Consider the following 57,671-nt stretch of genomic DNA (forward strand, 5'->3'; position numbering starts at 1 on the left):
TTTTTCTCTTTTGGACAAAAAAAGAGCAGGCCATCTTTTCGATAACCTGCTCTTTTACATAATTCTTGGTCCTGCATCTTAACTTAATGACATTGACCGGATGGTAAGCTTTTTTCTTGGGATATGGATACCGGTTAGCTCTTGGTGTCCGACGCGTCCAGAGATTCCGCCAGCAAGTCGACCAGATGCACGGCCTTCATTCGATCCTCACAGCCCGCACGGACAATGCCCCATTTCATCTGGAGCAGGCAGCCCGGGTTGGCCGTGACGATATATTGCGCCTGTGTGGCTTCCACATGCTCCATCTTGTGATCGAGCACATCCGCAGACATCTGCGGCTGCGTCAGATTGTAGATTCCGGCCGAGCCGCAGCAACGGTCGGCGCCCTGCAGCTCGTTCAGGCGGACGCCCGGAATCGACTGCAATAGCGTGCGGGGCTGCTGCTGGACCCGCATGACGTTGCGCAGGTGGCACGAATCCTGATAGGTGACCACCTGCGGATTCTCCCGCTGCACCGCCTTCAGCGGCAGCGGAAGCCCCTCATCGACGAGCAGCTCGGCGATGTCCTTGACTCGGCGGGCGAACTCGCCCGCCGCCATGGAATACGACTCCTCTGCGGCAAGCAGATGGTCGTATTCCTTCAGGCTCGCGCCGCAGCCGCCGGCGTTGCTCGCCACATAATCGACGCCCGCTGCGCGGAAGGCGTCGATGTTCTCGCGGGCGAGGCGGCGTGCCGACGCCGTTTCGCCCGCGTGGGCGTGCAGCGCTCCGCAGCAGGTTTGCGAGGTCGGAATGACGACCTCGAAGCCTGCCTCGCGGAGCAGCCGGACCGTGTTCACGTTCGTCGACGTGAACAGCACATCCATGATGCAGCCGCGAAAAAGCCCGACGCGGCCGCGTTTGACGCCGCCGGCAGGAGGGATGACCAGCATGCGGCCTTCGCCGCTTGCGGTCGCTCCCCAGGCCGCCGGCAGACCGAGCTTCTCCCAGGCGCGGATCACGCCGTCGGAGGACCCTTCCGGCAGAATCGCTTCCATCTGCCTCATATGCTCGGGGAACAGGCCCATGATTCCGCTTTTCTGCGTCAGCTTCTGCAAGCCGGAGCGCTGATACAGCTTGAGCATCCCCCCCAGCAGCCGCATCCGGCTATGGTTAGGAAACAGCCGTTCCATGAACAAGGTGCGGATGGCCTTCACGTGCCAAGGGTGCTGCGCTTCGGCAGCGATAGCCTCCCGCGCCTGCTCGATAAGCTGGCCGTATTTCACGTCCGACGGGCAGGCAGGTTCACAGGCACGGCAGCCAAGACACAGGTCCATCTGCTCCTGGAAGCGGCGGTCGGGCTCCATAAAGCCGTCCGACACGGCTTTCATGAGAGCAATTCGTCCCCTTGGCGACGCAGCCTCCAGCCCCGTCTCATTGAAGGTCGGACAGGCCGTCTGGCAGAAGCCGCATCGCATACAATTGGTCAGCTGGTCCGTGTCCAGCGTAAGCTTCAGCCTCTCCGCAAGCTTGTGCTGGTGAGAGGCTTCCCGTTCCGTCATCGCCATATTACGCCTCCTCCTGACCGGCCGGCTTCGTCGGCTGTTCCTTCTGCGGATAGCGGCCCTCCTGCTTTCCTGCAGCCGTTTCTTCTTGAGCCTCGTGGCGGTCGCCATGGGACGCATCGCTAAATACAATCCGCTTGCGCGTCTCGGCGAACAGCTTGCCGGGATTCAGCAGCTGATCCGGGTCGAAGGCTTCCTTCAAACGCTTCATAATGTCGATGCCCGAAGCGCCGACCTTCCACTCCAGATACGGGGCCTTCACCATGCCGACGCCATGCTCCCCGGTTATCGTCCCTCCCATCCGAATGGCGGCCTCGAATATTTCCTCGAATGCCTGCTCCACCCGATGAATCTCTTCCTTATTGCGCGCATCGGTCATCGCCGTAGGATGCAGATTACCGTCGCCGGCATGGCCGAACGTGCAGATTTGTACGTTATACTTATCGGCAATTCGCTGAACTTCCAAGACCATCTCGGCAATCCTGGATCTAGGCACGGTTGCATCCTCCAGGATCGTCGTGGGGCGCAAACGGGACAGAGCCGCCAATGCGCTTCGTCTCGCCTCCATGACCTTGGCGCCTTCCTCCGGAGTTGAGGCTACCTTGACCTCTATAGCGCCTTCCTGGCGGCAAATCGATTCGATCAGCTGCAAATCCCGCTCCACCAGGCTCTCATCGCCATCCTGCTCAATTGCCAGTATCGCTTCGGCATCTACGGGAAGGCCGATGCGGGCAAAATCCTCGACGACGCGAATCGTCGCGCGATCCATAAATTCCAGCGTACACGGCGTAATCCGGTTGGCCACAATCTGCGAAACCGAGCGTGCTGCGGAGGACAGATCGCTATAAATGGCGACCATGGACCGCCGAAAGGCCGGCTTGGGGACCAGCTTCACCGTCGCCTCGGTAATGATGGCGAGCGTTCCTCCGGACCCGACCAGCAATCGGGTCAAATCGTATCCGGCGACGTCCTTCACCAGCTTGCCGCCTGTTCGTAAAATATCTCCATTGGCCAGCACTGCTTCCAGTCCGATCACATAGTCCTTGGTCGTTCCGTATTTCAATCCGCGAAGGCCCCCTGCGCCGAGCGCAATATTGCCACCCATCGTACATATAATCATGCTGCTGGGGTCGGGAGGGTAAAATAATCCCGTTGCCTCAACCGCATTGTGAAACTGCTTCGTATTGAGTCCGGTTTGGAACGTTGCCGTCAAATTGTCCTGATCGATCTCCAACAGCCGATTCATTCTCGTCATCACCATGACAAGTCCGCCTTGTACCGGTACGACGCCTCCGCACAGATTGCTGCCGGCTCCTCTGGCAATAACGGGAACCTTGTTCTGTGCGCACACTTTCATAATCGCGGATACCTCCTGCGTGGACGATGGAAAAATAACTCCGTCCGGCAGCGATTGATATAACGGCGTCGCGTCGTAGCTGTAGGAGACGAGGGATTCGGTATCGTCCTTAAACCAGCTCGGCCCGACAATGCCTTGCAGTTGCTCTCGAACAGTTGAGGATAGCACTGGATATAACCTCCCGGGATATTGTTTCTCTTGGAACCTTCATGTATAATTTTAATCAGGTCATCTGATGACTTTATTATAGAATTCGCTTTCATAACGTGTCAATCCTGCTGCGAAAAGATTTTCCCCTTGGATCCGGAAAATCCGTTATCAACAAAGCCTGCCCGCAACCAGGCCGGCGCTTCTCTTTATCGTCCAGTTTGTGACAGGAGCCGGGGATGAGCTTACCGCAGGGCTGCCGGTTTGACAACCATACAAAGGATGTGCACTCGTGATTATTAAAAAAGCATACGAAGTCGTGGCCGATGCCATACGGGACCAAATCCTCCATGGCGACTATCCGGTAGGTACCCGCCTTCCATCCGTAGAGCAGCTGGCTGTGAATTACCAGGTAGGCCGTTCAACCATCCGCGAGGCCCTCATGTCGTTAAAGGCTCATGGCTGGGTTGACGTGCGGCATGGCGGAGGCACCTTCGTGCTTCAGACAAGTCCGCCGCCCTCCTCCATATGGCAGCTGCCGGAGATCAGCGATCTCCCTCAGCTCAAAGCCTGGCTTGAGCTTCGCTACATATTGGAAACGGAGAGTGCGTCGCTTGCTGCTGAGCGCCGGTCCGACCATCATTTGGCTGCACTCTCCTCGATACTCGAGGAAATGGAAAAGCTTGAAGATGAGGAAGCGCTGGAGCAGGCGGATATCCGGCTTCACGTCGCGCTTGCCGAAGCGTCCGGCAACCCGCTGCTCCAAAGAACCCTCGAATCCTTGTTTTCATCCATGGGTTCTGTGATGCGGGAGAGCCGCAAATTATGGGTATTCGCCGACCAAAGCGAGCTAAGCCGGCTTTCGGAGGAGCACCGCCTTATCGTGGCCGCAGTTCAGGAACGCGATGCGGCTGCAGCCAAGGAACGGATGTCCATGCATCTGAAAAAAGTGGAGCAGGTGCTTGAACAGCTCAATCGCCTCTGACTCTTTCTTCCCCCCGGGACAAATGTCTTTTCCGGGAATTTTTTTGCCTATATTCTAAACTTTTATGTTGACTAAATATAATAAATAAATAATAATATTTATTGTACTATTCAAATCTGATTTACATAATTCAAATGAATCCTTGGAGGTAATAACCATGAAAGTAGCTGCTATTGTCGGAAGTATCCGCAAAGAATCCTATAACCGTAAGCTGGGCGAATATATTCAAAAACGGTATAAAGACCTTTTTGAGCTTGAAATTTTGAGCCTTCGCGACCTGCCCTTCTACGATCAGGATATTGAAAATGAAGCGCCTGCCGCTGTAAAAGAATTCAAAGCCAAAGTGGCTGCCGCCGATGCCGTTCTCTGGCTGGTTCCAGAATACAACGGCACCGTTCCGGGCGTCATGGTCAATGCAATCGACTGGATGTCCCGTGTGGATCGCGTGCTGAACGGCAAGCCGTCATGGATTATGGGCGCGTCGATGGGAGTGCTTGGAACCGTGAAAGCACAAATGCACCTGCGTGATATTTTGTTCTCCCCGGGTGTTGACTCGCCGCTTCTTCCAGGCAATGAAGTTTATGTGGGAGTCGTTCATGAGAAGATGGATGCCGAAGGTAACATTACTCACGAGCCGACTGTAAAATTCCTAGACAGTGTCGTCAACAACTTCGTTCAATGGTACAATCGGCAAGCTCAACTTGCTCAAAATAAATAAGGGATTAATTCCTTCTGCGCAAAGACCGCTCCAATCCGGCCTCGACGGCTGGATGGAACGGTCTTTTTGCGCTGATTCCGGCTTGACTTTATTGCGCCGTATAGCCTCCGTCGATGAGAAGGCTGGTACCTGTAATAAACGAAGCGTCCTCGCTGGCCAGAAACAGCACAGCTTTCGCTACTTCCTCCGGCTTGCCCAGCCTTCCCATAGGATGGAGGCTGATCAGATGCTCGTTCATCGCTTCCGAGCGTCCCGAAATCAGCGGCGTATCGATGTACCCCGGACATACCGCATTGACCCGGATACGGTTTTTGGCGTAAGTAACTCCTAACGTTTGGGTTAAGAGCTTGACACCGCCCTTGGCGGAGGAATAAGCGGTTACTCCCGCTTTTCCGGCATGGCTGTGTATGGAGCCGCAGTTAACAATAACCCCGCCCGTGTCTTGCGACAGCATCTGCCCGATCGCATACTTATCGCACAGGAATACGCCGGTCAAATTGATATCGATCGTTTTTTGCCATGACTCCAGACTGAGTTCGTGGGCCGGGGCGTCCCTGGCGATCCCTGCATTGGCAAACAGAATATCCAGCTTGCCGTATTGCTTCACAGTCCGCTCGACCATGTTTCTTACCTGATCTTCCTGGGTCACATCCATTTTGACAAACAGCGTATCATATCCCTGCTGATTCAGTTCCTTCGAGAGCTCCTGCCCCCGGTCCGCGAAATCTGCAATGACGACCTTCGCCCCCTCGGCCGCAAACAATCGAACGGTCATTTCGCCGATTCCACTGGCTCCGCCGGTGACCACAGCTGCTTTATCCTTAAATCTCATAGCGGCTTTTCCATCCAGACTCATTCCCTTGTCCTCCATGTCATAGATCACTTTCTAAGCATGTAGTATGTCTTGAAATCTGGATTCTATGTTCCAGCCCTGTATCATTTTTCATGCTTTTTAAACCTGTCTCAGGGAGCAGCGAATCGATACTTTCCGTACAGCGTCGAGGCGCTCCCTTTCCGGCATGGAGAAGAAGGAGTCATTCAACAGCAGCGCTTCGACAGATGCCAAGGCAGCCTTCATCGCTTTGGCCTCATTTTGAAGAATGTAAAAGCACATTTGGTAGCAGCTTACCTCGTACCCTTTGACCGTTTTCGCCCGATATTCCAGCTCCGTATTCCTTAGCAGGCATTTCGTTATAGGACTATGATTCCGTTCAACGTCATTCCTCAACGTGTTCCGCATGATTTCCGCTCCTTAATTGGCTGCTGCATCACTGCATATAGTTACCTTTAGTATACAAAACACAATTTAAGGCGCTCATAAGGAAACCTTAAAATTTTCTTAAGTTGCATGCGGCGAAACAGGAATGGGGAGAACCGGGACTATTTATTCAACAAATTGTGAACTTTGTTACATAAAAATTATGCTAAACTATGAAAGGTACAACCGGCTTGAGGTCACCACAACCTCCTGCACGAGAGCTTTACTATATATAAGGAGGAACACCATGCAGGCGGCTCTAGAGTTTTACCTGAAATTAGCCGACGGGGTCATTATTACGGATGAGAATCACCGTATTGTTGAGGTTAATTCCAAATATGAGGAAGTTACGGGATATTCCCGTGAATATATGATAGGTCTTCGGGCCAACTTTTTGAGATCTCGTCTTACTCCTCCAAAAACGTATGCGAGTATGCACGAGTCGCTTCAGATGAATTTGGCCTGGAGCGGCGTATTTATCAACCGCAAGAAAAATAAAGACATTTGGCACACCAACATCACCATCACCCCCATGGTTGTGAATCAGCAAACTTACTACGTAGGTGTCGTCCGCGATTTGGACCAGATATCCGAGGGCAGCTATTTATCCGAAACCCGCAAGCTGAAGCTGCAAAGTGAAATATTGAAGGTGCTTGCCATTTCCTGTGAAATTAGGGACCCGCATATTGAAGAGCACCTGTCCCGTGTACAGCAAGGAACCGAAAAGCTGCTTACTTTCCATAACGAGCGTTTGAAGCTGGGCCTCCCGGAAGAATATATTCAACAAATCGTCAATGCCAGTATTATGCATGACATCGGCAAATCCGGCATTCCTGAGGGCATATTGTACAAACCGGGGAAGCTCAACCATTACGAAAGATATATCATCGAGACCCATCCGCTGATCGGTCTGGAGATTGTGAATAAAATCTCACGAGAGCTTGAGGATGAGATCCTTCAGGAAGAGCTGCGCATTGCCGAGCACATCATTCAATACCACCATGAAAAATGGGACGGCACCGGTTACCCCGCCAAGCTGAAAGGAAATGACATCCCGTTCGAAGCGCAGGTCGTGTCCGTGGTTGACGTCTATGACGCGTTAACAAGCCGGCGGGCCTATAAAGATGCCTGGATCAGAGATAGAGCAATTGCTTATATGGCGGAGCAGAAGGGAGCCGCTTTTAACCCGGACCTCATCGACAGCTTTTTGTTGATGCTTCAGCATAATGGATAACCAGACAAAAAAAGACCGGCTCAGCTCCTTACCATCGGAGAACGCCGGTTTTTACTTATTTTCTTCCGCCCATTTCTTCTCTTTTTTATAAATCTCATTGATTTCCTTCAAGATCGATTCCAATCCCATCTTCTTTGCTTCGGCGACGAAATCGTCATACCGGTCTACCGGATATTGGCCAATAATGATTTTGCTTATGTAGTCCAGAGCAAGTCGCTCAAATTCTCCTGCCTTTTGGGTTGCCCGCTCGCTTTTGGGGATGTACAAGCTGTTCGCGTTCATCTCCATCTTGAAGCCTTCTACTGCCCTCAAGTTTTGCTCCAGCATCGGATTAGGCACAGGCAGCTTCAGTCGATGGACGCTGTTTAGGACAGAGCCGGGGTCGTAATATTTATCTTCCCCTTTCACCAGCCATTGCAGCTCCCCATTCTCGATAGCATAAGTACTGCCTTCAAAACCGACTCTTGTTTCCAATGTTCCTTCCGGACCGAGCAAATAATCCAGCACCCGTTTGGCCTTGACCGGATTTGGTGTCTTGGACATAATCACATAATTACTTGAATATCCGGCACGTACAGCGTAATTCGCGCCATAAGGACCTTTCATCGGCGGGATGGACGTGACATGGACATTGGGGAAATTGGCCTTCATTTTGTCATAACGCGGGGTGATCATGTCTGCACCCATGACCCAGACTCCCGTCTTTCCGGTAATAAATTTTTCCTCCGCAGTCTTCTGCTTCTCCAATACCCACTCTTTATCCAAAACGCCTTCGGCATAGCCTCTACGCAGCCACTCCAGCGCTTTCTTCATGTCCGCAGAAACCAAGTAAGCGGATTTGATTGTATCGTCCTGATTATCCAGATACAAGGCCAGCTTGCGGGGGGCCGCAGGAACGAACATCCTCCAGATAGCCCCGGTACGGCTTAAGTTTCCTTCCATGGTGAACCCCGTCGTATTTGCTTTTCCGTCCCCATCCGGATCGTTCTTGGCGAATGCGTACAGCATCCTGTACAGCTCCTCCGGATTGGTGGGTGGAGCTATATTCAACGCCTTGGCCCAATCCGCTCGGTAATGAATCGATTCCGGAGCTTGAATGTTTTGCGGCAGGGAATAGATTTTGCCAAAGTAACGGGAATCGGCGAAATATTCCTTAGGCATCCTGCTCCATACGGGCGAGCTTTTGACCAGATCATCGAGAGGAAGCAATGCTCCGCTGCCCGCCGCCTCACGAATCATCGTATTGTTCATCCAGACGATATCCGGGCTTTCTCCCCTCATCCAAGCAGCATTAAGCCTGCTTTCGTATTCATCCTTATCTACAATTTGTATCTTCAAGTCTACATTGAATTTCTCTATCACTTTTTCCTGCAGCAGCCGCTGCTTCATCGGCGACAATACATCGTCCCCATACCACACCATAAGCATTGAAAGCGGTTGTCCCGCATCATATGTCCACGTGGAAGCATCTTCATTCATCCCGCTGCAGCTGGTTAGCGCACCCGCTAAGCCAAGCATACCAACGATTGCGGTTGTAGTCGCTTTCTTCACCATGATCTGTACTCTCTCCAAACCCGACGTTCTTTTATCTATCCTCTGTCCCGCTGGTTAGAACCCGGCCAAGGCCATTGTCGAACCATGTCAAATATAACCTAATCTAAATGTAAACGCCCCCAGACCTATTTTCAACAGACTTTTGAGGCAATTTTAATTTTTTTCAGCAAAAATCACATAAAAATCCATAAAAGGGAAATAAAACTCCATTCCTCCTCCTATTTTTTTACATTAGGATGAACATAAAAGGAGGCAGATTGATATGGAACCATCAAAGCAGATCACTCGCCAATATGACCATGCTGAACCATTATCCATCCGCATTCAGACTCATGCTCTGTATACGGATCGTAAAATCAACTTAGACAAGGAAGCCGTCGCCTTAATGAAGCTGACAGGGGAAGAAGCCGTCTTGGACGCAGGATGCGGGACCGGCAGCTTTTTGAAGCATTTGTTCCATGCGGGGCATCAGGGCCGCCTGGTCGGACTGGATCAATCCGCCGGTATGATTGAACAGACGAAATCGGAAGGCATCGAAGGAGTGATCGGAGATGTCAGAGAGCTGCCTTTTCAGGACGGCGCCTTTCAACGGGTTGCAGCCAGACATATGCTCTATCATGTACCGGACATTCCGCAAGCGCTGCGTGAATTCAGGAGGGTTCTGGCACCTGAGGGTCATGTATTGGCGATAACGAATTCCAGCGAGTCACAGCCTCTGATCAAAAGCTTGTACAATGATATGCTGCAGGCATTCGGTTATCCCCCTATGACCTCTCCCGTCGGTACATTCAGTGTGGAGAACGCAAAGTCCATATTGGGAGGCGAATTTTCACAGGTCAATGAAGTGCTCCTTACGAATGCTCTCGTCTTTCACGAAAGCGCTCCGGTCGTTCGCTACATTTCTTCGATGTTCAGCTACATGCCGATTCCGAGCGATGACAAGCTGTACGCTGAATTGCTTGCATGGCTCGAAATGGAGGCAGAGCAAAGATTGAAGCAGTACGGAGGGGTATGGAAGGATCCGAAGCAGGTAGGCATTTATACGGCACAGTGAAATAACCTCGCAAAGAGGTGCATTCGCTTCGAAACGGTTTCGTCCTATGTGCTGAAACCTGAAATGGAAACATTCTATGGCAGTAAAAAACCCGCAAACAGCTCCTGTCGAGAGCCCCGCGGGGGAGTGTTGGTTAGTGCCAATAATCATCGATTAGATTGGTTCCTTGCATATACTTCATGAGCTTGCTCTTAGGCTGAAGCGGAGATAAGGGGTAGAATGTGTTTCCTTCGCACTCGTCACAGGTGCTTTTATAGCAATCGGCTTGCTCCTCAAGTTCCATTCCACAGCGACAGCAGCGTTTTACGGCATACAATTCAGAAGGATTCATCGGTTCTACTCCCATAGTCGACATTTCTCCTTTGATCGCTTTTAATTCAAGTATACATCAAAAGGTATTGAAATGTTACCGCTTTCATGAGTTTGGCCATAAATTTTTTATGGATAATAACACCCCCTTTCAATACCCATCCATGGCGGTGACGCGGCACAACAGGGAATGACGTGGGGGACTAGAGAAATTCCAGGGTAATGGTGCCTTGGCTTCGAAGTGGATTGTTGTGAGGGCTCTGAATTTATGTCAAGAAACCGAGGCTTCTTCTCGGTTCCTTGGTCTTCTTCCCTATGTCAGCGGGGCTGATTATTCATCTCTATTTGCTCAAGCAATAAATCCATTACAATGGCTCGTGTCTCCTCTTGCTGCTCCAACAACGCCTCGGGATTCAGCACACCGGACTTCAGGTCCTTCTCAATGAGTGTCAAAATCCACAAGGAATAGAGAAGCGCGTAGCGATAGTAATGCTGCTGAAGTGTACGGAAGCTGCCGTCCTGGCCAAGCTGCTCTGTTCGCGCAAAATAGGCTTGAAGCACCTCATTCCTTACTGCTGCGGTAACGACAGGCCTTCTGTAGCTGGGACTTGTAATGTCCAACAAATTATACAGATCCCAGTAGATCGAATTCCGGTGAACGTACTCCCAGTCCAGAATCGTAATCTGATCTTCAAGCAGTGACAAATTCAACGGATGGTAATCCCCATGAGAAACTGTCTGCTTGGAAAATAACCTATCGTCCATTTGTCCAACAAGCCGTTGTGCTTTCTCCGTGAGATCAGCGGGAAAGGCCAGCCGTTCCAGGATCGTTCTCACCACAGGGAGCTTATCCTGAATTTCTCGCATAATTTGATCGACTAGCGGAGTATGTCCGGTAAACTCCTCCGGAACGGATTCGACGGGAAGCCGATGCCAGTATGGAATCGCTTCGGCTGCTTTTATCAAGGTTTCTCTGTCAAACCGATGCTCCAGCTTGCCTAAATCTTCGTAAATTGCCCAATACCTCTCTGCATCCGTGTACTGCGCCTGTGCGAGAGGCTTCGGATAGCGTACAGGAATGCGGGGAAGAAGATTCCGGTAAACCCATGCTTCACGTCCTATCGTGTCCAGGTTGGTCAACGGTTTGAAGATGTAGCTGTGCGAGTCATCCGGATCGACAATAAACCGCTCTACCGCTTTGCCGTTTCGCCCGATATACAACGTTTCTCTGCTGCTCAACCTGCTGGAATCGAGGATACCGTCCGGCAAAACCACCGAATCCAAAAGTGCGTTATCCACTTCACGGTCACGACCTTTCCTGCGGTCTTCTCATCTCTACAATCATTTTCTTACGATCACTATATGCCAAAGCGGAGCTAACATCAATAGAAGATTTACAATATCTTCACAAAACGTTTGGAGCCGCTGTTAGAACAAGTCCGCCAAAAAATGCTTCGCTGCCCCAAGGAGCTCCGCATCCGACAAGCTGGTGGTACGGCCGTCCTTGTACTGGTCCGCCACCCAGGCTGTCATTGCCTGTATGGAGGGATGTTTTTTGTCCAAACGATTCTCGCCCTCAAGACCTAACTGTTTATTAACCCAGAACGCTACGCCGGCTGCCCCGGCCTTATCCGTCACCTGCACCCCTAGAGGCCGATTCAAGAGCTTGCCGGTGTCAAAGATGTTATAGATTTCCTCATTCTTGATCACTCCGTCGGCATGAATGCCCGCTGCGGTGACATTAAACTGCTTCCCGACAAAAGGTGTCATTGGAGGAATATGATAGCCAAGCTCCCGTTCGAAGTAGTCCGCGATTTCCGTGATGACCGTCGTATCTACAGACGTATCGCCGGTCAGTCCCATATATTCAAACAAGAGACCTTCAATCGGAGTGTTCCCTGTCCTTTCGCCAAATCCGAGCAGCGTGCCGTTGATGCCTCCTACCCCATAGAGCCAAGCGGTGGCCGCATTGGTCATCACTTTGTAGAAGTCGTTATGTCCGTGCCATTCCAGCTGCTCACTGCGAATGCCCGTCTCTTCCCTCAAAGCGTGGACCAGTCGCGGAACGCTTCTTGGCAGAATGGCCCCGGGATAGGAAACTCCATACCCCATCGTATCGCATAGACGCACCTTAACCGGAATCCCGCTCTGCTCGGACAGCTCAGTCAAACGTTGAACGAACGGGACTACAAACCCGTACACATCGGCTCGCGTTACATCCTCCAAATGACAACGCGGGCGAATCCCCGCAGCCAGAGCCGCTTCTACAATATCCAGATACTGCATCATGGCTTTTTCCCGATCGAGCCCCAGCTTCAAATAAATATGGTAGTCGGAAATCGAGGTTAAAATGCCGGTCTCCTTAATTCCCATGTCTTTGACGAGTGCAAAATCCTTTTTCACCGCACGAATCCAGGCCGTCACCTCCGGAAACCGATGCCCCTTTTCCATACAACGGTATGCCGCTTCACGATCCTTCTCGCTATACAAGAAAAACTCGGACTGTCTTATCACGCCATTATCTCCTGACAAGCGGTGTAAATAGTCAAATAGGGTGACAATCTGCTCCACGGTATAAGGAGGTCTCGCCTGCTGCCCGTCCCTGAATGTCGTGTCCGTGATAAAAATATCGTCCGGCATGGCTGTCGGAACCTCCACACCGTCAAACAGTACGCGCGGCGGGGCTGAATACGGAAACTGCTCACGAAAATAATCAGGTTGATGCTTCATTTAATCACAACCTTTCGGGTCATCTTGGAACTATTGTATTCCTGAAATTCAAATAAGTAAAATTAATCATTTTTATTTTAGTGATATATTTTAATTATCAATATCAAAAAAAGACCTTCACCATCGCTTTTCTTTTTTTAGAAAATACGATAGTGAAGGTCTTTGTTCGGTGAATGGATATGATGGGTTGCAGTTTCCCTACAAAATGAAACTGACAGTTTAATCAAGCTATGACTGGGCATTCCAAGCCTCATTCCTGCCGTTCGGCAACTGCTTTGATATACTCATTACGCTCGTGGAGAAAGCGGGTCATGTAGCTTTTAAGAAATAACCAATCAGCCAATCGGCCAAGGGGCCCCAAAGGGGAGGTATAATCAAACCGGTCCTTCATCAAGGTGCCACTCTCATGAGGAATAAATTCATGGACATGAGTAAACCGCTGAAACGCCCCGCTCACCATCTCATCGACGAAGCGATGCGGCGCCTCCATTTCCGTGATGCGTACGGACAGCCTTTGTCTCACTCCAAGGTGAACAGCTTCCCACGTGACGGTCTCATTCAGCTCAATCAACCCGCTTGTCCTGCCAGCGATCGCTTTTTCCTGCGTTTTGGACGTTGACTCCATATGGATGTCAATGCTTCTGGACAGGTCAAAGCAGCGTTGAATCGGAGCCTGAATGAATAAAGACATTTCGATGACAGGCATGTCGTCCACTCCTCACTGTTACTTACAGCCATTTTACCCTATTGTGCAGAATTACGCAGCAAACGAAAAAGTCCTCTGGACTTTTCCTGTTTTCCAGGGTCAGCTCAGAGGACGGAAGAAGCATAAGACGGCCCAAGCTTATTTGTAATACGAATCGATCAATGGTACCATGTAGCCGCCGCCCGATTTGACGTGGAAGCTAATAACAACCGTCTTGACGCCGCCGATGTCGGCTTCAATCTCCTTAAGTCCGTCATTGATCGATACCGTATCGACTTTTTTCAAAAGCGCATTGCTATCTAGATCCTTGATCTCGATTTCGGTGATATCTTTATCTATTGCAGCCAGCTTCAAATAGAGCTTCTGATATTTTTTATCCGGGGTAACGAAAAGTGAAGGAGCCAACGGTTCGTTATCGCTGTGCTGATACAATACTTCCTGATAATTTTTGCCTTTATACGTCGTTTGGCCAGGTTCCTTGGAGTAGCGTACATCATCGAATTTTTCTGCATTCAATGGTGTGCCGTTAACCTTCTCGCCCAAAATAACTTCGTTATTGGCAGCGTCATAATCAACCGCAACCTTCAATGCATTGGCTACGCCGCGAACCGGCAAATACGTGCTTCCATTATACGTGATAGGCTCTATAGCAAGTCCTTGCTCGTCATTGAGCTGGGCTATGGTGCCATTTACCCGGACTTTCAAATCCCCGTTCAAGTATGCCTGAATTTCCTTCAGATTACTTCGGCAAAAACTCCTGTCCCCAGGCCAACCAGCAAAGACGCACTTGTAAGCGACACAACAATCAGCTTTTTCAATGATCCCACTCCTATTTATGTATTATAAGGACATGACCTTCGCTCGACAACTTATGGAAAATAGTCCCACTACTATAATAATGTAGGCTGATTTGCAGGACAATAGATCTACATGCTTAAATCTGTATGATCCCTCATCGGCGGCTAAGCTTCCTGGCTGCATGCCATTCACTCCGGTCCCTAACATTGAGGCCGTGCTTCATACTCAGCAGTCATGTATGTCTTGACCCTTCCTTGCCAATGATAACCATAAAGCGAGGTGAATCAAAATGAAGGAACAACACGAGGAGCCGAATATTGCTCCCGGCATGAATACTCATGACAGTCTGGAAGAAAAGGCCAGTGAGGAGGAAGTGAAGCATGGTGATTCTACATCCGTCACCCGTCTCTTCCTGGATCGTACACCGGAGGACTAGCGTCCTCTTTTTTTACTTATCCACTCGTCCTAGAGGTTATCTGACCTGTAAAGTTTAAGCTTGTCCATGTCCACAACAAAGCAGTACCTTTTCAGGATATCCAATCCAAGTAACCCTGTGTGTGACCTATGATTCTTAGTAGGATATGCACTTTTGAACTAACAGCGCCATAAAGAGTAAACAAACCAAAGAGCCTCCCCATGCGTCTTCACAGGGAAAATCGCTTAAGAAGACTAAGTAGGACTAGACTGTACAAAGCAGGATTGCCTCACCGATCAGATGGGTAGCTCCCTGAGCTCAATCTACTCGACAACTGCTTGTGAACGACCTTTTTCATTTAGTATTTGCATGACATTTGAGATATGGTTACTTACCTTTTTCTCGCTGTAAATAGCTGTTGTGCTGTATCCTTGGAAGTTTTGTCCTACATTTCAGCATTTATGGATCTTGAATTTAGCCAATGACATGGTTATCGTATCGATTTATTAAAACTGCGAAATCGTTGGCCGAATAATCTGAACCGATATCAAGTTTTTAAAAGTCCGCTGATGTTATATCACTAATAAATATTCAAATTTGCCCCCTCACAATTAGTCTTTTACTCCCTGACAAGTATCCATTACTTGTCCAAGTTGATAGACATAAAATAATACAAGATGATAAAAGGAGAGTGATGCTTGTGGGGGATCAGGGCTTAACTGGTATGACTGGTCACACGGGGCTGACAGGGCCTACGGGGCCAACTGGACCTACTGGACCAACGGGGCCCCCGGGACCTCCAGGGTCAGCCGGCCCAACTGGTCCTGTTGGGCCACAGGGTGAACCTGGACCGACGGGACCCGCTGGCGCCGGAATTGCACCAGTATTTGGTTCTTTATATTTAACTGATGAGGTAGGGGACGGAGGTACGGGTGAACGTATCCAATTTAATACTCCTGGTAATTCGAGCGGCGTTACCCCTATAAACAGTTCCTTAAAAGTGGGGAGTTCTGGTGATTATTTAATTACCTTTTCTTTCACAACAGCGATATCGCAGCCGTCTGGCTCTATCGTAGTTAGATATCTCATAAACAATACCCCAATTCCAGAAGGTCAAATTACACGCCAAGAAAGTGTACAGCCTGGTCTAGCTTCGATAAGTAAGCAATCAAGTACAATCCAAATTCCATTATCACAGGGCGATACTGTGCAAATGCTTATAGTATCTGCAGGTGGAAACGTACAATATTCAAATTGTGCCTTAACCCTAACAAAGGTTGATAATTAAACTTCTTGAGAGTGTGCCCTGCAGGAACGCAATCCCCTGCAGGGTACTTCATTTTCAATACAAAACCGAGCTATACTACCACTACCGGTTAAATAGCAGTAAAAAAACTACTGCGTTTTTCTTGTGCCCTAAAAAACTAATATCATATATAAACAAACCAAAGAGCCTCCCCGCGCATCTTCCGAGGGAAAAGCGCTTAAGAAGGCTAAGTAGGACTAGACTGTGCAAAGCGGGATTGCCTGACTGATCAGATGGTTAGCTCCCCAAGCTTGATCAGCTCGACAACTGCTTGTGAACGACCTTTTACATTCAGTTTTTGCATGACGTTAGAGATATGGTTACGCACCGTTTTCTCGCTGATAAACAGCTGTTGTGCTATATCCTTGGTAGTTTTGTCCTGCACTAACAGTTCGAAAACTTCGCGTTCACGATTGGTTAGCAAAAATTTACTTTTGTGGTCGCTGCCCTTCAAATGTCACCCCTCCTTGCTCGGGTTTTTGTATCATTACAAGGTGTAGGGATACAGTCAAAGTTAGTTTATGAATGGCTCTATCTATTGGTGCAGTAGCTGAAAAAAATGGGCTTTGCACAGGGGGAAATTTCTATAGTACCAAGCTTACCCGCTCCCGGACAAGAGAAAAAAACAGGAAGCGCCTGTTTGGACACAGACACTTCCTGTTTGGATTTCCTTTGCCTCATAACCATAGGATCGGCTGGCGAACCGCGATATTGCGGCGTACCTCCGTATCGGTGGGATCCGGGTCTAGCTCCTTCCACAGCTGGATATAGTCCTCCTCCCCGAGTGCAAGCCCCGCAAATAACAGGGAGGATACTTTAGCCGGCCAGCCTTCAAAATGCTCCACATCCGGAGCATACGGCCAACGGCTCTTGTCCTGCAGATAAGGGAATAAATACGATAAACCTTTACGGATTCCGCGGCCATCCTGCAGCTCGAAGCTCCACAAGTTATCCTCGGGCGTCGATAAAATATGGCACAGCGTCACCATATTATCCAGGACAAATATCGCATACCCGTACGGCTTTGTTCTCGCCAATTCGCGCGGGAAGCTGCCGTCCTCCGCCATTTGCTCGGGAAGCAGCTTCTCTTTATACCGCTGTCTGCAGAAGGCGAGCATTTCCTCATTTCCGGTAAACCACGCGAATGCCGCTGCCTGTACGAACCAGCATACGGAATGGTTGTTGTCCGTATTCATTTCTTCAATTCCGTTAGGATGGGTGCTCATCCATTGTAAATAATCGCTGAACCACTGCTTTAACCCCCGGTAAATCTCCTCTGTCATTGCCTGCGACCCTTTTAGCGCTTCTACGGCAAACGGAATATCGATCAAATGCAAGGTATCGATGATGCCGATGCCGCGGCCCGCACAAATGCCCGGAATAGCCTGCGCGTAGGGCAAATGAGGATTCACCAGCGTGGCCTCGTCCAGAAAAAACTCCTTTACGAATTGAACCGCTTTTTCAGCAAATGCTTCATTACCGGTCAGAGCATAGGCTGCAGCCAGATTTGCCGTATGCGTTCTCATGCTTCTTAGTCCAAGACGATGGCTGTCAAAATTGTTCGGATTGCTCTCGCCATCCCGGCGTATGTAAGGAAGTCCGTCCGGCGTATCGGGGTTCGGCCACCAGTAATCTCCATTAGAGTAAAAATCGTGGATACCGCCCTCGCTCATCCTGGCTATGCTGTCTGTAATATGTATCGCTGCTGCTTGAAGAGACGCTTCCGCATGACGTAGAATCCACTCTTTATCGAATAATGCATGCGTGTCCCTCAAGCCGCCGGAAATCATTGGATTGCTCATCTATCATCTGCTCCTTTAGGTGATGCTTAATTGGCCTTCATCTCACAATCGATCATCACATGAATCGTATTGCCCTTATGCTCGTTTCTCAGCTTGAACGCCTCAGCAACTTGGTCCAGCTTGACGACATGCGTAATCATTTCCTCGGTATTTACCAGTCCGTCAAGGACAAGGCGTAATCCCTGGTCAAAATACCGCCGGTTATCGATATCCCGTTTCGGTTCCGTAGAGAAAATATCCAGGCGCTTCTTATGAATTTTGAAGAAATCGACCGGCTTGTGACAGGTTCCGATGCAGCCATACATGACAATACGGCCATTTTGCGCGGCAGCGTTGATGGCATCTACCATGCCATCGCCTTCCAGCAAGCATGGAATGACGACGTCGAAGCCATCGGGAAAATCCTTGCCCACGATATCCATCGTATTAGCGTCAGCCGAAGGCATTTTGTAAGTGTGGGTTGCTCCATATTTGCGAGCCAGCGCCAGCTTCTCGTCGAATAAATCCGTAACTACGAGATTGCGGGGACTGAACAGACTGACGACTTGGGTCATAACCAGGCCGCTCACACCTTGTCCAGTGATAAGCACATTTTTATGAGGAGAGATCTCACCCAGTTCCGCGGCATGGATAACTCCCGGCAGCACCTCTATTAGAGACCCTTCAATTAACGGCAGGTCTTTGGGCAATACCTTGACGGAAAACGGCGTACAGCACACATATTCCGCGAATGCCCCCCAAATATAACGAAGAGCTACCGGATCCCCGACCTTAAGTCCGATCACATTAGGACCTACTTTATCGATGACGCCGGCCACTTCATGACCGAGTCTTGTTGGATACGATATAAATTCAGGCTCACGGGCACCCCGAAACACTTCTACATCACTGCCGCAGATGCCGACCCATTTGACCTTAACGCGAACTTCCCCTTCTCCCGGCTCCGGAATCAGCGCTCTTTTCAGCGTAATGGTGCCAACTTCCTCCACCACTGCACATAACTGAGTCCCTTCGCCTTCATAATCTACCAGTTCCATCGGCGGAACAGACATTTTTCTAACCATAAGCTTCTCTCATCCCCTTCTCTCTTCTATCCCTTCAAATTATATCGGATGGGACTTTGGAGCGAACAGAGATAAACTTCATCTGTTTGTTGCCATTATTCAGGTTCTTCCTTAAGGTACGATGCGCCACACATTCGAAAAGCTCTCTTCCAAAATAATATCCTTGCCGATCGCATTTAATAGAGAGTCCCTATACTGGGACGGAGATTGCCCCATACGCTTCTTGACTATTTTGGAAAAATAAGCTTGCGTCCAGCCAACCTTCTCCGCGACTTCAGATATGGGCAAATCCGTGAATTCGAGATATTCCTTCGCTTTCTCCAAGCGGATCTCTTGCAAATATTGGATCGGCGTCATGCCGGTTTTGTCAAAAAATCGTTTAATTAAATAATTCGGGTTAAAACCAAACCGCTTCGACAGCAGCCCGAGCGTAATTTTTCCTGCAAAATGCGTTTTCATATAATCAACGATCGGATCGCTGGATTCTTGGAACCCGGTCTGAGTGTAGAGACCCGATTGAACCGAGCCTTTGCCGGATAAAATCGAGACCATCGTCCCCTTTAACCCGGCCTCGATGCTGATAGGATGGAAGCGGCCCGGGTTTCTGGCTTGTAGCAGAGACATTTTATACCATTGCTTGAGCTCTGCCAGCTGGGCGCTGTCGTATGGGCTGAACGGTATGACGGATGAAAAATAGTCGGTCATTTCCTTATCCGCCAATCGAAACTTGAAATCCAGCGTAACGCTCTGCCCCGTAAATCCAAAGCCGTGTGAAATCCCTTTCATAAATAAATAAGCGTGTCCTTCCTGCAGATCGCATTCTTGCTGTCCCATCATTACTTTCCCGTGGCCGGACAATACAACCAGGAGCTGATCATAATCGGAGTGAACATGAGTCTCCACCTGACTGCCCTTGGAGTAATCAATCCGCGCTGTCCAAAGCAGCGTCAGCTGGGAATCCCGCAATAGTTTCATAGACACCCTCCGAATCGTAATAATCCTTTTACTCTTTTTCCCTAGTTTATAATAAAACGTTGATAGAAACCAGATAAACGCTCTCTCACACCAAGCATAGCAGACTCCTCGAAGCATACAAATAGAAGATAGACGCATGAATCGAGGTGAACTGATGAACCAACACATACTTGCACAAATTCATGAAATGATTGCCCGATTGCAGAAGCTGCAGCAGCAGGACGGCTCGTGGCGGCTCTGCTTTGAAACCGGTCCTATGACCGACTGCTATATGATTCTGCTGATTCGATCGCTGCAGCTTCCGGATCATGAGCCGCTCATTCGCAAGCTGGCGGAACGAATTGTAAGCACTCAGCAGGATAACGGGGCATGGAAGCTTTTTCACGATCAGCAGGAAGGCGATTTGGAAGCAACCGTCGAAGCTTATTACGCGCTTGTCTACTCAGGCTACTACTCTGCCGATGATGCCCGCTTGCAAAAGGCCAAGCAGTTTATTCTTGCCCGAGGCGGCCTTGCTCAAGTAAAAACGATGCTTACTCAAGTCTTTTTGGCTGTCACAGGACAATCCCCCTGGCCTGATAAACTGAAGGTTCCTATTGAATTCATGCTGGCGCCTTCCTGGTTTATCTTTAACATCTACGATTTATCCGGGCATGCAAGAGTTCATCTGGTCCCTGTCATGATCTTAGCTAACGCCAGCTACTCTATCCGCAATGAGGCTACACCGGATTTATCCGAATTGTATGCGGGAGAAAAGCTGCCCTTTAGCGGCCACCCCTCCTGGATTACCGCCATTCATCGGCTGTTGGAAGCGGCTCCGTTCCTCCATGCCCCGCTTCACGAAGCCGCGCTGGAGAAAGCAGAAAAGTTCATGCTGGATCGAATGGAGCCCGACGGCACTTTGCTGACCTATTCTACGGCAACGATACTGATGATTTTTGCCCTGCATTCGCTAGGGTATAAGAATCACTCTCCTGTACTAAACAAAGCCATTCACAGCTTAAGCACCTTATTGTGTACGAATGAACATAAAGCCCATTTGCAGGTATCCACTTCAACGGTCTGGGATACGGCTATGATCAGCAATGCCCTTCAGCAGGCAGGCCTATCCTATCGACATCCTGTTATTCAAAAAGCGGCGGAATACCTGCTGCCTCGTCAGCAAACCCGGTATGGAGATTGGTCGCTGCGCTGTCCCGGCACTCCGCCTGGCGGCTGGGGTTTTTCCAATGTCAATACACTGTATCCCGATGTGGACGATACTACGGCGGCCCTTAGGGCCATCAAGCCTTACACATTCCAATCACCACAATATAAACAAGCATGGGAAACCGGTTTGCGCTGGGTGCTTGCCATGCAAAATGACGACGGAGGCTGGTCGGCTTTTGAAAGGGAATCTACGGAACGGATGGCCCACTTCTTTGCGTTTGACCATGCAGAAGATATTATATTGGACCGCTCCACCGTTGATTTAACGGCACGCACGCTGTTGCTTCTAGGGAACGAGGCAGGGCAGAGCGTCACCCGTCTTCCTGTGCAAAAAGCCGCACAATGGATCATTCGTCAGCAGGAGCAGGACGGCAACTGGTTCGGGCGATGGGGGATATGCTACATTCACGGCAGCAGCGCTGCGGTGACAGGACTGATTGCCGTCGGTATCCCGGTGCATCATCCAGCCATAGAACGATCGGTCCGGTGGATGCTGTCCATCCAGAATGCGGATGGCGGCTGGGGTGAATCCTGCTACAGCGACATACAAAGAAAGTATGTTCCATTGAAACACAGCACCCCTTCTCAAACTGCCTGGGCACTCGATATGCTGATCGATACACACGATCGGCCTAACGAAGCTATAGATCGAGGCGTTCGGTGCTTGATCGAATTGCTGCATACCTCGGATTGGAGATCTGCCTATCCCACAGGCTCCGGCTTTCCGGGAAGCGTTTATGTCAATTATCATAGCGAAAATTGGATATGGCCCTTATCGACCCTCTCCAAATATAGGCGGAAGTACAGCTCGTGAACTTGAAGCAGGTTTTTCATCTTACTGAACAAAAAAACCGCCTTTCGGCGGTTTTTCCATTTTCATCCATTAGTTCATCGTGCGCGGCCCTTCCATGGAAGCGGCTGGCTCCACATAGGCGGTGCAAAACTTGCAGCGGACAGCTTGTTTCGGAATATCCGACAAGCACTCGGGACATTCCTTCGTTTCCTTTTTCGGATCAGGCTTGTCCTCTTGCTTTTTACGAAGACGGTTCAGCTGCTTCACGGAAAGGAAGATAACGAATGAAACGATCAAAAAGTCCAATAAAGTATTAATGAACAGGCCGATATTCAGTGTCGGTGCACCGTCGCTTTTTGCTGCAGCAAGAGTATCATAGCTTTTTCCGTTCAAGCTGATGAACAGGTCCGTGAAGTTGACACGGCCCAGCAGCAAACCGATAGGCGGCATGACGACATCGTTGACAATGGAAGTAACGACTTTACCGAAGGCACCGCCCACAATGACACCGATCGCCAAATCGATCATGTTACCTTTCATAGCAAATTCTTTAAATTCTTTGAGTATCTTGGACGCCATAATAGAATGAAGCTCCTTTTTCCTAGTTTGTCTCTATAATACCCGATTTCCCCCGAACGGTCGATGCCCTAAACAAAAGAACCGCTACAAAGCGGGACGAAGCTGGTCTAGGCACTTTGCACGGAGCGAGGTTCTATAAGATTGAGAAAAAAAGTCCTTCCGGCAGCTGAAGTGCCGGAAGAGCTTACTATCTAACGACCGATAAATTTCTGAGTGAACGCTTAATTGCAGGAATGGCATTTGCCGATCCCCGCCCCGATAAGAGTAACATTTTGCTCGATAAGTTATCGCTGCCCGGATGATTCCTTCATCATACCAAACTCCCGCATTCAAGCAGATTTATATCAAAAAAATCGGAGACCCTGGGCAGGACTCCGATAGGTTTAGGCTATTAGCGGCTTGCTTTTCTTTTGGACAGCGCGATGATCAATGCTATGATGCCCAGAAGTAGAGCGGCAATGGATAAGTACAATGGTGCTTGCGAAGCGGCAGGTGCTGCAGCGGCGCTGCCACTCTGATTCGCTGCTCCTTCTGGTGCCGTCGCTGTATGTCCGTGGCTGTCGGTTGCAGCCCCGGCCGGCTTGGCATTTACTTTGGTAACGGATGCCGGCTTGTCGGACCCTGCCGCTCCAACCCATTCAACCACGCTTCCGTCTTTATAGGTCTGGTATGCTTTCCAACTGATGCTTGTTGCGTTATCTGCTACTTTACCTTGCATATTAAATTCGCCGAATTCTGTTGCACCCAATCCTTCTCCGGTTGCAGTCCAAGTAACTGAAGTAATTTTACCGGAAGCATCCTTGGTCAAGTCATATTTCCAGCCCGGCTTTGGCTCAAAGCGGCTGATAGAAACGCTATCTAGCGGAAACTTGACTTCCACCTTCACGGTAGGAATATCTTTTTCATTAGGAACCCGCACTGTAAACTTCTCATAGGAGCCTTGCACGGACTCGCTTGGAAGCACCGTAACGTGTGCGCTGGCAATACCTCCGCCCAATACGGTGAATAGCAGGCAAATCATGACGATCAAATTTAATTTTTTCATGGTTCTCATCCCCCCGGGTATCATTATGTCCTTCCTTGCTTTGGTTTAAAAGGGCAGTGTCCAAGCCGAACGCCTCTAAACTACCATTTCAATTTACTCCAAACCGGACATAATGAATATGACCCCATCGGGCTATTTGCGGGATTGTTTTTGACTATACTGTGTCAACCCGTGACGGATGGCATAAGCCGTCAGCTGAACGCGATTATCGAGCGACAGCTTGGCCAATATATTTTTGATGTGGTTCTTGACTGTATTCTCGGTGATGACCAGCTGCTCGGCAATTTGCCGGTTGCTTAGCCCGCTGGCCACGCACATTAAAATTTCTCCTTCCCTTTGGGAAAGCACGCTCGGTTTAGTCTCCTCTGAGGCCTGTGCCGGCGCCGACCGGAACTGATGGAACAATCGGTCCGCCAAGTGACGGGAAATTTCACTTTGATCGTCAAGCAATCCCCGCAAATATATGATCCAGTCATCGGGGTCCATATTTTTGAGCAAATAGCCCTGTGCACCGTTCTGGATCGCCGTAAACAAATCAGCGACGTCATCGGATACAGTGAGCATGACGATTTTGATCAGCGGGTTGAGCTGTTTAATTCTCCGCGTAGCTTCAAGCCCTGACATCCCGGGCATCTGAATATCCATCAGCACGAGATCGGGCATCAGATCCTCGCACATTAAGATGGCCTTTTCCCCGCTATCGGCTTCTCCGACAATGTCAAAGCCCTCTTCGCCTTCAAGCAGCGTACAGACGGCTTGGCGCGCCAGCGGATGGTCGTCCGCAATCAACACGCGGTAATTCATAATGGCACACTCCTTTTCACAGATCCTGCTAGGGTTAGGGTCGTCCCGTTCCCGGCTGCGGATTGGATGGTCATTTGAGCTCCAAGCTCCGCGGCATGCTTGCGCATCAGGGTTAATCCGTACCGTTTCGGTGAAGCTTCCTCAGGCTCTGTATCCATGCCGATGCCGTTATCGCGTATACAAAGCCTCCAGGTCTCTCCACTGCCGGAAGCTTCAAGCTCGATGGAGGCATGATCCGCTTCCGAATGCTTGCGGATATTCGTAAACGCTTCGCGGATGATGGCGAACAGCTTAACCTCCGCGGCAGGAGATATGCTCTCCTCCTCCAAGCGGACGGATTGCTCCACAGCGATGCCGGTTATCCCGCTCCACTCCTCTATCCACGCGGTCAGTCGCGAAGAGAATGTAGCGCCTTCCTCCGGCATCGTGCGCAAATTAAAGATGGCCTGGCGAAGATGGTGGTCAATCTCAGAAACGGCGGAACGCGCTTCCTTGAGCTGTCCCTTGCTTAATTGCACATTTAGGAAAAATAAGATTTGAGCAATATTGTCATGCAGCTCCTGGGCAAGACGTTCACGTTCTTCATACACGGCTCGTTTGGCTTGCTCGGCGGATAGCCGTGCACTGATCCGGGTTATGCTCTGAAACATCCATGTTGCGAACAAGTAGGAAAGAAATAAAGTCATGATGGTGATATATAAGTTCCCGGTCTCCATGGACAATTGATCCAGCAAAAAATCATGGCGAATGTACTCAAACCCTCCGATAATGAGCGGCGGTACAAGAATCGTCAACCATTTCAGCGTTCTTAAGGACATTTGGAGTTCACTCGTTTCTTTAATCGCTTGATTTCCACCTCATTATACACTGAAAAATAAGGAAATGCCTCCGAGAAATCAGAAAACCCGGGAATGCCATCCGCTTGACGGATATCCCGGGTTTCTGAGCTAGCTTATTCTTTTCTAACGCTGGTTGCAAAATCCGTCCACGGATTTTGAATCTTAATGATGCGTTCTACGTATTCCGTATGACCATTAGGCCAGACTGCCGTAAATCGGAACAGGTATGCCCGGTCCGGCAGCTTTTCAAAGTCGTCTCTTATCATCTGGCCCTTCCAATCCTTACCGTTCGACTCGGCAAGCAGCGTCTCCTCCACCTCGGTATATTCCATATGTACCTTTACCCCGGAGGCTGGCTCGTTGGTTGTAGCGGCCAATACAAACGCCTCCCCTGACCAGAACAGATCATAAGGACGAGGACGTTCCGTTTCCCCTGTTTTCCGTAAATTATAGGCTTGCCGGTTCTCGTTCCATTGAGGTGAATGCCTTACAAATCCATCAAGCAGTAAATCTCCGACCGGAACGATCTTGGTAATGGAGTCGGATGCCCCATGAATATCGGTAACTGTAAGGGTGACCCTATAGTTCCCCGGATGGTTGTCGGTCGATGCTGATGGAATCTCGGCATGGAGAGATGCAGCTGCCGCAGAATATTCAGGACCAATAATTTCCCACTCGTATGTTAGAGGATCTCCATCAGGGTCCGATGACCTATTGATCAGCCTTACGGTATCTCCTTCAAATGCCGGCTTCGGCGTCCAATCAAAATCGGCTATCGGAGGCCGGTTAATCATCATCCAGACTTGGGGACTCCAAGGCGATACCGCATCGTATTGGTCCCAAACGCGAACCATAACCCGCATTTTCTGGCCTGTCGGCAGATCCACCGGAACGGCCAGGCTGCCGTTGGTCGATTGGGTATGCTGCCATACTTTGCCGCTGTCATAGATGACAACATTATTCTCTTCGTTGATAATTTGAATTTGGTAGTAATCGAGCCAAGCCCCAGGGTCCGGATCGGATTGTGACCAAGTCAGTGTCGGACGAAGCGTGTTAATGATCGTTGGAGCTGCTTGTGTCCCATAAGGGAAGCTCATGTAAGCAGCCGGCGGGCTGTTGGTGGCCATCCAACCGATATTACTCCAGCTGGACCAGGCTTCGCCATCGGTTACCCGTACTTCTGCCTGATATTTGCGTCCCATGACCAGCATCGTATCCATCGTCCAAGCCCAGTTTCCGTTGTACGTTCCCATGAATCGGTTTTTCACGCATTCTACGCAGCTGCCCCATTCATCCTTGATGTTCAAGTCAAACAGCTCGTACATCGTAGCAGGATCAGGGTCGGACTGATTCCATGTAATCGTTGGCTGCAAGCTCACCGGCGAAGGATTTGCAAAGGTGCCGTCTGGGAATGCCAGGACTACGGTAGGCGGATGATTTGGTGCCGGGATGCAGCTGTCGCACACATCAATCATTTGCTCGAACCAATCTGACCATGCGTTGTACTCGTCCGCTACCGCCATATATACCATATAGGTTCCGGATTCCGCAGGACGTACAAGCTTTCCGTCTACGCGCCGACCGCTTGGGGTAATATAGTAAAATTTCTTTTTGTAAATGCCGTGATTCGTTTCATATCCGGACTGGCAGCTGCCTACGTTATAGCAGCGGTCCGGATCGTAGCTGTAATCGGTCCATGTGATGACATTGTTTCCATCGCGCCCGAGGGCAAAATTCGAAATCGGTCTGCGATGGACAATCAGGTATTGTGTGTACCAATCGGAATATTGCGAGTAATTCTGGAATAGCAAATCGCCGTTGGCAATACGGTGATCCGAATGCGGATCGTCCGGTACGCGGTAATCGATCTTGTATTTCCCTACCCGATCAAAGACTGGATTTCTTATCGTAAGCGTTTGTCCGTTCAACGAGGAAATTCCGGATTTACCATCGCCAATATCTAAGAACATATTCGGATCGACATGCTCATAGTGCCATTGTGTTCTTGCATCCAGGCGAGGGTCGTTCTCGGGATCTTTATAGGCATCCTCATATATGACATTCGTATCTACGATAGCCGTTCCCGGCGTAGCATAGCTGCTGTCTGCATCACTCCATTGGAACATAATCGATTTGAATTGGCTATTATCTGCCGTACTGAATGGCCCCATCGTACCACTTGCAAAGGTGCTGTCGGAAGCCTGGATGATGAGATTGTTTCTCTCGTAAATCTTGAAATCACTGCCCGAAAGCTTAATTTTAAATGATGTCCATGTCCCTTTCTCATAAATATGTGCCGTGCTTTTAATCAGCGTTTTCCGCCCGTTGACGATCTTGTACAGATTGAGCGTGGTGTTTGTCGCTTCCAGGCGGTACATGTTTTGATAGTTTTGAATACGGAAGCCCATCCCTGCTGCCATGTTCACATGATCGATATCCGTCTTCATATCCCAAAGAATGGTACCGTTTGTGATTTGCTGTGACGAAGGCCTAATGAGTTGGCCAAACGTAAACGGTTCATTCGATGTGGTAGGCTGATCCGTGCTTGGAACGTACTCATATACATATCCTTGCGATAAATACTGATTATCCGATGTAATTTTTGCCGATTTGCCATTTGTATTGAGGGGCGCTCGGTAAATGGAGCTTTTGCTAACCGGAGCATCATTAGATAAATCCACAAGTTTTTCAACGTTCTGATAAGAGGTTACATACCTTCCCTCATCATCATCCCAATAGGTGTAAGGTTCTCTGAATGTCTTAAACCCGTAACCATTCTGATAACCATCCTTAAAGTTTTCTAAATGGGCCGAAGGCTTCCCAACCCTAGAACCTGTGGTGATATTGTTATAGTACGTTTCGGTGCCACTTGGAACCCAATTTCCATTACTATCATCATAACCATCCCAACTGCTATAAATGGTTATAACGGTGCCATCCTCCGAAATATTTTCAAAGGAGTTAGAGGCATTAGGATTTAGGTTCGGAATCCCTAAGTCGGTTGGCATTCCAGTATAACCGTCAACCTTGATTAAATGGTTCTTCCCATTGCTGTCGGCTACAAAATTATAATAATTTCCTTTGCCATCCATAGCAGCCGGAGAAAAAATAGTGTCTGGAGCTGCTTCGGGATAATAATACAGGTTTCCTCCCGTGCCTGTTCCTACCGTCTGTGGGAAGGGAGCGACATTATCAAAGCTTGCTGTTTTATACGGTGTTCCATTGCCATCTTTTTTAAAATAGGTAATTGTCCTTGAAGTCAGGTTGATTTCTGCAAAATCTTCTCGTAATTCTGTTCTTTGATATCCGTATTTTCTGTATCCATCACCCCAACGGGCAAATTCACCGCTAACTCTATAGCCTGGACCACTGTTCCAGGTCGCTAACCTATTTCCGCTTGCGACCGGAGTTGTATTCTGCTTCCGTAAATCGGACAATCTCCATCTCGTCCATGTTTCTGCGTACTTATACAAGGCGTTTACGTTATCATATTGAGGCCCATAAGTGTCAACTAGCATAAATTCATCCGTTAACCAGTTAAAGTAACCGATCGATCTTCCAGACAACCCATAGGTATAGTTAAGTTTGATCGGGTCATGGTTTGGCGAAACTAAGTGATCGCCTAGAATGAATTCGTTGTTACCAATGGATGTAGCTTCTTCTATTCGAAGCGTGGTATTTTGAATATTAATCGGCTTGCCTCTAAGTTTGATATTTTCATCCCCTAACGGCAATGAAAATAGCGATGGCCCGTCTCCCGGATATCTGCGACTACTGATCAGAGAGCCATTAGGTCCTGTTGCCCAAGAATTAAAGATACTAGGCTTGTCTAATGTCGTATTCGTCCAGCTGCCGCTTGCTAATTCACTAGCTGGATATCCTGCAACGTTCATCGGACTCGGTTCGCTGGCTTCCCCGGTGACCGTAAACGTGACTTCCGGATTATCGTTAATAACTTCAACCCAGTAATCCTTAAATGCAGATAACCCGTAACTCTCCGGTTCTTTTGCATAAACTCGGAAGCAGTAATTACCTACTCTTGCAGGGTTAAATGTGAATTCGTTGTTATCGTAGGACGCGTAGGTTTCGTACACGTTGCAAGTCCCGTTGTTATTCCAATCATAGCCGTAGCTCACACGGTAGGTTTCAATGCCATCCCCATCCGGAGAGTACGAAGTATTTTTAAATTTGACAGGCTGGCGAATCATGGAGCTTAAATATTGAAACTCAATGATCGGCGGCTCGTCCGGTGTTACGGTAATGGTATGGTAATCCGGTTCAACGGATTTCAACCCTATGTTATCAAAAACGTCCAAAGTCACGGTGACTTGCCCCGGCTTATTGAAGGAGTTGCTTGAAATATACCCACTCCAGGATGATGTCGTTCCGTCATCCCAAACGGCCGATCCGTTCCATTCGTCTCTTACATGGTCAATCGCTCTACCAGCTGGCGAATAACTTTTATCCGCATCGAGCGGCGGGTTCATTGGCCGATTCACTTTGACTTTAGTCGCCCCGCTAATAACAGGAACCGGTTCCGGTCCGATAACATCCAGATAGGCACATGCTTTATTGGAAAGGTTGCCCTTATCATCCTGGCTAATCGCACAGACCTTATGAGAGCCGCGTACATTAGCAACAATATTGTTGTAGCTTTTTGCGTTGAGAGGCTCTCTCCATTTATAGGTTGAAGGCAAGCTCTGAATCCAGCTATCCCCTTCATTAAAGTACCATGTTCGAGTCACTATATCGTTCGGGTCCGGATCTTCCTCTTTCTTCACCTTTACGCTCACCGTTGCCCCTAGCACTACAGGATCTTTAATTTCGGTGGAACCGGAATACCAGGCAATTTCGAGTACAGGCGGTTTATTGTTAGGATCTGTAATGATTTCGAACGTTTTGGGTCCGACCTCATCCGTGACGCCGCAAGACGTATGAATCTGCATCTTCACCGAAACAGTCCCCTTCATAATTCCCCCGCCATATTGCCCCATACCCGAGTCATAAGCGAAACGGTAGGATTTATCTTTCGGGCTTAGCTGCTCGTAGGGATAATATCTTGCGCTGCCCTGCGTGAAGTTGAACTGATGGGATACGTAAGTGCAGCCGTTCCCGCCGGTTACGGAAATGTTTTCCGGAAACATATTGTTGTCTTCCGTGAAATAGATCGTTGGCCGAGAGATCGTGAAGTCACCGGTGATTTTTAGGTCTGGTGGTTTTGGTGGGGTTACATCACACGCCCCTGCTGCTTTGGGTTCTACGTTTAGGCTAGCTGTGTTGTTATCTTCACCTGTTGTTCCTTCGTCTATATCTTTACCGCTATCGACAAAGACGGTAATGGTTTTGGGGACTTCGGAAGTAAACGTGTAATTGAATGTGGCTGATTTTGATTCGTTGAACCCTAGCCCAGTATAAGAATCAGACTTTATTTCCACACCGTCTACTCGGATACTGACTTTAAAATTCTTGGTGAAGGCAGGTCCTGCATTTTTTATGGTATATTCGAATATCGCTGGCTGCCCTACTGCGATACAAACATTTTTCGCAATCAAATCGGCCACTAATAAGTCTGGATTATCTGGCGGCGGTGTATCGTCGGTGTAGGCAACGATTTTCATTTTGGAATATTGGTATACTTTACCGGTTATATTCATACTCCATTCGTTGTACCACCTTAATACCATTCCATCCGGATGTGTTTCATCTTTAATAGTTTCATCACTTGGGACATCATATGTTGCTTCATAGTCAAATCTATAACGGAGTGTATTGGGGTCAATTAGTTTTGTATCAATTTGATCACTAATATTATCACGAGTAAGAGTCCCAGTTTTAATAAAAGCAAAGTCATTATCGAATTTTAACTGATCTACATCTTTAATATCTATTGTTACTTTAAGGCTAGGGATTACTAAGGTATTGGTCCATAAAGTACCTTCTCTATAATCTTTGGCAACGTTACAAGGTGCACCTTGGTTAGTTACATCCTTGTCATAGGGGCTTGTAGCAACTTTACAATATCCACTAGGTGGCGCTAAATAACTATTTGGACGAGTGCTAAGGTGATGCCTGCCATCGAAGTCATACATCCACACGACCTTATTGGGATCACGGAACCATTCGTAATAACCTTTCGGAATTCTCACGTCATCTCGCTTTGCTTCAAGTGGTGTGCCCTCAAGCTTTAGCTCGTACTTACTACCTCCTTTGCTTGGCATTGTTTTAGTTTTTGTCTTATCAGTTAAATCTTCAAGCTCTACTTTAACTACATTTGGTAAATCGACTACGTAATCGGGGTAATTGAGGGTACTATATTTTGATATAAACTTATCTTTTCCCGGTGTGTTGTCTAAAGCAATAACACTAGGATCAATGTAAACCTCTCCCAATTCATGTCTAGTTAAATCAGCTGCTTTTAATTGGTTAAGATTTATCAGGATAGGAATTGACCACAGTATTAAAATTAAAATAACTATTTTTCGCAACTGTTTCCCCTATTCAAAGTTATAATCAATTATTGATTGGTAAATCTCGGTATCTATGATTTCACCGAGGTCTTTCGCAGCAATCCTGTAGATGGATAGGAAAGGAGATTTTTTTTCTAATTTACCTTTTGGTAGGAGTTGACCAGTGATAAAATGTAAATCTGTCTTCCCCTTATCCAAACGTACAATTCCATTCATGAGTTGCTTATACTTTTCATCATATTCGGAGTACAGTGTAACATCCCTCAATCTGCCCGTTTCGTCAACAGAATAATCATTGTAGAACGGGGAGATTTCAAGCTTCGTGAATGTAAATGGTGTTGCAGCATCTAAATCAACATTAATATGATTAAAAGATAATAGTGCATAGGAATTTGTGGGAGTATCTGATCGGAAATTATACTGTTTTTTGTAATTGGCGCTCCATCTAAAATTAGAAGGAATTAACCCTCTATTGGGATCATTCAAATCATCCATATCCACTACCACATACTTTTCAACTTCAGCGTAACCGTTTGGTCCATCAAATCTTAGTAGATCATCACGAAAAGTATTCCACCCATAAATATATGCATCACCAAAATACTGCGGCAGCATCGTAATCACATTCGTCTTATGCCAATAAACCTCCGCAGCTGAAATGGCGTATTTATCCTTTGGCAGGCTCGCTCCTTCCCTAATCTTCATAATCCTTCGAATCACCGTGATCGCTTGAGCCCGAGTTGTCGGCTGCTCAGGACCTAAAGTCCCTGCGTCATCCATGCCATTAATAATCCCTTTGGACGTCGCTAGATACATCCATTTCTTGACGTCGTAATTGGCCTCCCCTGTTGCCCTTACAGCAATGCGGGCCATCTCTTCCCTTGTGATCGGGTCGTTCATATGAACGGCGGGAAATTCGTCGGCTAGATGGATTCCATTAGCAACGGCCGAAGTGACATAGGGGGCATACCAGTCATTACCGGGTTCTTCCTGCTTTTTAAATTTCAGGGCATCAATCACCAGCTTCATGAATTCAGCTCGGGTTACATTTTGTTCCGGACGAAATGTGCCATCCGGGTAACCGTCAACGTACCCTTCAGCTAAAGCAAATTCAATCTGATCCTTACCCCAATGACCGTTTACGTCGGAAAATTGGGGAGCCGCACTAGTCCCTCCCATAACAGATAATAATGAAGCTCCGGCAATAACGGCCGCCATTATCTTTTTCTTCATTTCAATACGCTCCTTATTCTCAGGTTGTCCTGCATCAGCTCATAAAAAAGCACCTCCAAACATAGGTATACTCCCTCTGTATGGCGGTGCTTCCGACCCAACAATTATGAAATTATACCACATCAATTCCAAAACTTTCCTATGCAGTTCGATTATACTAGATTCCTGTCAGATTTTGCAATACCCTTCAGCATAAAAACATGACTTTCGGACTATCTCATTAAAATAAGCCCCACCAGGTGGTCCGCGCTATCGCTCATCCCATAGAAGAATAAATCCCGCACCCTAAGACTCGGGGTTAGCAGGTAAGTATCGCGGTACTGCCGGATGGCTTCCCTCTCCAAGCGGATTACATGCTGCAAGCCCTCCTCGTGTGTGGTATAAGTGCAACGTTCCGGTTGAACCGACGGCTCTTCCCCTTTTAATTCCATGTATAATGCTTCAAGCAGCTTATATTGCCTCTTCTCTTCCGTCAGCATCCGCTCCAGCTCTAGGGCTGCTTCTTCTGTCGGGGCAAGTTTGACCAATGCAGCATAAGCGCTGATCAATGCCGCCGTATGACTGACACTCCACTGCAGCTGGAACATAAACCGGCGCAAGTCCCGAAACTGCAGCTTGGCGGACATAGAAGAATAATCATCGGCAGAGGGGGATTGTGGTATCATCCTGCTTCCTCCATTCCAGTACAAGAATAGGCAAATCACTATTAGTAAAAGCCTATTCATGACAGCCTGCCCATGACACCTTATTTTTTTCGGGCATAGTGTATGGAACACACGATTAAAAATCCGATCACATATAGTATGAAAAAAGAACTATGTGCGAAAGCATCTGAATTGAGGAGGCAGTCAATGAAACTCACCATTTACAGTTCTACGCATTCGATCGGAGGCGGGAGCCGTCTGCTGGTTAACTTGGCTACGGCAATTGCCCGCCACCCCGACGTTCAAAGCGTAAGACTCATTGCCAATTCACGCAGCGGACTTCAAAATACGATAAACCGATCCCGGCATCCTAATCTGGAAGTCATATATTACGATGGCACCGAAACGTTGCCGGCCGGCCATCCCTACCTGACCGATTGCGATCTGGTGTACGTTTTTTGGCCCCACGGTACAGAGTACCGGGATTGGAATAAACCTACGGTCGTAACCTATCATGACACGACGATTCTGGATTTTGTGCCGCCGTTTACGCCGGGGCCGTATATTCGAAGCTACTGGGAATCATCCAAGCGCTGGCTGGACCACTGCGATGGCATCGTCGTCTCGTCCGAGCATGTGAAATCCAGGCTCATCGCTCATTTTGGAGATAGATGCAGGTGGGCAGCGGTCGTCCGCCACGCCATTTCCCCTGCCCAATATTTTGAAAACGAAGAGACAAGCCGCATCTTGTCGGGTTCGCTGCCAAGCCGCTATTTTATTTGTCCCGCCAACACATCACCGCATAAAAACCATTACAATTTGTTCTTGGCCTATGCTAAATTTTCCAAACGAAAAGATCATCCGCTCCTGTTGACCGGCAACAATACGGAGCAATACTGCAGTACTCCGCCGGCATGGCCTGAAATAGCCTATTTACCAACCATTGTATCCTTGATCAAGCGGCTTGATCTTAAGATAAACCAAGAATTATACCCTCTTGGAATGGTTCCCGACGATTATGTAGTCCCTCTAATCAAAAACGCTTACGCTCTTATCATGCCGAGCCTGTCTGAGGGAGGGGGCAGCTACCCGGTGGAGGAAGCCTTAAGTATGGGAGTGCCTGTCCTATGCTCGGATATTCCTGTCATGCGCGAGCATCTGGCGAACCGAAGCGCTAAGGTCGTATGGTTCCGTCCGGAATCCCCGGATTCGATCGCACAGGCGATGGAGCATCTTACGGAGCATTATGACGAGTTCAAGGCATCCGCAGTTGCAGGGATGAACGATCCTGCCGCCTCCTGGGATGACATTGCTGCGCAATATGTGTCTATTTTCCATAGCGCTATTGTAATTAAGAAGAGAACCCCCTGAGCGATCTTCCGCAAAGATCAAAGAGCCTGCACAACAGGCTCTTTGTGGTCCAATCCCGTTGCAGCTTGCCCTCGCTTGAGAAATCAGGGGTTAGCAGCCAGCATACCGAGCATGGCAGCAATTCGGTGATCGAAAGTATGCTCCCTCAGCGTCCTTTGCAGCCCTCTGCGGGCCAGCTCATTCCTCTCCTCTTCATGGCTTAAATAATATTCAATTTTGTGTACAAGCTCTTCAGCAGAGGCGTACGTAGCCAATTCTTGGCCCGGTCCGTACAAGGTGCCCAAATCCTGCCTGGCGTCCGTCAATTGAAACGCCCCGCTGCCGCAAATTTCAAAGGTGCGCGGGTTGGTCGAAAGCGCCTTGACGCCGGAGCTGTTCTTATTAAAGGTCTCATCATCGGGGGAACGGTGAAGGTTAATGACAATTTTGGCTCCGTTATAGTATTGGGCCGTTTCTTCGGGTGACAGCCATTCCGTGCGGATACTGTGGGACAGCTTGGAATAATGCTCCAGACGCTCCCACCACCATCCGAAAATCTTAACATTTTTTTGGGCCAGATAAGGAGCGATGCGGTCAAAGAAACCCACCCTATGCCAATAAGCACTTCCGATGAAGCAAACGTCACTAAAGTAGCCGGTATGAACCCTTAGCGGACGGAATACGGCCATATCGACGGCTAGAGGCAAATGGAACACCATCGGGCACCCCTGCATCCGGTAAAACTCTACGCAGCTCAGCTCATTGGTGAATACATAATCGTAATGCGTAGACATTGATCTTGTAATATCCGAATAATAGGGGTCATCCGAAAACCATATGGCCGTTTTGCTTCCTTGGCTGCGAATCGAATGCATAATCTCCGGCGGTACATTCATGCCGAGCAAGACGAGCACAAGCTGCGGCTTCCATTGGGCAGTCAACAAGAGAAGGTCGTCCTGGGGGGAACAGACATGAAGCTCCCTTACTTGATTTTGCAGCGCCTTCACCACGGCCAAGTCGATAGGAGAGAAAGGAAACCCCATCCCTGAGGTGACACAAAGCACGGAAAGATCATGAACCGCCGTCTGCAGCGGAACATGGGAACGAATTATCGCTTCATTGCGGCCCAGCCGGAGACCGTAGTTCCAGCCAAGCTTGTAGCCTGCCCTACTTCCATGTAATCTCCCCCGCCTCTGCTGCGGGGTTAATCTTCGTATGACAGTCATTTGTTATCCTCCTAACCTTCGTGACGGGATAGCAAGCAGTCCAGTAGTCTATCCATAGATAACGCTGAGCAAACGGGAGATTCTTTGTTTATACGTATGCTCGCTCATTGTTTTTCGAAGGGCCCGCAGAGCAATCTCTCGGCGTTCCTCCTCATGCTTCAAGTAATAATCACATTTCTCCTTCAGCTCTTCCGGACTTGAATATGTGACAATCTCTTGGCCCGGCGTATAGAAATAGCTTAAATCATGCCGGATGTCCGTGAGCTGCAGGGCTCCACAGGCACATATGTCGAAGGTTCTGGGATTGATGGACAGCGCAGGAATGCGTCGGGAATTGTAGTTATGCTGGTCGTCTTCATGGGAACGATGGAGATTGATGACGATCTTGGAAGCATTGTAATAAGCGGCGGTGTCCTGGATACTCATGCATCGCTCCAGGCTGATTTTCGAGCGGAGTCTGCGGTAGCTTTTCAAACGATCCCACAGAAAGCCGGAAATGAACGTTTTCTTGTTCGCCAAATAGGTGGAAACCTTATCGATGAAGTGCACCCGGTTCCAAAATGCAGTCCCAATAAAGCAAATATCCTTGCTATACGATAAATTCACATGCTGCGGCCGAAACATCGCCTCATTCACCGCTAGAGGCAAATAATGAACCTGCTGGCATCCAGCCGTTTGGTAATAAGGAACAGCCCCAAGTTCATGCGTAAAAACATAATCGAAATGAGGGGCTTTCTGCAGCGTCACATCAATAAAATAAGGATCTTCGGCAATCCAAACGCAGGTCCGGATCCCCATCATGCGAATGGCGTCGATGTGCTCTATTGGGAGATCAAAAATACCGTTCAAAACAAATACCAAATCAGGTTGTACCTGTTTGGCCACTTCGACGATGTTGTCCATTGGTGCAGCTACGGATACTTGCCGGACCTGGGCCTGCAAGCCCCCGATGATTCCTTGATTAATCGGCTCATGAAATTGTCCGCCCTCGTAAGCTTCTATCACGAACAGCACATGAAGATCACGAATCAGCTGAATTCCTTGTGCCGCCTGAATGGCTTGCAGGATCGCTTCGCTTCTTCCAAGATGATAGCCTCGCCTCCACCCCGTGCGAAAACCTTCCCTTCTGCCTTTTATCGTACCCATGCTTACGGTTGGAACGGCACTTTTTTTCCTAGAAGAACGGGCAAGTCTACGCCTCATACCAAACCACCTGTTTCGTTAAAAATGGTGAGCAGCATTGCTTGCAAACGATGGCTGTAAGTGTGCTGGCTCATGGTTTTATGCAGCCCTCCGAGAGCTGTTCGCCGTCTTTCTTCCTCATGACGCAAGTAATAGTGAATGCGATCCACGAGCTCCTCCGGACCTGCAAAAGTGGCAAGCTCTTGCCCGGGCGTGTAATGGCTGGTTAAATCCTCCCTAATGTCCGTCAACTGGAGCGTACCGCATGCGCATATTTCAAACGTCCTGGGGTTAACGGACATAGCATGGATTCTCCTGCTGTTATATCGCTCCTCGTCCGAACGATGCAAGTTGATCACGATTTTAGCCCCGATATAGTACTTGATGTTGTCATCATACAGCACACCTTGAAGGTTCACATGTTGTTTAATGGCATCATAATGCTTCAGCTGGTTCCAGCCATAACCTGCCATAAACAGCCGTACTCCTTTCAGAGCGGGGATCACTTTATCAAAAAAGGAGATCCGGTTAGGAAAAGCGGAGCCGATAAAGCACACATCCGACCGGTAATGTCTTTCGACAAATCGCGGAGCGACTACGGCCCGATCTACACCGGAAGGCAAATAATGCACATTCCCGCATCCCAGAGCCTGGTAAAACGGAACTGCATTGAACTCATGGGTAAAAATGTAATCGTATAACGGCGCCATGGAGGCCGTAATATCCGTAAAGTAAGGATCATCCATAATCCAGACCGCCGTTCGGAACCCGTGCAGGCGAAGATTAATAATTTGCTCGTTAGGCACACGCAAAATCCCATTTAGAACTAGAATTAAATCAGGACGGAATTCGCCTGCAATGGCCGTCAGATCCGATGTGGGCGGAACAACCTTCACTTCCTGGACCAGCACACTAATCGAGTTGGTAATCCCCAGGTCCAATGTGCGAAACCCCGGGGTTCCTTCCTCCACATACATCACTTTTATCGCTCTTTTTACACTCGGTAACGGCTGCACCCGGTCCAGTACTGCTTGACATCGCCCCAAATGGTAGCCGTGGCTGCGGCCGAGACGGTAGCCGTCCGCTCGGCCTTTTCTGGCGCCTTGCAGCTTTGCGGCCAAGGCACGCGATTGTATTCCATGACTGGCCACTTTGTCTACCTCCTAAAAGTTTTCCGAAGGAAAACTATCTTCGTAAGCATTCGCTAAATCGTTTTCCCTAGGAAAACTATCTTCGTAAGCATTCGCTTGGGTTTTCCGTAGAAAATTCAGTTTGTTGAGAAGCCTAGTTTAGCGGGATGTAGGAGCGATAGCGTCCGCCTTTGTTCTCGGGAAATTTCCGCTAAAAAGTGGATACAATTAACATCTCCCGAGAACAACAGCGGCCGGAGGGGGCATACCTCACCGTAGTATATTGGCATTAGTTCAAGTTCCATAGGTTTCTCAACAGCCCCTTGATTTTCCACAGAAAACCTGCTCCGTACGCAATCGCTATATCGTTTTCCCTAGGAAAACCCGCTTATTTATCGATTTCGTGTCTGCCAATCGAACCCGATAGACGCATCATTCCAGTCGATACGGAATTCATCCGGCTGCTTGGGGTCATAGGCCATATTCGTGAAATACAGGATGGTGGCCGGTTGATTGCCGAGCACCCTGTAGCCATGCGCAACTCCGCGCGGAATGAACAGCAGATACCTGTTATGGTCTCCCATATAGTACACGTCCGTCTGCTTGTAAGTCGGCGAATCGGTTCTCATATCATGCAGCACCACTTGGGCGTTCCCCGAAGGGAAGAACCAGATATCATCCTGCTTCTTATGATAATGGAATGCCTTGATGACACCCGGATACGACATGGAAAGAGAGGCCTGCCCAAACCTTCCATAGATGGGGTCATCCTCCCGTAATATTTCCATAAAATACCCTCTATCGTCGCTGTGGAGCACAAGATTTTTTTTCAGAACACCTTCAATCATCAGCCGGTTCCTCCAATACAAAATCATTATGCAAAAAGTCGTTCAAAGCATCCTTCCAATCCCGAAGACGCGGAAGGTGGTTCAACCGGATAGCAGAGTCGTCAAAAACGGAGTATTCGGGCCTTTGAGCAGCAGACGGAAAGCCTGCCGAGCTAATGGGAACCAGCTTCACGTGATGCCAATTCAAAGCTTGAAAGATCGCTTGAGCGAACGCGTACCTCGAGCATTGCCCCCTATTGGCAACATGGTACAGCCCATAGCAGTCCGTTTGCATCAAGTACTCGATAAATCGTGCCAAATCGAGCGTATAGGTCGGTGAACCGAATTGATCGGATACGACCTTAAGCTCCCCATGCTGCCGGCCTAATGAAATCATTTTTGTAACAAAATTACTGCCGTTTTTGCCGTACAACCAGGAAGTACGCAAGATGAAATATTGTCCGCTGATCAGCTCCACGAATTTCTCCGCATGCAGCTTGGAATTTCCATACACGCCTAATGGGTTAGGCCGGTCCGTCTCGATATAGGGGCTTCGCTTGCTCCCGTCAAACACGTAATCCGTGCTGATATGAACGAGCTTCGCCCCAATCTCCGCTGCCGCAAGAGCTACATTTTTCGTTCCAATCGAATTGATGGTATAAGCCTCATGGCTCTCCTGCTCCGCTTTATCCACGTTCGTGTAAGCTGCGGCATGAATGACCGCATCCGGTTTTATGTTCCTGATAGCTTGAAAAACAGCTGTCTCATTCGTCACATCAAGCTCGGCTCTCGTCATGGCTACAACCTGATGCTTGGAAGATAACACACGGATCAAATCATATCCCAGCTGGCCCCCCGCTCCCGTAATAAATACCTTCATCCTTCGGGCTCACCTCCGTCATCGTCCCCGGCATGGCCTTCAGGGACATCTCCGGCAGGTTGTTTCCACCAACCCGTGTGTAACGCGTACCAATCCACGGTTTGCGCAATTCCCTCCTGGAATGAATAACGGGGGGCCCAGCCGAGCTCCTCTCTTATTTTGGATGCATCAATAGCATATCGGCGGTCATGTCCGGGTCTGTCAGCGACAAATTGAATGAGTGTTTCCGGTTTACCCAGCCGGTTAAGTATTTCGGTGACGACCTCGATGTTGGATCGTTCGCTGTTTCCGCCAATATTGTATACCTGCCCCGGCTTGCCGGATTCCAGCACCCGCTCAATTGCCGAGCAGTGATCCTCCACATGAAGCCAATCTCTTACATTCTGTCCGTCCCCATAAACAGGAATCGGTTGATCCAGAAGCGCCCTCGTGATAATCTTGGGGATCAGCTTCTCCGGATATTGGTAGGGGCCGTAATTGTTGGAACAGCGTGTGATCATAACCGGCAAACCATACGTTTCGTAATATGCGCGAGCCATGAAATCCGATCCGGCCTTACTCGCAGAGTAGGGACTGTTCGGAGAAAGCGGCGTTTGCTCGGTAAAATAACCTTCCTTCCCCAGCGTTCCATACACTTCATCGGTGGACACATGGACCATACGGCGGACCCCGCATTTCCTTGCCGCCTCCAATACCCCCTGCGTACCTAACACATTAGTACGGACAAACACGGAAGCATCTTCTATGCTTCGATCTACATGCGATTCCGCCGCAAAATGTATGATGCAATCGACCTGCTCCTCCAGCATGACCCTTTCTAGAAGCGCTACTTCCGCAATATCCCCTTTTATAAAACGGTAATTCGATAAATGTTGCACAGAGGCAACATTAGCAGGGTTTCCGGCATACGTCAGCAGATCGTAGTTGATTACCCGATCCTTAGGATGGTTTTGGAGCCAATACAGAATGAAGTTGCTTCCGATAAAGCCCATGCCCCCGGTAACCAACAACGTGCTCATTCCGCATCACTTCCTCTCAGCTTCTCGCTTGCTTCCTGCAAGGAGTCATGGGTTCCTGCATCTGTCCACCATCCGGACAATATACTATAGGACAATTCTTTTTTGGCGGCATAGGCATTATTCACGTCGGTGATTTCCAGCTCTCCTCTGGAGGAAGGCTTTATCGTTCGAATGATATCGAAAACCTGTGAATCATACATATAAATGCCTGTCACGCAGTAATTCGATTGCGGGTTCTCTGGCTTCTCTTCGATAAGTGCAATACGTCCTTCTTCCATTACCGGAACGCCATAACGGGACGGGTCCGGCACGGACTTCAGAAACACATGAGCCCCCCGAGGCTGTTTCTTGTAAGCTTCTACCGCCGGATGCAGATTGTCCTGAAAAAGATTATCCCCGAGAATCACCAGCATGCTCTCGTCAGCAGGAACGAAATCCTCTGCCAGCGCCAGTGCTTCTGCAATCCCCCCGGCCTCTTCCTGGATTTTGTACGTGATGCTAACCCCCCATTGCTGCCCGCTTCCTATATATTCCGTAAACAAACCGGCGGATGGCTTGCCTATGACCAGAAGAATTTGCTTGATTCCGAGCGATACCATCTTGTCTATTGCGTAATGAATCATAGGATACTTTCCTACTGGCAGAAGATGTTTGTTAACCAAATTCGTCAGCGGACGAAGCCTCGTACCCGTACCGCCGGCCAAAATAATTCCTCTCATGCATACAACTCCTTTCCTTACAGCTTTTACCTCCAGCTTGCGCCACACACTCTAGTTAATGATATTCTCGTACACATAGGAGCATATAGACGGATACCTCACTGGAGTAAAAATTGGCTGTTGTCCGGTAGTTATGGCCAAGGAACAAAATAGCCCCACGAGATGGGGCTGATCTTTTCATTAATATAAAAAAATCCCATACTCCAAAAGAAGAGCATGAGATTCGGATAGGCAGGTCGGAAAGCAAACACGCCGTAATGTTGAAACCGCAATACTTGTGCGATGTTATACCGCAGCTAGATTGCTCTTTTATTGCATCGGCTGCACGTGTACAAATGTCCTGCGAACGGTTTGTGGATCGGTTAACAGATGCAAGCTAGGGCATACTCTGGTGACCGCATTGTGCAGCTTGAGTATGGTGTCTGTAGATTCCGGCGAAACAATGCTAAGTTGATAGGATATGTTATGAAGGGAAGGCGCGCTCCACGGATCATTTTGGGCCAGCTCTCCCTCGACCTCCACTTCAACCTTTTGCAGTACGATCTTTCTCTCTGCCGCCAATGCCAATGCAGTTTGAGTTACACAGCTGCCCAGTGCCCCTAGCATCATTTCCCCTGGACTCGGCCCCTGATCATATAGACCAGCCTCCGCCAAGTAATTGGTCTGCACTGTAAATCCGCGGAAATGTATTTCCCGCTTCCCTCCGCTCCCTTTCGCAACGATCTTAGCGGATAGTGTTTGGCTTCCCGAAGTGGAAGCTGCAGCTGGTTCTGGAGCCGGCATGCCCGAGACTGGCATCGGTTTCATGCGTTCTGCCTCAGGTTCCTTATTCTCGGGCAGCATTTGTTCTTCAACTGCAGCTTGAGTCCATGGAGCGACATACTGAGCCTTCTCCCGGAACCATAAAGTAGCGATCCATTTCTCCCCTTCCTTCAGCTCCCGCGAGCCGTGCAAGGATAGCGGATGCGTTTCATTCGTACCTTTTTTGCAATTCTCAAAAACCAATAGAGTGCCTTCTGTCGGAACAATATCTAGGTTCAGCTCAGGAAAGTAGGTTTCGCCCCCGGCATTTGTTGAATTCAGGTACAGCAGTGCCGTGTACAGCCTTTGCCCTCCTTGATGAAAGAAATTTTTGCCGGCCACCGTGGACAAATCATAAGTATCATAATGGGCACCGAATTTACCGCCAACGAGATATCTTGCTATCTGAAGATTTTCCGCGTAATGAAGAGGCTGCCCAACGATGGAAGCGACCCGCTTACATACCCGGATTACCGTTTCATTGGCATGATGGTCAAACCAGGCAAAATCCGACTTTCTGAAATCCGAGGTTACTACCTCCGTTTGTCCTATGACTTTGGCAGGCTGAAGAGAATTTTGGGCCATTTCAATTAACTGCCGGCATTCTGAAGCGGTTACAACCTGCTCATATTTTGCGATTAACGGTTCTTGCTGATAAATAACGGAAGGCTTAATCAACATCGTTCTCCTCCAATTCAATACGGGCTACCAAAATCGCCTTTTATGCTACCCATATCATACTGTTATGCAAAATGATGTGTGTGGGTGCTTATCACGGTCTTCATCCCGAACCCGGACAGGAGGATTATGAAATCCCTCGCTGGTTTCTTCTCTCCCAAAATGGGCCTTGTTAAGCGGTGTACCTTGACCCCGTTTTCCGAGAAAGTGCATATATTATCGAATAGTCATGTTTCAATCACTTACGCGCCGTTCATTCTTTTACATGTTCCGCACGGTGCCGCCCTACTAGGAGGGATATAAATTGGGCAACTTTTATCCTGTTGCACTCCCAATCTTAAATGGCAATGAAAAAAAATATGTCAACGACTGCCTTGACTCTACCTGGATTTCCTCAAACGGCTCTTATATCAAAAAATTCGAGCAGGGCTTTGCCGAGCTGTGCACGACCAAGCACGCTCTGGCCTGCAGCAACGGTACGACGGCCCTTCATCTCGCCCTGCTGGCCCATGGCGTTGGTCCGGGGGATGAAGTTATCGTGCCTACGTTCACTTTCATCGCGACGGCCAACGCAGTAACCTACTGCAATGCTAAGCCCGTTTTCGTCGACTCGGAACCGGATACCTGGAATATCGATCCCCGGAAAATCGAAGCAAAAATAACCCCCCGCACGAAAGGGATCATCGCTGTACATCTGTACGGTCATTCGGCCGACATGGACCCGATTCTTGAGATCGCCGGCCGGCACGGCTTGTTCGTCATCGAGGACGCCGCGGAGGCCGTAGGTGCCCAGTATAAAGGACGCATGGTAGGCTCTCTTGGCCACACAGCCATATTCAGTCTATTCGGCAATAAAATACTGACCACCGGTGAAGGAGGAATGATCACCACCGACGACGATTCCATCGCCCGGACAATCGCTCTATTAAAAGGGCAGGGAATGGACCCTCAGCGTCGTTACTGGTACCCTGTGATCGGGTACAACTACCGGATGACCAACATTCAAGCCGCGATTGGCCTGGCGCAGCTGGAGCAGGCTAAATGGCATATCGAGCGGCGGATTCAAGTTGCCGGACAATATGTGGAGCAGTTGAAGGACAGCGACCTTATTACCCTGCCCGTGGAGAAGGAATGGGCTAAGAACGTATACTGGATGTTCAGCGCCGTCTTCCATGAGTTTACGGAAGAGCAGCGGGATGAGGTGATGCGGCGTCTGTACGCGTTAGGGATTGAAACCAGGCCGTTCTTTTACCCGATGCACAAGCTGCCTCCTTATCAGCATTTACAGCCAGCCGATGAGTTTCCTGTATCCAACCGCATTTGCGCTCAGGGAATCAATTTACCAAGCTACGGCAGCCTGACGCCCGAGGATATCCAGCATATTGCGGCAAAGGTCAAACAGGTCGCCGCTGAAGTGAAGGCTGCCGACCGGAATTAAGTCTATCGGCGTGTTTCCCGGACGACCCGCACTAAACGAATGGATAAGCCGGATAGGTATATGCCTCCTTTCACCCTAATGCCCCAAAACACCAAAAAGACGCCTCCCCTGACGAACGGGAAGCGTCTTTTTAGGTTTATAGGCTACAGCTGCCGGATGATGCGCGCCGGTACGCCGAAGGCGAGACAGCTGTCCGGTATATCCTTGACGACTACGGAACCGGCTCCGAGTACGGACCAAGAGCCAATTCGAACGCCGTCGATGACCTTGGTCCCGGTACCAAGGAACGTTCCGTCTCCTACAGTGACGGTTCCCGACAGAGTTGTACCCGGCGCCACATGACACGCCTCTCCGATCACACAGTCATGATCTACAGAAGCCTGCGTATTAATAATGCTGTTATCTCCTATTCGGACATCCGGATGAATGATTGCTCCCGCCATTACCGCAACGCCAGCCCCTAGTGAAGCTGCTTCAGCCACGTAAGCGTAAGGACTCACCGCGTTGATTAATTCATACCCAAGCTCCGTAGCTTTACGGGCCAGCAGCCTTCGAAGCTTATTATCTCCGATAGCAATAAAGGCATGCCGAACCCCCTGGCCGTACAGCTCCGGAAGAACCGAGTCATCCCCGAGGACAGGAACACCTAATACTTGGGTTCCTGCTAATTGTTTATCCGTACATCCGATAATTTCCAAGGCACGGTTCGATTTCAAAATATCCATGACGACCTTTGCATGCCCGCCCGCTCCGATAATGACGACTCGACGCAATCATATGCCCCCCAATCCCTATGAATTACATTATTGTATGCTTGGATTTAAATCATCTATGCACCTATCGAGCGCCCTTTTCATCCCTTATATGCTATAGCCCTCTCTCCCGTGACAAAAGTACATAAGATAACTATTGTACGAATCGATATATGACTATTTGTACTAAAACCGATGAGAGGAGTTGTACAACGAATGCGGCAAAAACGCAAATCCATGCCAGCTGCCGGCTCTCCATCCTCATCCAGGGTATCGGTTATTATTCCGGTAATGAACGAGAAGAAAACATTGCATTCGGTGCTGAGGGAAGCCCGTAAGCTGAATCCGCTGGAAATTATCGTTGTCGCTAACGGCTCTACCGACGGGTCCAAAGAAGTAGCGCTGGCCAAAGGTGCCCGCGTTATCAGCTTCGAGCATCCTCTTGGACATGATGTCGGACGAAGTGTCGGCGCTTTGCATGCGACGGGAGATATTTTGCTTTTCATGGACGGGGATATCATAATTCCGGCAGCCCAGCTTCTCCCATTTATTCGAGCGGTTCGTCATGGAGTTGACGTAGCCTTAAACCGGTATTCCGGTCCCGTGCAGACCCAACAAGTGCATCCGGTGGTGCTCGCCAAGCACGCCTTGAACAGCATGCTCGGCCGCAGTGATTTACGCGGCTGCTCCATGACCGCCATCCCTCACGCCCTAAGCAGAAGGGCCTTGAATACGATCGGTGCGGAGCATTTATCCGTCCCTCCCAAAGCACAGACAATAGCTCTAGTCAAACAGCTTCGGGTAGAAGCGGTGCATCACGTCGATGTCAGCACAGTGAATCCGATACGCAGAAGAAACCATGGGGTCGATCCGCTTCGGGATTTAATAGTCGGTGATCATCTGGAAGCTATACATTGGTTAGTTCAGGCGACTAACGAACGGGCTCATCACTCGGATTTAGCCAGAAATCGGTCCTTAGTGAGGTGAAACGAAATTGAAACCTGCTTATAAACGACCTGGCAAGAAAACCATTACCCGTACCCGGCTGCGAAAACGAAGGAAAGTGGCTGCCCCCAGGGGCAGAGCAAGGCTAAAGAAAAGAAACAAGCGAACGCCCCTCCGTTCGGCTGCTAGACAAAGAAGAGCCCAGCTCCTTACCGTCAGGACATCTTCCCATGCGTATCGTTCCGGCAAAGCATACGGCAAGGAGGACGGTCTGCTGTACTCCATCGAGCATGAGCCTTTCCAGAAAAAAGCGCTGAACCGTTACTGGATGAAGCATATTCCGTCACTGCATATTACCCGGGAGCCGTGGAAGCATTACGCGGAAGCCGCTAAAGGATATATTCGGGGCTTTTTCAAAGCCAAGGGCCAGCATCCCCACGACTGGCTCCTTGTCCCCACGAATAAGACCATAGCGGCTATCGTGACCGTTAAAAATGAGGAAGAATCCATCGGGACTATCTTACAGCAATTAAACCGTCTGCCTCTGGACGAGATTTATGTTGTTGTCAACGGGTCAACCGATCACAGCTTCGAAATTGCGCGCAGCAAATCCCACGCTGTCGTCGTATCGTATCCGCAGGCAGTAGGACATGATGTCGGACGCGCCATTGGGGCCAATCTGGCACAATCGGATATATTGCTTTTCCTGGACGGCGACATTCCCATTCAGGCGGAGCAGCTGATTCCTTTTATCTATGGAATCGAAAACGGGCTGGATGTCGCATTGAACAATGTGACCCCTTTCTTATCTTCATTTGCACATTCGGATTCCGTCACGCATATGAAGCAATTTTTGAATGTCGCACTCAAACGGCCCGACCTGGCCGCCAATTCCATGACAGCCGTACCTCATGCTCTGTCCCGTAAGGCTGTGGAGACCATGGGGATCCATTCCCTAATTGTCCCCCCTAAAGCACAAGTGCTGGCGGTATTGAAGGGATTGCATATCGGTACGGGGGGAAGCATTAACGTCATTAACCGAAACAAACTGCGGGAGGGCAACGTCGGGAGGAAGAACCGAACGGCGGAGCTGATTATCGGAGATCATATTGAAGCGATCAGGCTAGCGGGTGAACGGGCTGGAGAAAGGCTGGAGTTTGTGGATACCCAACGCAAAAGAGGCTACGCAGGAGGATAATAGCATGCAAATGACCAGCATCATTATACCGAACTATAACGGGCTTCACTTGCTGAAGCCTTGTATTGCATCCATTCGGGAGCACATCAGCACGGCGTACGAAATTATTGTGGTGGATAACGGCTCGAATGACGGCTCCGTCCAGTACTGCATTCAGGAAAAGCTCAAGCTGATTTCCCTCCCCTTCAACCGCGGATTTCCCGCTGCCTGCAATTTCGGTCTTCGCATTGCCGTCGGGGATGCGCTGCTTCTCTTGAACAACGATACGCTATTTACCAAGCGAGCACTGGACCATATGCTGAGATGCCTTTACAGCTCCAGCGATATCGGCATTGTCGGACCTGTCACCAACTATGCGAGCGGAAAGCAGCAAATTACAGAGCCTTTTACTAACGTGACCGATATGGCGGAACGGTACAATCAGCCTGACTCGACGAAATGGCAGCCTACGGAGCGAGTTGTCGGACTATGCTTCTTATTCAAGCGGGAGCTAATGAATCGAATTGGCCTCCTGGATGAACGATTCTCGCCAGGACACTTGGAAGACGACGATTATTGCTATCGTGCCCGGCAAGCGGGATTTCGGCTCATGATTGCCGGAGATGCGTTTATCTTCCACCATGGAAGCGCAAGCTTCCAGAAGCAGAGCCAGGAATCGGTCCAGGAGCTGCTGGAACGCAACTACACTAAATTTATCGATAAATGGGGTGTAGACCCCCGCACCTTCCTATAAGGCGGGGGCTGCCTCTGGACCAACGGCCATGAAATTTTTTTGCAGCTGTCATGCGGTAGGCGGATGCCGTGATTTAGCGGTATCCATCCGCATATGTTATGGTGGAAATCTATATGGGAAGGAGGGCAAGGAATGCAGCGGCAAATCGATGCTATCATTGACTATATGTCCATTTCTCAGCTGGAAATGGCCAAAATACTTGATGCCGAGCGCCATATCGCCGTGCTCGCCGGACAATTTATTCATGACATTTCGCATGAAAACCCTTCTTTCGGAGATATAGAATCACTGACGGACCATTCGCTCAATGTAACGAAAAATATAGCCGCCTACCTTAACAGCCTGGCCGATTTAACGGATGCCTTGGGCGATAATCTGATTTTGGTACTAAAAGAAGTTGACTTACCCGATGAAGAATAGCCTATATTCAAGGAAAGCGAGGGTTAGCTTTGAGCAGAACGGACTCTTACCACAGGCTGCTGCAATCGTCAGCAAGCTTTCAAAAAAATATTTCCTTAATATTGGAGGCCAAAGCGCATGAAGCCGCCCGCTCCAGCCGATGGATGTGCACCCATCTGACCTCCTCGCATTTAGGCGATCACAACGATCAAGTAAAGCGCACTATCGAAATCCACGAGCAGCTGCTCGAAGTGATTGACGGCTTAACGAAGATGGAGCAGGCATTGACCAAAAATTTGCAGGCTATATTAGGAGATAGCAATGAGGACGGCAATTCAGGGGAAATTTCGGGTGATTTTAACGACTTCTTCGGAGGCAGCTCCAGATGAGGCGCCAAGAGGAAGACTTGCAAATAAAGCTTAAGCTTCACATACTGGAATCCTTGGCCCGCAGCCAGCGCGCCTTGGCCGTCATGATGGAGAGTATGTCAGAGGTCGTAAAAGACTCTCAGGATATAGCCAAGGGGCTTGCCGAGCAGATCGAATCGATCAGCCGGTACCAGCGTGAAATCGCCGTAAAGATGATTGGAGTGAAAATCCGAAGAAAGAAACGGAGCAAGCCGGTTAAGCCCTGGCTTAACCGAAAGCTTCGCCGGTTCCGGCCGACTATTTCCCTTACGAGATAGTCGGCCTCCTGCGCTCAGATGAAACAAATAACCTCACTAAGCCATCCATGCTGCTGAACCACAGGGAATAGAAATGGGGCTTGAGAAAATTACCTGGGGCGCAGCGTTTGCGTTTGATTCAGGTAATTTGCAGGAGGAATCAAATTGTATACATGCAGCTGCGGGCAAAAAAGAGCGTGTCGCCCTTAATCGGGACTAGCCACGCTCCTCTTTCCATTCTTTAATATCCCATTTGAATAGCTGAAATGACAGCATAATATTCGTTGGCCACATCCGTCCATTTTCGATTCAGCATGCTCTGTAACGCCTGCTTCTGCCGTAAAACCAGCGGATTCCTGTTCCAGACGAGCTGCCGGATTGCCGTCTCCATCTCCGCAACGTCATAAGGATTAAAGGTAATCAGAGCATAATGATCGCTGACAACCTCATTAATGACTTCCAGTCTGCTGGTCGCCACCGGGGTGTCCATAACCAGGGATTCCAGGATAGGGAACGGACAGCTACCTTCGAATAGAGTAGGAACAATGGTACCAAATGCATATTTATATAGGGACGGAATATCGTGTGAAGGCAGCCGCCCTATGAAGTTCACGCTGCTTCTTGCCTCAGCATCCGTGCAGCGCTGCAGGGCGGCTGCCATTGCGCCCTCCAAGGGCCTGTCATGCTGCTGATCGGTCAAAACCAAGCGGAGCTGTGAGCTCTTGCCGTCCGGGGATTGTTTGTAGCGAAGAAAGGCTTCGATGAGACGGTCATGGTTCTTATGCAGGCGCACAACAGACGGAAACGTAATGTACGGTCCATATAGCTTATATTTTAACCGGAACTCCAGCTCCGGAGTAATTCCGAAGGAGGCATACTCCTCTGAAGGTGCGGCAAGACGAATCACATGCATCTTATGAAACGGCAGCTTCAAAAATTGCATTCCTTCATGATCCCGCGTAAAGTTGGAGTTGAAAACGACCTTTCTGGCTTTATCGGCCATTCTATATACAATATTGTCCAGACTCTGGCAAAACACAGGCTGCTCTCTGTAGTACTCGTTCCTAAAGTGCATGTATACCAAATCGTGTACGCACAAAACAAAGGGCTTATGCAGCTCTAAAGCCAGCTCCATGCCGATATATGGCACCACCCAAACATCCACCGGGATATGGTGGTTCAGCCACTCCATGGAAGGAAATTTATGAACGAAGACCCGTCCCGGGTAGAGGGCCTTCAGCTTCCGGTAAGCCCGCTCCAGATCCAGATAGTTATTTTCCCTTACTGCAACATGAATAATAATATCAGGATGATGCAACAGCCCTTCAATCAACCGCATGCTGAAACGCCCAATGCCTTCACCGTCAAGCAGCTTCCCAATCGTCTGGGTATATCCCATAAATATGCCTACCTGCTTCGCGGGAAGCCCGCTCCCCGCGATCGGAACCGGCTGTACAGGTGTATTAGGCATGACGGAGGTCTCCCCAGGCGGCAGGGGGGCCGCCATCAAGGTAAGAAATTCCGAAGAGGTCAAAAAGCTCATAATAAACATCATTCTCGGGACGCCCTGTGCCAGATGCTGCAAATGGACCTGCATGCCGCCCGGATCCGGACTGCGGTATAAAAACTCGTAATACAGAGCTTCTATAAACTGGGGGCCGTCGGCTAAGAAAAATTGGTTGACAATACTGGCCAAGGTGATGTCCTGATGCCCTGGCGGATTAGGGAAACCGAACAAGCGCTCGGCCTCCCCGTTTTGAATCAATGCAGTCAATAAATTCAGCTTTTGTGTCCCTTGCGCGAGAAGCTGCATGTAGTACTGAAGCTCATGGCCATGCGGTTCCCTATGAAGCAGCTGCGAGTACAAGACCCATATAAATGCTTCCCCCTCCAGCCGAAGCAGCGCATGAATGACTCTGACTATGCGATAGTGATTTCCTTGCTGGAGAGTCCGTTTAAACTGTTCGGAGCTCTGTCTTAATCCCATCACATCCATCGAATCGATCTCCCTTACTCAGTGTACTATTGAATTAAACCTAGATGGATCAGCCGCTTTTTCACCATTTGGCCAACAACTTGGGGGGAGTACTGGGATCGGATCGTATGCTGCCCGTTCTCGGCAATCATTTGCCTCCATTCCGGATGCGTGACCAGTCTGCGCATATACTCTACCGCATGGTCGATATCCGGCTCCGCCCATTTTTGATGCGCTTCATAAGGCCCCCAATATTCCCCGACGTCTACCAGTTTATAATTGACCGCGCAGGAATTTCCGGGATGCATGAAGTCGGTGTTGCCGGACCAGTTGGTGCCAATAACCGGTTTGCCCAAATACATCGCCTCGGCCAGACCCAGCCCGAAGCCTTCCGAACGGTGCAGCGAAACAAAGCAATCGACGCATTGAAGCAGCGAATTCACTTCGAGCCGGGTCATGGTCCGGTCCAGAAGGATGATGTTGTGATGTCCTGCCGCCGCCTGCCTCAGCAGATCAAGCTCGCCCGGCTTCGATTCAGGATTGTTGACCTTGATGACCAGGGCCACGCCGGCTTCATGGTCAAACGCCCGCTTAAAGGCTTCTATTGCCGCCAAAGGATTTTTTCGTTTGTGATAGCTCTGCGTATCGTACATGGAGCAGAACAAAAAGCGGCCATGAGGCAGGCCAAAATAGTCACGATTCAGCTCCGCCTGATACCCGACTTCAATGCCGTGCGGTATTCTGACAACCGGGACCTTGGATTTCATAGAGACACTGTCAAGGACGAAGGTTGAAGGAACCCACACTTCCTGCACGACATCGAAGCCCTTGCAGTACACTCTCGGATACTCGGGCAGCTCCCAATGCCAGTAGCCTATATTGTATTTGTTCCTTGTCACGCGGTCGCCAAAATGTCTGGCCGCCCGCTTGATCATATCCCCGTTAATATGGAAAATATTCGTGTTATACACCGCTTTGTCCATTTCCTTATAGGACCAGGTTGTATCTTCCGTACGAACATCATGCTTCGCTTTGTAATTCATGATGCCAAAGGGGATATCCGTATTGACGAGAGCCCTGGCCCCAAGGCGCGCCGATTCCCCTATCCCCGTCTCCGCCCGAATGAAGCCTATCAGGTTAACCCCTCTAATAGAAGCGGAGAACGGCGACTTAAGACTTGGTCTGCCCTGCTTTGGTTTCGGCCATTTTTTCAGTCCGAACACTTTACGCTTGGCCGGCTGCCGTTTGCGCAATCGAATCCATTTGACCCGTTTGCCCGCCGCCGTTTTTTTGACCGCGCCTGCCATCTTTCGTGCTTTCATCGCTCGCCCTCCCAATCTCTGCATAGTGAAAAACGGAAGTAAGTCTGCTATTAGGGATAAAACAGCCTTGCTGCACGGTTATGGCTGCATTCTCCAATAATTCAGCAAATCCTCCAGCGTTTGGTCAAACGGTATTTCCGGCTTCCAGCCCGTTTGCTGATGAAATTTGGTGTAGTCACCTAGCAAGATCTCCACATCCGAAGGGCGCAGGCGCGACTCGTCTTCCTTGATTTCAATTTGCACCTTGCTGAGAGCCAGCAGTTTATTCAATACCTCTTGTATGGTATAGCACTTGCCGGATGCGATATTATAGGTTTCTCCCGGCACTCCTTTGTTTACGGCAAGCCAGTAAGCTCTCACAATATCTCTTACGTCCGTAAAATCCCGTTTGGCCTGAAGATTGCCGACGTACAGCACAGGCGGCTTTTTCCCTTTTTCGATATCAGCGATTTGCTTGGAAAAATTCGAGGTGACGAAGTTCTCCCCCCGGCGGGGTCCCGTATGATTAAAGGTGCGGGTCAGCACGACGTTCAGCCCATAGCTTTTGTTGTACTGATATCCGAGAAACTCCTGCGTCACTTTGCTGACGGCGTAAGGGCTTAACGGACGAAGCGGGTTGGTTTCCTTAATCGGCACCTCATGCGGCTCCACATGGCCGTATTCCTCGCTGGAGCAAGCAATCTGTATTTTGCAGTCCAGATTGGAGCGTCTCACCGCTTCGAATATATTGACCTGGCTTGCAACGTTATTATGAATCGTATCCATAGGCGAATTCCAGGAGGTCGGGACAAAGCTTTGGGCAGCCAGATGAAAGATCAGATCCGGCTTAACGTCATGGATTAGGCTCTCTACCGAAAACGGGTCTCTAAGCTCACACTCCACGAGGCGAATGTCCTTCAAATGCTTGATGTGATCCAATCGGCTTCTTTGCCGGATTGTGCCGATGACTTCAATTTGATTAGCCAGCAAATATTCCGCCATATGACTGCCGACAAACCCGGATATTCCCGTAACTAACACTCTCATAGAAGTAGGGTCCTCCTTTAGTATTCCAGTAGTTTCAGCACATCTTTAATTTGCTGCTCCTGGGATTTATGACACACCAGCAGCCCATCGGGCGTAGACACTATGATGACGTCCTTGATGCCGATAACCACCGTTTTATGGTCTTCCGTGTAGATGATGCTGTTCTCCGTATAAGTGGCGCTGACGTCCCCCATCACGATATTTCCTTTGGAGTCCTTCTCAAAAATACGCTCCAGCGAAGTCCAGGAGCCCACATCATCCCACTCGAAATGGACAGGGATCGTATAGATGGTCGTTGCCTTTTCCAGGATCGCATAGTCGATCGAGATTTTGGGCAGACGGTGATAAACCTTCTCCCAATCGCCGCCGCAGCTGGACAGCAGCACCCACATCTCTTTTTGAAATTTGGTCATATAATAGGCAATCGTCGAAGGCTTCCAAACAAAGATGCCGCTGTTCCAATACATGTTTTTTTGTTGAAACAGTTGTACCGCTTTATCCAGCGGAGGCTTTTCAATAAAAGCCTTGGCCAGTACGGCTCCCCCGCTATCAGGCTCCTCCGTCTCGATATAGCCGTATCCGGTTTCCGGCCTCGTCGGTACGATTCCCAGGGTGACGATGGAATGACCGTTCTCGGCAACGGCTTCGGCTTGAAGCAGCGCTTCCCATAGTCGTTTATCGTCGGGGATATATTGATCCGAGGGGGTTGTCACAAGCACCTCATTTTCCCCCTTGGTCATAAAATGCAGCGCTGACAGCGCAATGCAAGGTCCTGTATCCTTCGGCTCAGGCTCCAGCAGGATCTGGGCTAGGTCCAGATCGGGAAGCTGCTCCTTGACCGTTGCGCTGTACTCGCGTGTCGTCAGTATATAGATGGAGGCTTTCGGTACCCATTGGGCGAATCTGCGATATGATTGCTGCAGCATGGTTTCCTCAGAGGTTAATGAGAGAAACTGTTTTGGCTTGCGCTTTACGCTTCGGGGCCAGAAGCGGGTACCTTGCCCCCCTGCCATAATGACAATTTTCATTGTGCTGTCCTCCTTAGAAAAGCAAAACTCCCTTCGTAAAGCATCTGCCGGGTTTGGTTGGAGAACCCCGCATTAGCCTTACCCCCCGCTCCGCATCCAATCTCGCAGCTCCGTCAACATAACCGAGTATGGCGCCACTTGATAACCGACGTCCCGGCGCGTGCTTCTGAGCGTCCGGTCCAATTCCACTGCATCGTTAGGCTGTATCCGGATGTCCGATCGGCCGAACAAACGCTTGATGGATAACAGCAAATCATATTTGCTGATCTTCTCCGGGGCCGTCAGATGAAGAATCCCGTTCAATCGCCGTCCATGCTCCAGGACAAAATGAATGAATTTGGCCAGCTCCAGCGAGGTTATCCCGTTCCATGGCACATTGACGAACCCTCGGACTTCCTTTTGCCGTAAAAACCAGTCAAAAAGACCGATCCCGTTTCCGCCCTCCGGTCCAATGAGAGATACCCGAATCGTCAGATGGGAGGAATCACGAATTTCACCTAATGCCTTGGTTTTGGCATACACGGAGGTTCCCTCAGGAACATGCCTTTCCTCGTAATCCCCTCTGGTTCCCGAGAAAACACCGTCGGTGCTCAAATGAATCAAGCGAATGGTTCGCTCCTTTGCCAGCTTGGCTAGCTGATGAGGCAGCAGGCCGTTCACCCGGTACGCGGTAATCTCATGCAATCGGGCCATGTCATTGATAATACTCGTTCCATTCACGATAACGTCCGGGGCTACGATGTCCACTAATTTTTCAACCATAACTTCATCCGTCGGGTCCAAAAACAGCCCCTTCCGTTCCCGCCCCTTGAGCTTGGTTGTATAATAAACTTCATATGAGGTCTGTTTGTACAAATAAGGAACCAGAACGCGGCCAGCGATCTCTTCACCGCCAATGACCAATATTCTCATAACTTCAGCTTCCTTCTCCAAGTCAGGGCTTCCTGCCGCCCTAAGCAAAACTCAAAGCTTATAACGTCTTTCCAACTTTAGAATGGATGCGTGATGCGTGTCGGTTAAGTACAATATATTACATAGGCAACTACTGCGTAACGTCGCATGTCCCTGTGTTAATGTACAAATTACCTTAGCCGCCATCTCCAATTCGGTTTTATTGCCCCTCTTTAAGACCTTGGGCAAAACCGGCGTTAAACCCCTCGTTGTACTTTTGGTCAAATGCCTCATTGTACGCCTGACGGTATGTCTTTTTTAACGGAACCTCTCTTACGGGCCTATGCCTTTTCCTCCTGGCAGCAGGAGCGGGGCGTTTCACTTTCCTTTTCACTCGAGGTCTCGCTACCGGTTTTCTTATCCGCTTCTTTACCTGCTTTTTGATAGCGCGCGTTTTTTGTTTTCGCATGATGTTCTCCCCTCCTATGGATTGCAAATGGAATGATTCATTATGCGGAATAATAGGATTTGAACGCTTCATAAAATACGGCGATATACTGTTTGGCTATATCGTCCCAGGATGCGGACGGATCGTTCATCCCTGCTATTGCCGAATTCCTATAGTGATCATAGTGCCCCGCCAGATGCTCTAACGCCCTGGTAATGGAATCGGGCGACTCCGGATCAAACCATACGACATCCGCGCTCCGGTTGGATAAATGCTCCCGCATCACCGGGATATCCGAGCATAGGACTGGCACTCCCAAAGTTAGTGCTTCTTCTACCGGATAGCTTCCCCCTCCCTCCGAAAGGCTTGGCATAATGAGGGCATATGCATTTTTAATCACAGGGGCGACATAGGAATCAGGCACTAGCCCCAGCGGATAGATGTCTTTTAACGGCTTCAAACCGAGTCTGTGGATCAGGGAAATAAGTGTTGATTGATACGGGGCATCAGGCCAATTGGGCGGCGTCATTCCAAGCTTCTCCGTACCATATCCGAACAATACTAAAGGATGCTGATGCCTATTGGCCCATCCATTGTATCCTAGCAGCAAGTTATAGTGGTTTTTATGCGGGGATGTGTTAGCCGGGTAGACAAAGTAAGGAAAGGGCAGCATCGTTGCCAGCGATGCATTCAAGGCCGGATCTACGGTAGGCTTCATCGGCAAAATGGCATGACGGATAATGGCAGCCGACCGGCACTTTTCTCCGAAATGAGCTATGATTCTGGACTTTACATGCTCTGAAGGGACAACGACTTTGGCACTGCGCTCGAACCAAACGGCATATTGCTGCCAATGGGCTCTAATGACGGAGCCCCCGACGAACGGGGGAGCAAAATCCAGAATCGTGGCATCGTGAAACGTACAAACCACAGGCTTCTTGACGTCGACAAACTGTGGACCGTGGGGCCAAAACGCATAGACAACATGGCAATCCCGCAAATATGGATGGTTCGGATCGCTGCGAATGTCCTGTTCCTCATAATGAATCTCAATATTGTTATATTCCCTCATCTGGATGCGATCCTTGAACCCGGTTTGCGCGGAGATCACAACCCGAACCAATTGAATATTCGGCTGTCGCGCAATTGCGGTAACCAGATTGGCCAGCAGCCTGCAGCCCCCGCCAACGGAAACCATAGAGCTCCATATTAATATTCTCATCACAATGTTCCTCTCTTCTGCCACTGCTTATTTCAAAGAGCATAGCAGGAGCTTATTGCGGAAATACCTAGTGATAACATATGCGTTAGCCTTTATCACCTAATGGACGCTTATCTTGGATTCCCAAAAAAGGCGGATGCCCTTGGAAAAAAAGAGCCTCTACGGAGTAGAGGCTCAGATTGTAGAGAAACTTATAAGGCTTGAACTATTGCTAATATACTACGGTGGGGTATGCCCCTCCAGCCAGGC

The 57,671-nt window shown here is 49.3% G+C and carries 51 protein-coding genes and 1 pseudogene; 14 read left to right on the forward strand and 38 right to left on the reverse strand.

Annotated elements, in window-relative coordinates; genetic code table 11:
- Positions 1 to 134 precede the first annotated feature (134 nt).
- The gene (locus tag GGC63_RS32045; protein WP_412973911.1) at positions 135 to 1,547 is read right to left on the reverse strand and encodes a (Fe-S)-binding protein; all 1,413 of its coding nucleotides are present in this window, start codon (positions 1,545 to 1,547) and stop codon (positions 135 to 137) included.
- Position 1,548: 1 nt separating this feature from the next.
- Entirely contained in the window at positions 1,549 to 3,069 is a 1,521-nt protein-coding gene (locus GGC63_RS32050; RefSeq protein WP_192705740.1) for an FAD-binding oxidoreductase, read from the reverse strand.
- Between the two features lie 271 nt (positions 3,070 to 3,340).
- Here GGC63_RS32050 and GGC63_RS35260 point away from each other — a divergent pair, with 271 nt between their 5' ends.
- Together GGC63_RS35260 and GGC63_RS32060 are read left to right on the forward strand one after the other, a co-directional pair.
- A complete protein-coding gene (locus GGC63_RS35260; protein WP_318781154.1) occupies positions 3,341 to 4,033 on the forward strand; it encodes a FadR/GntR family transcriptional regulator in 693 nt (230 codons plus the stop codon).
- Positions 4,034 to 4,190: 157 nt separating this feature from the next.
- Positions 4,191 to 4,751, forward strand: coding sequence for an NADPH-dependent FMN reductase (locus GGC63_RS32060; protein ID WP_192705741.1), 561 nt, complete (start codon positions 4,191 to 4,193; stop codon positions 4,749 to 4,751).
- 88 nt (positions 4,752 to 4,839) lie between these two features.
- Here the strand turns inward: GGC63_RS32060 and GGC63_RS32065 are convergent, their stop codons facing one another.
- Positions 4,840 to 5,583, reverse strand: a complete 744-nt coding sequence (locus tag GGC63_RS32065; protein ID WP_192705780.1) for an SDR family NAD(P)-dependent oxidoreductase — start codon at positions 5,581 to 5,583, stop codon at positions 4,840 to 4,842.
- A 120-nt stretch (positions 5,584 to 5,703) separates the two neighbouring features.
- On the reverse strand, positions 5,704 to 5,991 hold the full coding sequence (locus GGC63_RS32070) for a hypothetical protein (protein WP_192705742.1): 288 nt from the start codon (positions 5,989 to 5,991) through the stop codon (positions 5,704 to 5,706).
- Between the two features lie 265 nt (positions 5,992 to 6,256).
- Between GGC63_RS32070 and GGC63_RS32075 the strand changes: the two genes are divergently transcribed.
- Positions 6,257 to 7,243, forward strand: a complete 987-nt coding sequence (locus GGC63_RS32075; RefSeq protein ID WP_192705743.1) for an HD domain-containing phosphohydrolase — start codon at positions 6,257 to 6,259, stop codon at positions 7,241 to 7,243.
- 51 nt (positions 7,244 to 7,294) lie between these two features.
- On the opposite strand, the gene GGC63_RS32080 is transcribed toward GGC63_RS32075, so the two are convergent.
- The gene (locus GGC63_RS32080) at positions 7,295 to 8,797 is read right to left on the reverse strand and encodes an extracellular solute-binding protein (protein ID WP_192705744.1); all 1,503 of its coding nucleotides are present in this window, start codon (positions 8,795 to 8,797) and stop codon (positions 7,295 to 7,297) included.
- Between the two features lie 262 nt (positions 8,798 to 9,059).
- Between GGC63_RS32080 and GGC63_RS32085 the strand changes: the two genes are divergently transcribed.
- The gene (locus GGC63_RS32085) at positions 9,060 to 9,851 is read left to right on the forward strand and encodes a class I SAM-dependent methyltransferase (protein ID WP_192705745.1); all 792 of its coding nucleotides are present in this window, start codon (positions 9,060 to 9,062) and stop codon (positions 9,849 to 9,851) included.
- A 133-nt stretch (positions 9,852 to 9,984) separates the two neighbouring features.
- Here the strand turns inward: GGC63_RS32085 and yhfH are convergent, their stop codons facing one another.
- The 5 genes from yhfH to GGC63_RS32110 all read right to left on the reverse strand — a co-directional run bounded on the left by yhfH (position 9,985) and on the right by GGC63_RS32110 (position 14,313).
- Positions 9,985 to 10,206, reverse strand: a complete 222-nt coding sequence (gene yhfH / locus GGC63_RS35265) for a protein YhfH (RefSeq protein WP_318781155.1) — start codon at positions 10,204 to 10,206, stop codon at positions 9,985 to 9,987.
- 272 nt (positions 10,207 to 10,478) lie between these two features.
- The gene (locus tag GGC63_RS32095) at positions 10,479 to 11,435 is read right to left on the reverse strand and encodes a phosphotransferase family protein (RefSeq protein WP_318781156.1); all 957 of its coding nucleotides are present in this window, start codon (positions 11,433 to 11,435) and stop codon (positions 10,479 to 10,481) included.
- Positions 11,436 to 11,588: 153 nt separating this feature from the next.
- Complete coding sequence (locus GGC63_RS32100; protein WP_192705748.1) at positions 11,589 to 12,890, reverse strand: 2-isopropylmalate synthase; 1,302 nt, start codon at positions 12,888 to 12,890, stop codon at positions 11,589 to 11,591.
- Positions 12,891 to 13,140: 250 nt separating this feature from the next.
- Complete coding sequence (locus tag GGC63_RS32105; RefSeq protein ID WP_192705749.1) at positions 13,141 to 13,596, reverse strand: SRPBCC family protein; 456 nt, start codon at positions 13,594 to 13,596, stop codon at positions 13,141 to 13,143.
- 138 nt (positions 13,597 to 13,734) lie between these two features.
- Complete coding sequence (locus GGC63_RS32110) at positions 13,735 to 14,313, reverse strand: stalk domain-containing protein (protein WP_225948647.1); 579 nt, start codon at positions 14,311 to 14,313, stop codon at positions 13,735 to 13,737.
- 370 nt (positions 14,314 to 14,683) lie between these two features.
- Here GGC63_RS32110 and GGC63_RS32115 point away from each other — a divergent pair, with 370 nt between their 5' ends.
- On the forward strand, positions 14,684 to 14,830 hold the full coding sequence (locus GGC63_RS32115) for a hypothetical protein (protein WP_179135960.1): 147 nt from the start codon (positions 14,684 to 14,686) through the stop codon (positions 14,828 to 14,830).
- Positions 14,831 to 15,132: 302 nt separating this feature from the next.
- On the opposite strand, the pseudogene GGC63_RS34775 reads toward GGC63_RS32115, so the two are convergent.
- The 5 genes and pseudogenes from GGC63_RS34775 to GGC63_RS32140 all read right to left on the reverse strand — a co-directional run.
- Positions 15,133 to 15,254 (reverse strand): annotated as a pseudogene (locus GGC63_RS34775) (LuxR C-terminal-related transcriptional regulator); the annotation flags it as partial.
- Positions 15,255 to 16,344: 1,090 nt separating this feature from the next.
- Positions 16,345 to 16,569 carry a helix-turn-helix domain-containing protein gene (locus tag GGC63_RS32125; RefSeq protein WP_028547616.1) on the reverse strand — a complete coding sequence of 75 codons (225 nt, stop codon included), beginning with the start codon at positions 16,567 to 16,569 and terminating at the stop codon, positions 16,345 to 16,347.
- 223 nt (positions 16,570 to 16,792) lie between these two features.
- Positions 16,793 to 17,917, reverse strand: a complete 1,125-nt coding sequence (locus GGC63_RS32130; RefSeq protein ID WP_225948648.1) for an alginate lyase family protein — start codon at positions 17,915 to 17,917, stop codon at positions 16,793 to 16,795.
- A 26-nt stretch (positions 17,918 to 17,943) separates the two neighbouring features.
- A complete protein-coding gene (locus GGC63_RS32135; RefSeq protein ID WP_192705751.1) occupies positions 17,944 to 18,981 on the reverse strand; it encodes a zinc-dependent alcohol dehydrogenase in 1,038 nt (345 codons plus the stop codon).
- 111 nt (positions 18,982 to 19,092) lie between these two features.
- Positions 19,093 to 19,956, reverse strand: a complete 864-nt coding sequence (locus GGC63_RS32140; RefSeq protein ID WP_192705752.1) for an AraC family transcriptional regulator — start codon at positions 19,954 to 19,956, stop codon at positions 19,093 to 19,095.
- A 136-nt stretch (positions 19,957 to 20,092) separates the two neighbouring features.
- Between GGC63_RS32140 and shc the strand changes: the two genes are divergently transcribed.
- Positions 20,093 to 21,979 (forward strand): squalene--hopene cyclase, encoded by a 1,887-nt coding sequence (gene shc, locus GGC63_RS32145; RefSeq protein ID WP_225948649.1) that lies wholly within the window; start codon positions 20,093 to 20,095, stop codon positions 21,977 to 21,979.
- A gap of 69 nt (positions 21,980 to 22,048) precedes the next feature.
- Here the strand turns inward: shc and mscL are convergent, their stop codons facing one another.
- The 7 genes from mscL to GGC63_RS32180 all read right to left on the reverse strand — a co-directional run bounded on the left by mscL (position 22,049) and on the right by GGC63_RS32180 (position 33,590).
- Positions 22,049 to 22,525, reverse strand: a complete 477-nt coding sequence (gene mscL, locus GGC63_RS32150; RefSeq protein WP_192705783.1) for a large-conductance mechanosensitive channel protein MscL — start codon at positions 22,523 to 22,525, stop codon at positions 22,049 to 22,051.
- Between the two features lie 403 nt (positions 22,526 to 22,928).
- A complete protein-coding gene (locus GGC63_RS32155) occupies positions 22,929 to 23,582 on the reverse strand; it encodes a YcnI family protein (protein WP_192705753.1) in 654 nt (217 codons plus the stop codon).
- 132 nt (positions 23,583 to 23,714) lie between these two features.
- Positions 23,715 to 24,386, reverse strand: a complete 672-nt coding sequence (locus GGC63_RS32160; RefSeq protein ID WP_079909963.1) for a response regulator — start codon at positions 24,384 to 24,386, stop codon at positions 23,715 to 23,717.
- Positions 24,383 to 25,204, reverse strand: a complete 822-nt coding sequence (locus GGC63_RS32165; protein ID WP_192705754.1) for a sensor histidine kinase — start codon at positions 25,202 to 25,204, stop codon at positions 24,383 to 24,385. The genes GGC63_RS32160 and GGC63_RS32165 overlap by 4 nt, the downstream gene beginning before the upstream one ends.
- A 134-nt stretch (positions 25,205 to 25,338) precedes the next feature.
- Positions 25,339 to 31,710, reverse strand: coding sequence for a CARDB domain-containing protein (locus tag GGC63_RS32170; protein WP_192705755.1), 6,372 nt, complete (start codon positions 31,708 to 31,710; stop codon positions 25,339 to 25,341).
- A 9-nt stretch (positions 31,711 to 31,719) separates the two neighbouring features.
- Positions 31,720 to 32,925: an S-layer homology domain-containing protein gene (locus GGC63_RS32175; RefSeq protein WP_192705756.1), complete on the reverse strand. Its 1,206-nt coding sequence runs from the start codon at positions 32,923 to 32,925 to the stop codon at positions 31,720 to 31,722.
- A gap of 212 nt (positions 32,926 to 33,137) precedes the next feature.
- Entirely contained in the window at positions 33,138 to 33,590 is a 453-nt protein-coding gene (locus GGC63_RS32180) for a ferritin-like domain-containing protein (protein ID WP_192705757.1), read from the reverse strand.
- 186 nt (positions 33,591 to 33,776) lie between these two features.
- Here GGC63_RS32180 and GGC63_RS32185 point away from each other — a divergent pair, with 186 nt between their 5' ends.
- On the forward strand, positions 33,777 to 34,940 hold the full coding sequence (locus GGC63_RS32185) for a glycosyltransferase family 4 protein (protein WP_192705758.1): 1,164 nt from the start codon (positions 33,777 to 33,779) through the stop codon (positions 34,938 to 34,940).
- Positions 34,941 to 35,023: 83 nt separating this feature from the next.
- On the opposite strand, the gene GGC63_RS32190 is transcribed toward GGC63_RS32185, so the two are convergent.
- The 8 genes from GGC63_RS32190 to GGC63_RS32225 all read right to left on the reverse strand — a co-directional run bounded on the left by GGC63_RS32190 (position 35,024) and on the right by GGC63_RS32225 (position 43,384).
- On the reverse strand, positions 35,024 to 36,145 hold the full coding sequence (locus GGC63_RS32190; RefSeq protein WP_192705759.1) for a glycosyltransferase: 1,122 nt from the start codon (positions 36,143 to 36,145) through the stop codon (positions 35,024 to 35,026).
- Between the two features lie 48 nt (positions 36,146 to 36,193).
- On the reverse strand, positions 36,194 to 37,348 hold the full coding sequence (locus GGC63_RS32195) for a glycosyltransferase (RefSeq protein ID WP_192705760.1): 1,155 nt from the start codon (positions 37,346 to 37,348) through the stop codon (positions 36,194 to 36,196).
- Positions 37,345 to 38,478 carry a glycosyltransferase gene (locus GGC63_RS35270; RefSeq protein ID WP_192705761.1) on the reverse strand — a complete coding sequence of 378 codons (1,134 nt, stop codon included), beginning with the start codon at positions 38,476 to 38,478 and terminating at the stop codon, positions 37,345 to 37,347. Before GGC63_RS35270 ends, GGC63_RS32195 begins: the two co-directional genes overlap by 4 nt.
- Positions 38,479 to 38,849: 371 nt before the next feature.
- Complete coding sequence (locus GGC63_RS32205) at positions 38,850 to 39,305, reverse strand: dTDP-4-dehydrorhamnose 3,5-epimerase family protein (RefSeq protein WP_079909954.1); 456 nt, start codon at positions 39,303 to 39,305, stop codon at positions 38,850 to 38,852.
- Positions 39,298 to 40,164 (reverse strand): dTDP-4-dehydrorhamnose reductase, encoded by an 867-nt coding sequence (gene rfbD / locus GGC63_RS32210; protein WP_192705762.1) that lies wholly within the window; start codon positions 40,162 to 40,164, stop codon positions 39,298 to 39,300. The genes GGC63_RS32205 and rfbD overlap by 8 nt, the downstream gene beginning before the upstream one ends.
- Positions 40,161 to 41,183, reverse strand: a complete 1,023-nt coding sequence (rfbB, locus tag GGC63_RS32215) for a dTDP-glucose 4,6-dehydratase (RefSeq protein WP_192705763.1) — start codon at positions 41,181 to 41,183, stop codon at positions 40,161 to 40,163. Before rfbB ends, rfbD begins: the two co-directional genes overlap by 4 nt.
- Positions 41,180 to 41,902, reverse strand: a complete 723-nt coding sequence (locus GGC63_RS32220; RefSeq protein WP_192705764.1) for a sugar phosphate nucleotidyltransferase — start codon at positions 41,900 to 41,902, stop codon at positions 41,180 to 41,182. The genes rfbB and GGC63_RS32220 overlap by 4 nt, the downstream gene beginning before the upstream one ends.
- Before the next feature lie 309 nt (positions 41,903 to 42,211).
- Positions 42,212 to 43,384: an OsmC family protein gene (locus GGC63_RS32225; RefSeq protein ID WP_192705765.1), complete on the reverse strand. Its 1,173-nt coding sequence runs from the start codon at positions 43,382 to 43,384 to the stop codon at positions 42,212 to 42,214.
- Between the two features lie 301 nt (positions 43,385 to 43,685).
- Between GGC63_RS32225 and GGC63_RS32230 the strand changes: the two genes are divergently transcribed.
- Positions 43,686 to 44,819, forward strand: a complete 1,134-nt coding sequence (locus GGC63_RS32230; protein ID WP_192705766.1) for a DegT/DnrJ/EryC1/StrS family aminotransferase — start codon at positions 43,686 to 43,688, stop codon at positions 44,817 to 44,819.
- Between the two features lie 143 nt (positions 44,820 to 44,962).
- Here the strand turns inward: GGC63_RS32230 and GGC63_RS32235 are convergent, their stop codons facing one another.
- Positions 44,963 to 45,592, reverse strand: coding sequence for an acetyltransferase (locus GGC63_RS32235; protein WP_225948651.1), 630 nt, complete (start codon positions 45,590 to 45,592; stop codon positions 44,963 to 44,965).
- A 195-nt stretch (positions 45,593 to 45,787) separates the two neighbouring features.
- Here GGC63_RS32235 and GGC63_RS32240 point away from each other — a divergent pair, with 195 nt between their 5' ends.
- The 6 genes from GGC63_RS32240 to GGC63_RS32265 all read left to right on the forward strand — a co-directional run bounded on the left by GGC63_RS32240 (position 45,788) and on the right by GGC63_RS32265 (position 49,531).
- Positions 45,788 to 46,558 carry a glycosyltransferase family 2 protein gene (locus GGC63_RS32240; protein WP_192705767.1) on the forward strand — a complete coding sequence of 257 codons (771 nt, stop codon included), beginning with the start codon at positions 45,788 to 45,790 and terminating at the stop codon, positions 46,556 to 46,558.
- Positions 46,559 to 46,565: 7 nt separating this feature from the next.
- Complete coding sequence (locus GGC63_RS32245; RefSeq protein WP_192705768.1) at positions 46,566 to 47,714, forward strand: glycosyltransferase family 2 protein; 1,149 nt, start codon at positions 46,566 to 46,568, stop codon at positions 47,712 to 47,714.
- Positions 47,715 to 47,718: 4 nt separating this feature from the next.
- On the forward strand, positions 47,719 to 48,447 hold the full coding sequence (locus GGC63_RS32250) for a glycosyltransferase family 2 protein (protein WP_192705769.1): 729 nt from the start codon (positions 47,719 to 47,721) through the stop codon (positions 48,445 to 48,447).
- A gap of 132 nt (positions 48,448 to 48,579) precedes the next feature.
- A complete protein-coding gene (locus tag GGC63_RS32255) occupies positions 48,580 to 48,867 on the forward strand; it encodes a nucleoside-diphosphate sugar epimerase (protein ID WP_192705770.1) in 288 nt (95 codons plus the stop codon).
- A gap of 29 nt (positions 48,868 to 48,896) precedes the next feature.
- The gene (locus GGC63_RS32260) at positions 48,897 to 49,235 is read left to right on the forward strand and encodes a hypothetical protein (protein ID WP_079909945.1); all 339 of its coding nucleotides are present in this window, start codon (positions 48,897 to 48,899) and stop codon (positions 49,233 to 49,235) included.
- Entirely contained in the window at positions 49,232 to 49,531 is a 300-nt protein-coding gene (locus GGC63_RS32265; RefSeq protein ID WP_079909944.1) for a hypothetical protein, read from the forward strand. The genes GGC63_RS32260 and GGC63_RS32265 overlap by 4 nt, the downstream gene beginning before the upstream one ends.
- 220 nt (positions 49,532 to 49,751) lie before the next feature.
- Here GGC63_RS32265 and GGC63_RS32270 read toward each other — a convergent pair whose 3' ends face one another.
- From GGC63_RS32270 to GGC63_RS32300, 7 genes are all read right to left on the reverse strand, one after another.
- Positions 49,752 to 51,506 (reverse strand): DUF4214 domain-containing protein, encoded by a 1,755-nt coding sequence (locus GGC63_RS32270; protein WP_192705771.1) that lies wholly within the window; start codon positions 51,504 to 51,506, stop codon positions 49,752 to 49,754.
- A gap of 26 nt (positions 51,507 to 51,532) precedes the next feature.
- On the reverse strand, positions 51,533 to 52,807 hold the full coding sequence (locus tag GGC63_RS32275; RefSeq protein ID WP_225948652.1) for a glycosyltransferase family 4 protein: 1,275 nt from the start codon (positions 52,805 to 52,807) through the stop codon (positions 51,533 to 51,535).
- Between the two features lie 78 nt (positions 52,808 to 52,885).
- On the reverse strand, positions 52,886 to 53,833 hold the full coding sequence (locus GGC63_RS32280) for a GDP-mannose 4,6-dehydratase (protein WP_192705772.1): 948 nt from the start codon (positions 53,831 to 53,833) through the stop codon (positions 52,886 to 52,888).
- 17 nt (positions 53,834 to 53,850) lie between these two features.
- Entirely contained in the window at positions 53,851 to 54,861 is a 1,011-nt protein-coding gene (locus tag GGC63_RS32285) for a mannose-1-phosphate guanylyltransferase (RefSeq protein WP_192705773.1), read from the reverse strand.
- A 78-nt stretch (positions 54,862 to 54,939) separates the two neighbouring features.
- The gene (locus GGC63_RS32290) at positions 54,940 to 55,773 is read right to left on the reverse strand and encodes a dTDP-4-dehydrorhamnose reductase family protein (protein WP_192705774.1); all 834 of its coding nucleotides are present in this window, start codon (positions 55,771 to 55,773) and stop codon (positions 54,940 to 54,942) included.
- A 199-nt stretch (positions 55,774 to 55,972) separates the two neighbouring features.
- Complete coding sequence (locus GGC63_RS32295; protein ID WP_192705775.1) at positions 55,973 to 56,221, reverse strand: hypothetical protein; 249 nt, start codon at positions 56,219 to 56,221, stop codon at positions 55,973 to 55,975.
- A gap of 40 nt (positions 56,222 to 56,261) precedes the next feature.
- Positions 56,262 to 57,422 (reverse strand): glycosyltransferase, encoded by a 1,161-nt coding sequence (locus GGC63_RS32300; RefSeq protein ID WP_192705776.1) that lies wholly within the window; start codon positions 57,420 to 57,422, stop codon positions 56,262 to 56,264.
- Positions 57,423 to 57,671: the final 249 nt, after the last annotated feature.

It is taken from the genome of Paenibacillus sp. OAS669, assembly GCF_014873645.1.
Taxonomy (GTDB): domain Bacteria; phylum Bacillota; class Bacilli; order Paenibacillales; family NBRC-103111; genus Paenibacillus_S; species Paenibacillus_S vulneris.

Coding starts and splice junctions, on each gene's coding strand:
- GGC63_RS32045 (WP_412973911.1), bottom strand. CDS start 1,547: ATGGCGATGACGGAACGGGAAGCCTCTCACCAGCACAAGCTTGCGGAG.
- GGC63_RS32060 (WP_192705741.1), top strand. CDS start 4,191: ATGAAAGTAGCTGCTATTGTCGGAAGTATCCGCAAAGAATCCTATAAC.
- GGC63_RS32065 (WP_192705780.1), bottom strand. CDS start 5,583: ATGAGATTTAAGGATAAAGCAGCTGTGGTCACCGGCGGAGCCAGTGGA.
- GGC63_RS32070 (WP_192705742.1), bottom strand. CDS start 5,991: ATGCGGAACACGTTGAGGAATGACGTTGAACGGAATCATAGTCCTATA.
- GGC63_RS32075 (WP_192705743.1), top strand. CDS start 6,257: ATGCAGGCGGCTCTAGAGTTTTACCTGAAATTAGCCGACGGGGTCATT.
- GGC63_RS32080 (WP_192705744.1), bottom strand. CDS start 8,797: ATGGTGAAGAAAGCGACTACAACCGCAATCGTTGGTATGCTTGGCTTA.
- GGC63_RS32085 (WP_192705745.1), top strand. CDS start 9,060: ATGGAACCATCAAAGCAGATCACTCGCCAATATGACCATGCTGAACCA.
- yhfH (WP_318781155.1), bottom strand. CDS start 10,206: ATGTCGACTATGGGAGTAGAACCGATGAATCCTTCTGAATTGTATGCC.
- GGC63_RS32100 (WP_192705748.1), bottom strand. CDS start 12,890: ATGAAGCATCAACCTGATTATTTTCGTGAGCAGTTTCCGTATTCAGCC.
- GGC63_RS32105 (WP_192705749.1), bottom strand. CDS start 13,596: ATGCCTGTCATCGAAATGTCTTTATTCATTCAGGCTCCGATTCAACGC.
- GGC63_RS32115 (WP_179135960.1), top strand. CDS start 14,684: ATGAAGGAACAACACGAGGAGCCGAATATTGCTCCCGGCATGAATACT.
- GGC63_RS32130 (WP_225948648.1), bottom strand. CDS start 17,917: ATGAGCAATCCAATGATTTCCGGCGGCTTGAGGGACACGCATGCATTA.
- GGC63_RS32135 (WP_192705751.1), bottom strand. CDS start 18,981: ATGGTTAGAAAAATGTCTGTTCCGCCGATGGAACTGGTAGATTATGAA.
- GGC63_RS32140 (WP_192705752.1), bottom strand. CDS start 19,956: ATGAAACTATTGCGGGATTCCCAGCTGACGCTGCTTTGGACAGCGCGG.
- shc (WP_225948649.1), top strand. CDS start 20,093: ATGAATCGAGGTGAACTGATGAACCAACACATACTTGCACAAATTCAT.
- GGC63_RS32155 (WP_192705753.1), bottom strand. CDS start 23,582: ATGAAAAAATTAAATTTGATCGTCATGATTTGCCTGCTATTCACCGTA.
- GGC63_RS32160 (WP_079909963.1), bottom strand. CDS start 24,386: ATGAATTACCGCGTGTTGATTGCGGACGACCATCCGCTGGCGCGCCAA.
- GGC63_RS32165 (WP_192705754.1), bottom strand. CDS start 25,204: ATGTCCTTAAGAACGCTGAAATGGTTGACGATTCTTGTACCGCCGCTC.
- GGC63_RS32175 (WP_192705756.1), bottom strand. CDS start 32,925: ATGAAGAAAAAGATAATGGCGGCCGTTATTGCCGGAGCTTCATTATTA.
- GGC63_RS32180 (WP_192705757.1), bottom strand. CDS start 33,590: ATGATACCACAATCCCCCTCTGCCGATGATTATTCTTCTATGTCCGCC.
- GGC63_RS32185 (WP_192705758.1), top strand. CDS start 33,777: ATGAAACTCACCATTTACAGTTCTACGCATTCGATCGGAGGCGGGAGC.
- GGC63_RS32190 (WP_192705759.1), bottom strand. CDS start 36,145: ATGACTGTCATACGAAGATTAACCCCGCAGCAGAGGCGGGGGAGATTA.
- GGC63_RS32195 (WP_192705760.1), bottom strand. CDS start 37,348: ATGAGGCGTAGACTTGCCCGTTCTTCTAGGAAAAAAAGTGCCGTTCCA.
- GGC63_RS32205 (WP_079909954.1), bottom strand. CDS start 39,305: ATGATTGAAGGTGTTCTGAAAAAAAATCTTGTGCTCCACAGCGACGAT.
- rfbD (WP_192705762.1), bottom strand. CDS start 40,164: ATGAAGGTATTTATTACGGGAGCGGGGGGCCAGCTGGGATATGATTTG.
- rfbB (WP_192705763.1), bottom strand. CDS start 41,183: ATGAGCACGTTGTTGGTTACCGGGGGCATGGGCTTTATCGGAAGCAAC.
- GGC63_RS32220 (WP_192705764.1), bottom strand. CDS start 41,902: ATGAGAGGAATTATTTTGGCCGGCGGTACGGGTACGAGGCTTCGTCCG.
- GGC63_RS32225 (WP_192705765.1), bottom strand. CDS start 43,384: ATGTTGATTAAGCCTTCCGTTATTTATCAGCAAGAACCGTTAATCGCA.
- GGC63_RS32240 (WP_192705767.1), top strand. CDS start 45,788: ATGCGGCAAAAACGCAAATCCATGCCAGCTGCCGGCTCTCCATCCTCA.
- GGC63_RS32250 (WP_192705769.1), top strand. CDS start 47,719: ATGCAAATGACCAGCATCATTATACCGAACTATAACGGGCTTCACTTG.
- GGC63_RS32255 (WP_192705770.1), top strand. CDS start 48,580: ATGCAGCGGCAAATCGATGCTATCATTGACTATATGTCCATTTCTCAG.
- GGC63_RS32265 (WP_079909944.1), top strand. CDS start 49,232: ATGAGGCGCCAAGAGGAAGACTTGCAAATAAAGCTTAAGCTTCACATA.
- GGC63_RS32270 (WP_192705771.1), bottom strand. CDS start 51,506: ATGGATGTGATGGGATTAAGACAGAGCTCCGAACAGTTTAAACGGACT.
- GGC63_RS32275 (WP_225948652.1), bottom strand. CDS start 52,807: ATGAAAGCACGAAAGATGGCAGGCGCGGTCAAAAAAACGGCGGCGGGC.
- GGC63_RS32280 (WP_192705772.1), bottom strand. CDS start 53,833: ATGAGAGTGTTAGTTACGGGAATATCCGGGTTTGTCGGCAGTCATATG.
- GGC63_RS32285 (WP_192705773.1), bottom strand. CDS start 54,861: ATGAAAATTGTCATTATGGCAGGGGGGCAAGGTACCCGCTTCTGGCCC.
- GGC63_RS32290 (WP_192705774.1), bottom strand. CDS start 55,773: ATGAGAATATTGGTCATTGGCGGTGAAGAGATCGCTGGCCGCGTTCTG.
- GGC63_RS32295 (WP_192705775.1), bottom strand. CDS start 56,221: ATGCGAAAACAAAAAACGCGCGCTATCAAAAAGCAGGTAAAGAAGCGG.
- GGC63_RS32300 (WP_192705776.1), bottom strand. CDS start 57,422: ATGAGAATATTAATATGGAGCTCTATGGTTTCCGTTGGCGGGGGCTGC.